This is a genomic window from Mycobacterium colombiense, from assembly GCF_001672755.1.
Lineage (GTDB): Bacteria > Actinomycetota > Actinomycetes > Mycobacteriales > Mycobacteriaceae > Mycobacterium > Mycobacterium colombiense_C.
On sequence record NZ_LZKI01000074.1, the window covers coordinates 1 to 53,938 of the forward strand.

At 66.9% G+C, this 53,938-nt stretch carries 63 protein-coding genes, 1 pseudogene and 1 riboswitch (1 of these 65 cut by a window edge); of the genes and pseudogenes, 29 read left to right on the plus strand and 35 right to left on the minus strand.

Going from position 1 to position 53,938, the window contains the following annotated elements; all coding sequences use genetic code 11:
• On the minus strand, positions 1–1,078 hold a 1,078-nt coding region (locus A5708_RS10840), incomplete at its 3' end, for an LON peptidase substrate-binding domain-containing protein (RefSeq protein WP_196772602.1).
• Between the two features lie 185 nt (positions 1,079–1,263).
• Between A5708_RS10840 and A5708_RS10845 the strand changes: the two genes are divergently transcribed.
• Positions 1,264–2,055: an adenylate/guanylate cyclase domain-containing protein gene (locus tag A5708_RS10845; protein ID WP_231117873.1), complete on the plus strand. Its 792-nt coding sequence runs from the start codon at positions 1,264–1,266 to the stop codon at positions 2,053–2,055.
• Between the two features lie 13 nt (positions 2,056–2,068).
• On the opposite strand, the gene A5708_RS10850 is transcribed toward A5708_RS10845, so the two are convergent.
• Both A5708_RS10850 and A5708_RS10855 read right to left on the minus strand, forming a co-directional pair.
• Positions 2,069–2,296, minus strand: coding sequence for a hypothetical protein (locus A5708_RS10850; RefSeq protein ID WP_065028625.1), 228 nt, complete (start codon positions 2,294–2,296; stop codon positions 2,069–2,071).
• 95 nt (positions 2,297–2,391) lie between these two features.
• Positions 2,392–3,636, minus strand: a complete 1,245-nt coding sequence (locus A5708_RS10855) for an alpha-hydroxy acid oxidase (RefSeq protein WP_065028626.1) — start codon at positions 3,634–3,636, stop codon at positions 2,392–2,394.
• A gap of 18 nt (positions 3,637–3,654) precedes the next feature.
• Here A5708_RS10855 and A5708_RS10860 point away from each other — a divergent pair, with 18 nt between their 5' ends.
• Positions 3,655–4,089 (plus strand): DUF1810 domain-containing protein, encoded by a 435-nt coding sequence (locus tag A5708_RS10860; RefSeq protein WP_065028627.1) that lies wholly within the window; start codon positions 3,655–3,657, stop codon positions 4,087–4,089.
• Here the strand turns inward: A5708_RS10860 and A5708_RS10865 are convergent.
• The 3 genes from A5708_RS10865 to A5708_RS10875 are packed head-to-tail and all read right to left on the minus strand — an operon-like array spanning position 4,086 to position 6,589.
• Positions 4,086–5,414 carry an alpha-amylase family protein gene (locus tag A5708_RS10865; RefSeq protein WP_065028628.1) on the minus strand — a complete coding sequence of 443 codons (1,329 nt, stop codon included), beginning with the start codon at positions 5,412–5,414 and terminating at the stop codon, positions 4,086–4,088. The two genes, A5708_RS10860 and A5708_RS10865, sit on opposite strands and share 4 nt — an antisense overlap.
• Positions 5,415–5,424: 10 nt before the next feature.
• Positions 5,425–5,961 carry an alkyl hydroperoxide reductase gene (locus tag A5708_RS10870; protein WP_065028629.1) on the minus strand — a complete coding sequence of 179 codons (537 nt, stop codon included), beginning with the start codon at positions 5,959–5,961 and terminating at the stop codon, positions 5,425–5,427.
• A 40-nt stretch (positions 5,962–6,001) separates the two neighbouring features.
• Positions 6,002–6,589, minus strand: a complete 588-nt coding sequence (locus A5708_RS10875) for a peroxiredoxin (protein ID WP_065028630.1) — start codon at positions 6,587–6,589, stop codon at positions 6,002–6,004.
• A 101-nt stretch (positions 6,590–6,690) separates the two neighbouring features.
• Between A5708_RS10875 and A5708_RS10880 the strand changes: the two genes are divergently transcribed.
• Genes A5708_RS10880 through A5708_RS10895 form a run of 4 tightly spaced genes read left to right on the plus strand, consistent with a single transcriptional unit; the run spans position 6,691 to position 9,575 of the window.
• Positions 6,691–7,626, plus strand: a complete 936-nt coding sequence (locus A5708_RS10880) for a hydrogen peroxide-inducible genes activator (RefSeq protein WP_065028631.1) — start codon at positions 6,691–6,693, stop codon at positions 7,624–7,626.
• A 26-nt stretch (positions 7,627–7,652) separates the two neighbouring features.
• The gene (locus A5708_RS10885; protein WP_065028632.1) at positions 7,653–8,354 is read left to right on the plus strand and encodes an EthD domain-containing protein; all 702 of its coding nucleotides are present in this window, start codon (positions 7,653–7,655) and stop codon (positions 8,352–8,354) included.
• 9 nt (positions 8,355–8,363) lie between these two features.
• Positions 8,364–8,807, plus strand: a complete 444-nt coding sequence (locus A5708_RS10890; protein WP_065028633.1) for a TIGR03618 family F420-dependent PPOX class oxidoreductase — start codon at positions 8,364–8,366, stop codon at positions 8,805–8,807.
• An 18-nt stretch (positions 8,808–8,825) separates the two neighbouring features.
• On the plus strand, positions 8,826–9,575 hold the full coding sequence (locus tag A5708_RS10895) for an enoyl-CoA hydratase/isomerase family protein (RefSeq protein ID WP_065028634.1): 750 nt from the start codon (positions 8,826–8,828) through the stop codon (positions 9,573–9,575).
• Here A5708_RS10895 and A5708_RS10900 read toward each other — a convergent pair.
• Complete coding sequence (locus tag A5708_RS10900; RefSeq protein WP_065028635.1) at positions 9,572–9,757, minus strand: (2Fe-2S)-binding protein; 186 nt, start codon at positions 9,755–9,757, stop codon at positions 9,572–9,574. The two genes, A5708_RS10895 and A5708_RS10900, sit on opposite strands and share 4 nt — an antisense overlap.
• A gap of 339 nt (positions 9,758–10,096) precedes the next feature.
• Here A5708_RS10900 and bfr point away from each other — a divergent pair, with 339 nt between their 5' ends.
• The 8 genes from bfr to A5708_RS10940 all read left to right on the plus strand — a co-directional run bounded on the left by bfr (position 10,097) and on the right by A5708_RS10940 (position 18,104).
• Positions 10,097–10,576, plus strand: coding sequence for a bacterioferritin (bfr, locus tag A5708_RS10905; protein ID WP_065028636.1), 480 nt, complete (start codon positions 10,097–10,099; stop codon positions 10,574–10,576).
• Between the two features lie 89 nt (positions 10,577–10,665).
• Positions 10,666–12,738, plus strand: coding sequence for an MDR family MFS transporter (locus tag A5708_RS10910; protein ID WP_065028637.1), 2,073 nt, complete (start codon positions 10,666–10,668; stop codon positions 12,736–12,738).
• Between the two features lie 65 nt (positions 12,739–12,803).
• Positions 12,804–13,298 carry a carboxymuconolactone decarboxylase family protein gene (locus tag A5708_RS10915; protein WP_064951408.1) on the plus strand — a complete coding sequence of 165 codons (495 nt, stop codon included), beginning with the start codon at positions 12,804–12,806 and terminating at the stop codon, positions 13,296–13,298.
• A 106-nt stretch (positions 13,299–13,404) separates the two neighbouring features.
• Positions 13,405–14,286, plus strand: coding sequence for a TIGR03854 family LLM class F420-dependent oxidoreductase (locus tag A5708_RS10920; protein WP_065028638.1), 882 nt, complete (start codon positions 13,405–13,407; stop codon positions 14,284–14,286).
• Positions 14,287–14,333: 47 nt separating this feature from the next.
• Positions 14,334–15,686, plus strand: coding sequence for a glutamine synthetase family protein (locus A5708_RS10925; RefSeq protein ID WP_065028639.1), 1,353 nt, complete (start codon positions 14,334–14,336; stop codon positions 15,684–15,686).
• A gap of 6 nt (positions 15,687–15,692) precedes the next feature.
• Positions 15,693–16,805, plus strand: a complete 1,113-nt coding sequence (locus A5708_RS10930) for an amidohydrolase family protein (protein WP_065028640.1) — start codon at positions 15,693–15,695, stop codon at positions 16,803–16,805.
• Positions 16,806–16,836: 31 nt separating this feature from the next.
• Positions 16,837–17,670 carry a lysophospholipid acyltransferase family protein gene (locus A5708_RS10935; protein ID WP_065028641.1) on the plus strand — a complete coding sequence of 278 codons (834 nt, stop codon included), beginning with the start codon at positions 16,837–16,839 and terminating at the stop codon, positions 17,668–17,670.
• Entirely contained in the window at positions 17,670–18,104 is a 435-nt protein-coding gene (locus A5708_RS10940) for an SRPBCC family protein (RefSeq protein WP_065028642.1), read from the plus strand. The genes A5708_RS10935 and A5708_RS10940 overlap by 1 nt, the downstream gene beginning before the upstream one ends.
• A gap of 15 nt (positions 18,105–18,119) precedes the next feature.
• Here A5708_RS10940 and A5708_RS10945 read toward each other — a convergent pair whose 3' ends face one another.
• The 8 genes from A5708_RS10945 to ag85B all read right to left on the minus strand — a co-directional run bounded on the left by A5708_RS10945 (position 18,120) and on the right by ag85B (position 24,107).
• Entirely contained in the window at positions 18,120–18,563 is a 444-nt protein-coding gene (locus tag A5708_RS10945; RefSeq protein ID WP_065028643.1) for a nuclear transport factor 2 family protein, read from the minus strand.
• Between the two features lie 86 nt (positions 18,564–18,649).
• Positions 18,650–19,972: a cytochrome P450 gene (locus A5708_RS10950; RefSeq protein ID WP_065028644.1), complete on the minus strand. Its 1,323-nt coding sequence runs from the start codon at positions 19,970–19,972 to the stop codon at positions 18,650–18,652.
• 56 nt (positions 19,973–20,028) lie between these two features.
• Entirely contained in the window at positions 20,029–20,451 is a 423-nt protein-coding gene (locus A5708_RS10955) for a lipoprotein LpqH (protein WP_065028645.1), read from the minus strand.
• Positions 20,452–20,463: 12 nt separating this feature from the next.
• Complete coding sequence (locus A5708_RS10960; protein ID WP_065028646.1) at positions 20,464–21,297, minus strand: SDR family oxidoreductase; 834 nt, start codon at positions 21,295–21,297, stop codon at positions 20,464–20,466.
• Positions 21,298–21,302: 5 nt separating this feature from the next.
• Positions 21,303–21,776, minus strand: a complete 474-nt coding sequence (locus A5708_RS10965) for an SRPBCC family protein (protein ID WP_196772607.1) — start codon at positions 21,774–21,776, stop codon at positions 21,303–21,305.
• Between the two features lie 35 nt (positions 21,777–21,811).
• Positions 21,812–22,249, minus strand: a complete 438-nt coding sequence (gene rpfC / locus A5708_RS10970; protein WP_065028648.1) for a resuscitation-promoting factor RpfC — start codon at positions 22,247–22,249, stop codon at positions 21,812–21,814.
• A gap of 105 nt (positions 22,250–22,354) precedes the next feature.
• Complete coding sequence (locus tag A5708_RS10975) at positions 22,355–22,939, minus strand: chorismate mutase (protein WP_065028649.1); 585 nt, start codon at positions 22,937–22,939, stop codon at positions 22,355–22,357.
• Between the two features lie 175 nt (positions 22,940–23,114).
• Entirely contained in the window at positions 23,115–24,107 is a 993-nt protein-coding gene (ag85B, locus tag A5708_RS10980) for a diacylglycerol acyltransferase/mycolyltransferase Ag85B (protein ID WP_065028650.1), read from the minus strand.
• Between the two features lie 684 nt (positions 24,108–24,791).
• Here ag85B and A5708_RS10985 point away from each other — a divergent pair.
• Positions 24,792–25,919 (plus strand): DUF7159 family protein, encoded by a 1,128-nt coding sequence (locus tag A5708_RS10985; RefSeq protein ID WP_065028651.1) that lies wholly within the window; start codon positions 24,792–24,794, stop codon positions 25,917–25,919.
• Between the two features lie 29 nt (positions 25,920–25,948).
• Here A5708_RS10985 and A5708_RS10990 read toward each other — a convergent pair whose 3' ends face one another.
• The 3 genes from A5708_RS10990 to A5708_RS11000 are packed head-to-tail and all read right to left on the minus strand — an operon-like array spanning position 25,949 to position 28,858.
• Positions 25,949–26,509 carry a YceI family protein gene (locus A5708_RS10990; RefSeq protein WP_065028652.1) on the minus strand — a complete coding sequence of 187 codons (561 nt, stop codon included), beginning with the start codon at positions 26,507–26,509 and terminating at the stop codon, positions 25,949–25,951.
• Between the two features lie 12 nt (positions 26,510–26,521).
• A complete protein-coding gene (locus A5708_RS10995; RefSeq protein WP_065028653.1) occupies positions 26,522–27,535 on the minus strand; it encodes an alcohol dehydrogenase in 1,014 nt (337 codons plus the stop codon).
• A 12-nt stretch (positions 27,536–27,547) separates the two neighbouring features.
• Positions 27,548–28,858, minus strand: a complete 1,311-nt coding sequence (locus A5708_RS11000; protein ID WP_065028654.1) for a cytochrome P450 — start codon at positions 28,856–28,858, stop codon at positions 27,548–27,550.
• Between the two features lie 247 nt (positions 28,859–29,105).
• Between A5708_RS11000 and A5708_RS11005 the strand changes: the two genes are divergently transcribed.
• From A5708_RS11005 to A5708_RS11015, 3 genes are all read left to right on the plus strand, one after another.
• The gene (locus A5708_RS11005) at positions 29,106–29,504 is read left to right on the plus strand and encodes a hypothetical protein (protein ID WP_065028655.1); all 399 of its coding nucleotides are present in this window, start codon (positions 29,106–29,108) and stop codon (positions 29,502–29,504) included.
• A 12-nt stretch (positions 29,505–29,516) separates the two neighbouring features.
• On the plus strand, positions 29,517–29,807 hold the full coding sequence (locus tag A5708_RS11010) for a hypothetical protein (RefSeq protein ID WP_065028656.1): 291 nt from the start codon (positions 29,517–29,519) through the stop codon (positions 29,805–29,807).
• A gap of 79 nt (positions 29,808–29,886) precedes the next feature.
• The gene (locus A5708_RS11015) at positions 29,887–30,108 is read left to right on the plus strand and encodes a hypothetical protein (protein ID WP_065028657.1); all 222 of its coding nucleotides are present in this window, start codon (positions 29,887–29,889) and stop codon (positions 30,106–30,108) included.
• 15 nt (positions 30,109–30,123) lie between these two features.
• Here the strand turns inward: A5708_RS11015 and A5708_RS11020 are convergent, their stop codons facing one another.
• Entirely contained in the window at positions 30,124–31,254 is a 1,131-nt protein-coding gene (locus A5708_RS11020) for a nitronate monooxygenase (protein WP_065028658.1), read from the minus strand.
• A 112-nt stretch (positions 31,255–31,366) separates the two neighbouring features.
• Positions 31,367–31,831: a hypothetical protein gene (locus A5708_RS11025; RefSeq protein WP_065028659.1), complete on the minus strand. Its 465-nt coding sequence runs from the start codon at positions 31,829–31,831 to the stop codon at positions 31,367–31,369.
• Between the two features lie 93 nt (positions 31,832–31,924).
• Here A5708_RS11025 and A5708_RS27790 point away from each other — a divergent pair, with 93 nt between their 5' ends.
• On the plus strand, positions 31,925–32,047 hold the full coding sequence (locus A5708_RS27790) for a hypothetical protein (RefSeq protein WP_269199387.1): 123 nt from the start codon (positions 31,925–31,927) through the stop codon (positions 32,045–32,047).
• A 90-nt stretch (positions 32,048–32,137) separates the two neighbouring features.
• Here the strand turns inward: A5708_RS27790 and A5708_RS11030 are convergent, their stop codons facing one another.
• The gene (locus A5708_RS11030) at positions 32,138–33,088 is read right to left on the minus strand and encodes a class I SAM-dependent methyltransferase (RefSeq protein ID WP_065028660.1); all 951 of its coding nucleotides are present in this window, start codon (positions 33,086–33,088) and stop codon (positions 32,138–32,140) included.
• 164 nt (positions 33,089–33,252) lie between these two features.
• Here A5708_RS11030 and A5708_RS11035 point away from each other — a divergent pair, with 164 nt between their 5' ends.
• A complete protein-coding gene (locus A5708_RS11035; RefSeq protein ID WP_065028661.1) occupies positions 33,253–35,184 on the plus strand; it encodes a flavin-containing monooxygenase in 1,932 nt (643 codons plus the stop codon).
• 28 nt (positions 35,185–35,212) lie between these two features.
• Positions 35,213–36,238: an alcohol dehydrogenase catalytic domain-containing protein gene (locus A5708_RS11040; RefSeq protein ID WP_065028662.1), complete on the plus strand. Its 1,026-nt coding sequence runs from the start codon at positions 35,213–35,215 to the stop codon at positions 36,236–36,238.
• Here A5708_RS11040 and A5708_RS26185 read toward each other — a convergent pair.
• From A5708_RS26185 to dtd, 3 genes and pseudogenes are all read right to left on the minus strand, one after another.
• Positions 36,144–36,828: pseudogene (locus tag A5708_RS26185) on the minus strand (haloacid dehalogenase-like hydrolase). The gene A5708_RS11040 and the pseudogene A5708_RS26185 sit on opposite strands and share 95 nt — an antisense overlap.
• Positions 36,829–36,841: 13 nt before the next feature.
• Positions 36,842–37,753, minus strand: coding sequence for a class I SAM-dependent methyltransferase (locus A5708_RS11055; protein ID WP_065028665.1), 912 nt, complete (start codon positions 37,751–37,753; stop codon positions 36,842–36,844).
• 66 nt (positions 37,754–37,819) lie between these two features.
• Complete coding sequence (gene dtd, locus A5708_RS11060) at positions 37,820–38,251, minus strand: D-aminoacyl-tRNA deacylase (protein ID WP_065028666.1); 432 nt, start codon at positions 38,249–38,251, stop codon at positions 37,820–37,822.
• Between the two features lie 51 nt (positions 38,252–38,302).
• Here dtd and A5708_RS11065 point away from each other — a divergent pair, with 51 nt between their 5' ends.
• Entirely contained in the window at positions 38,303–38,626 is a 324-nt protein-coding gene (locus A5708_RS11065) for an MTH1187 family thiamine-binding protein (protein WP_065028667.1), read from the plus strand.
• Here the strand turns inward: A5708_RS11065 and A5708_RS11070 are convergent.
• A complete protein-coding gene (locus A5708_RS11070; protein WP_065028668.1) occupies positions 38,605–39,099 on the minus strand; it encodes a macro domain-containing protein in 495 nt (164 codons plus the stop codon). The two genes, A5708_RS11065 and A5708_RS11070, sit on opposite strands and share 22 nt — an antisense overlap.
• Positions 39,100–39,135: 36 nt before the next feature.
• Between A5708_RS11070 and A5708_RS11075 the strand changes: the two genes are divergently transcribed.
• Positions 39,136–40,440 (plus strand): competence/damage-inducible protein A, encoded by a 1,305-nt coding sequence (locus A5708_RS11075; protein ID WP_065028669.1) that lies wholly within the window; start codon positions 39,136–39,138, stop codon positions 40,438–40,440.
• Between the two features lie 2 nt (positions 40,441–40,442).
• On the opposite strand, the gene A5708_RS11080 is transcribed toward A5708_RS11075, so the two are convergent.
• On the minus strand, positions 40,443–41,705 hold the full coding sequence (locus tag A5708_RS11080) for an MFS transporter (RefSeq protein ID WP_196772603.1): 1,263 nt from the start codon (positions 41,703–41,705) through the stop codon (positions 40,443–40,445).
• Positions 41,706–41,781: 76 nt separating this feature from the next.
• Here A5708_RS11080 and A5708_RS11085 point away from each other — a divergent pair, with 76 nt between their 5' ends.
• From A5708_RS11085 to A5708_RS11095, 3 genes are all read left to right on the plus strand, one after another.
• A complete protein-coding gene (locus A5708_RS11085) occupies positions 41,782–42,849 on the plus strand; it encodes an amidohydrolase family protein (RefSeq protein ID WP_065028670.1) in 1,068 nt (355 codons plus the stop codon).
• A 121-nt stretch (positions 42,850–42,970) separates the two neighbouring features.
• Positions 42,971–43,167: riboswitch (cobalamin riboswitch) on the plus strand.
• 245 nt (positions 43,168–43,412) lie between these two features.
• Positions 43,413–44,717 (plus strand): PPE family protein, encoded by a 1,305-nt coding sequence (locus tag A5708_RS11090; RefSeq protein ID WP_155765978.1) that lies wholly within the window; start codon positions 43,413–43,415, stop codon positions 44,715–44,717.
• A gap of 216 nt (positions 44,718–44,933) precedes the next feature.
• The gene (locus tag A5708_RS11095; RefSeq protein ID WP_065028746.1) at positions 44,934–45,329 is read left to right on the plus strand and encodes a phage holin family protein; all 396 of its coding nucleotides are present in this window, start codon (positions 44,934–44,936) and stop codon (positions 45,327–45,329) included.
• Here A5708_RS11095 and A5708_RS11100 read toward each other — a convergent pair.
• The 5 genes from A5708_RS11100 to A5708_RS11120 all read right to left on the minus strand — a co-directional run bounded on the left by A5708_RS11100 (position 45,326) and on the right by A5708_RS11120 (position 48,717).
• The gene (locus A5708_RS11100; protein ID WP_065028672.1) at positions 45,326–46,291 is read right to left on the minus strand and encodes an FAD-dependent oxidoreductase; all 966 of its coding nucleotides are present in this window, start codon (positions 46,289–46,291) and stop codon (positions 45,326–45,328) included. The two genes, A5708_RS11095 and A5708_RS11100, sit on opposite strands and share 4 nt — an antisense overlap.
• A gap of 71 nt (positions 46,292–46,362) precedes the next feature.
• Positions 46,363–47,025, minus strand: a complete 663-nt coding sequence (locus tag A5708_RS27220; protein ID WP_196772604.1) for a hypothetical protein — start codon at positions 47,023–47,025, stop codon at positions 46,363–46,365.
• 68 nt (positions 47,026–47,093) lie between these two features.
• The gene (locus tag A5708_RS11110) at positions 47,094–47,588 is read right to left on the minus strand and encodes an SRPBCC family protein (RefSeq protein WP_065028673.1); all 495 of its coding nucleotides are present in this window, start codon (positions 47,586–47,588) and stop codon (positions 47,094–47,096) included.
• Entirely contained in the window at positions 47,588–48,217 is a 630-nt protein-coding gene (locus A5708_RS11115) for a nitroreductase family protein (RefSeq protein WP_065028674.1), read from the minus strand. Before A5708_RS11115 ends, A5708_RS11110 begins: the two co-directional genes overlap by 1 nt.
• Before the next feature lie 17 nt (positions 48,218–48,234).
• Positions 48,235–48,717 carry a carboxymuconolactone decarboxylase family protein gene (locus A5708_RS11120; protein WP_065028675.1) on the minus strand — a complete coding sequence of 161 codons (483 nt, stop codon included), beginning with the start codon at positions 48,715–48,717 and terminating at the stop codon, positions 48,235–48,237.
• A gap of 116 nt (positions 48,718–48,833) precedes the next feature.
• Here A5708_RS11120 and A5708_RS11125 point away from each other — a divergent pair, with 116 nt between their 5' ends.
• Positions 48,834–49,118: a hypothetical protein gene (locus A5708_RS11125; RefSeq protein WP_231117880.1), complete on the plus strand. Its 285-nt coding sequence runs from the start codon at positions 48,834–48,836 to the stop codon at positions 49,116–49,118.
• Between the two features lie 8 nt (positions 49,119–49,126).
• Here the strand turns inward: A5708_RS11125 and A5708_RS11130 are convergent, their stop codons facing one another.
• Positions 49,127–50,101, minus strand: a complete 975-nt coding sequence (locus tag A5708_RS11130) for an NAD(P)H-dependent flavin oxidoreductase (RefSeq protein WP_065028677.1) — start codon at positions 50,099–50,101, stop codon at positions 49,127–49,129.
• Complete coding sequence (locus tag A5708_RS11135) at positions 50,098–50,490, minus strand: tautomerase family protein (protein WP_065028678.1); 393 nt, start codon at positions 50,488–50,490, stop codon at positions 50,098–50,100. The genes A5708_RS11130 and A5708_RS11135 overlap by 4 nt, the downstream gene beginning before the upstream one ends.
• Positions 50,491–50,598: 108 nt before the next feature.
• Here A5708_RS11135 and A5708_RS11140 point away from each other — a divergent pair, with 108 nt between their 5' ends.
• Entirely contained in the window at positions 50,599–51,495 is an 897-nt protein-coding gene (locus A5708_RS11140) for a LysR family transcriptional regulator (protein WP_065028679.1), read from the plus strand.
• On the opposite strand, the gene A5708_RS11145 is transcribed toward A5708_RS11140, so the two are convergent.
• Positions 51,484–52,083 carry a TetR/AcrR family transcriptional regulator gene (locus tag A5708_RS11145; RefSeq protein WP_065028680.1) on the minus strand — a complete coding sequence of 200 codons (600 nt, stop codon included), beginning with the start codon at positions 52,081–52,083 and terminating at the stop codon, positions 51,484–51,486. The two genes, A5708_RS11140 and A5708_RS11145, sit on opposite strands and share 12 nt — an antisense overlap.
• A 111-nt stretch (positions 52,084–52,194) precedes the next feature.
• Between A5708_RS11145 and A5708_RS11150 the strand changes: the two genes are divergently transcribed.
• Entirely contained in the window at positions 52,195–53,763 is a 1,569-nt protein-coding gene (locus A5708_RS11150) for a phytoene desaturase family protein (protein WP_065028681.1), read from the plus strand.
• Positions 53,764–53,767: 4 nt separating this feature from the next.
• On the opposite strand, the gene A5708_RS11155 is transcribed toward A5708_RS11150, so the two are convergent.
• Positions 53,768–53,938, minus strand: partial view of a lipase family protein gene (locus tag A5708_RS11155; protein ID WP_065028682.1) — the 3' end only. 684 nt of this gene lie beyond the right edge of the window; the window shows 171 of its 855 coding nt (coding positions 685–855); its start codon lies beyond the right edge, outside the window; its stop codon occupies positions 53,768–53,770.

The window sequence follows — 53,938 nt, forward strand, 5'->3', positions numbered from 1 at the left end:
CGCCCAGCGACGTCTTACCGACACCGGGAGGGCCGGCCAGCACCATCACCGCGCCGGAGCCGCGGCCGCCGACCACCTGCAGCCCGCGCTGCGCGCGACGCGCACGCACGGCCAGGTATTCGACGATGCGGTCCTTGACGTCGTCCAGCCCGTGGTGGTCGGCATCCAGGATCTCGCGCGCGGCCTTCAGGTCCGTCGAGTCCTCGCTCTTGACGTTCCAGGGCAGGTCGAGCACGGTGTCCAGCCAGGTGCGGATCCAGCCGCTTTCCGGGCTCTGATCGCTGGAGCGTTCCAGCTTGCCGACCTCGCGCAGCGCGGCCTCGCGCACCTTCTCGGGCAGCTCTGCCGCCTCCACGCGGGCGCGGTAGTCGTCCGAACCGTCGGGTTCGCCCTCGCCCAGTTCCTTGCGGATGGCGGCGAGCTGTTGGCGCAGCAGGAACTCCTTCTGCGTCTTCTCCATGCCCTCGCGCACGTCCTCGGCGATCTTGTCGCTGACCTCGACCTCGGCGAGATGGTCGCTGGTCCAATCGATCAGCACGCGCAACCGCTCGGCGACATCGACGGTCTCCAGCAGCTGCCGCTTCTGCGCGTTGGTCAGGTAGGACGCGTAACCGGAGGTGTCCGCCAGCGCCGACGGATCGGTCAGCCTGTTGACGTAATCGATGATCTCCCAGGCCTCGCGGCGTTGCAGCATGGCCAGCAGTAGCTTCTTGTACTCCGCCGTCATGGCCTTGATCTCGTCGGTCGTCTCGGCCTCGGGGACCTCGGTCACCTCGACCCACAGCGCCGCGCCGGGTCCGGACGCGCCCGCCCCGATCTGGGCCCTGCGCTCGCCGCGCACGACGGCCGCGGTGCCGCCGCCGGCGATGCGTCCGACCTGCAGGATCTTGGCGATCACGCCGTGCGAGGGATACCGGTCCTCGAGCCGGGGGGCGATCAGCAGCTGCCCCGATTCGCTCGCCTGAGCGGCGTCGATCGCCGCGCGGGCGGCGTCGTCCAGCGCGATCGGCACCACCATTCCGGGCAGCACGATGGTGTCAGTGACAAACAGCACCGGCACCGACTTGGCTTCAGCCATCGAATCCTCCAAAAGTTGAGTCTGTTGCGCTTAACCCAGCCGGGCGGCGGTTTGTTCCCGAGAGGGCCGTTCGCGCGTAACGAACGGAGACGACGAGCTGCGTGCTAGGTGACCAGGACAGGGCTCTGTTGAGAGCTGTCGCCGATGGGCATGCGGTGCGAAAATGAGGCATGCCGAATAGGCGCATGCCGCCACGTCCCGAGGGTGCGCAAACCAACGAAGAGGAATGGGCGCAATTCTTCGAACTATTCGGCCACGCCAGGATTCGGCGCGGGATTCGGCTCATCTCCAAGCTGCCGTCCGCCCCCCGGTGCGAAGCCTGCGGCAACCCGTTCGCCGGCGTCGGCGGCTGGCTGATGCGACGGATGGACAAGAGCCCGTCGCGCAAGAATCCGCGGTGGTGCAAGGTGTGCTTCGAGGCTGCGCCGCAGGGTGGCATGACGCTCACCATCGGCGTGCTCTTCGCCGATATCCGCAACTCAACCGCCCTCGCCGAGACGCTGCCACCGGACGAGATGGCCGAACGCCTCAATCGCTTCTACTCCGAGCTGACGCAGGTGATCGTCCAGCACGGGATCGTCGACAAGCTCATCGGTGACGAAGTGATGGGCCTCTACCTTCCGCCCCTCACACGTAACGGCCGCTACGTCGACGCGATGGTGAGCGACGCTCTCGCCATTCTGCGGACGCAAGGTCGCGACTCGTCGAAGGGCGCACGGCTCGAGGTGGGGATCGGCTTGGACGTCGGCCCCGCGTACGTCGGGATCGTCGGCGAGGGCGAGATCCGCGACTTCACCGCAATTGGCGACGTCGTGAACACCGCGTCGCGGCTGCAAAGCGTTGCGGCGGGCGGCGAGATCGTCATGCCCGAGACGGTCGCGCGCATCGCTGCCGTCGACGGGGGCGAGGTCGTCACGCTCGCCCTCAAGGGCAAAGCCGAACCCGTGGCGGCACGCCGGATCAGCGTCGCGAGCTAGCGCGTCCCGCTCGTCATCCCGTGATGGTCGCCACCATCGTGACCATGACCATCCCGAGCAAGATCAGGTAAGCGATCGCGTGGACTCGATCGGGGATCGGCCATCGAGCCAGCAGCGGCTTGGCGAGTGCGATCGTCGGCAACGACCCCGCCACCAGCGTCGCCACCGCGGCAAGACTGACGTACCCGACTTGGCCGGAGTTGGTCAACACCGGCGCGGCGAGCGAACACGGCGGCCACACTGGGCTACGACAATCCGGCGGGCTTTACCGCGATGTTCGTCAAACACATCGGCAGCACGCCGAAGTCATTTCGTAGCCGCTGAGCCGCGGCGCCGTCATCGAGACGGGTCGACTGGCCCCAGCCGCTTGAGCTGTGTGACGTGCTGCGGCGTCAGTTCTTCCAGACAGGTGACGCCGAGCAGTGCCATGGTCCGCAGAATCCCGCTCGCAAGGATCTCGATCGCGCGGCTCACCCCCGCCTCGCCGCCGGCCATCAGGCCGTACAGGTAGGCGCGCCCGACCAGCGTGCAGCGGGCACCCAGCGCGATCGCGGCGACGATGTCGGCGCCGGACATGATGCCCGTATCGACCAGGATCTCGGTGTGTTTGCCGAGTTCGCGCGCGACCGTGGGCAGCAGGTGAAAGGGGACCGGGGCCCGGTCCAATTGACGCCCACCATGATTGGACAACACGATGCCGTCGACGCCGCGGTCGACGACGGCGCGCGCATCCTCGAGTGTCTGAATCCCTTTCACGACGAGCTTGCCGGGCCACTGCGCCTTGATCCACTCCAGGTCGTCGAAGGTGAGGCTGGGGTCGAACATGGTGCTCAGGTACTCGGCGACGGTGCCCGGCCAGCGATCCAGCGACGCGAATGCCAGCGGCTCGGTGGTCAGCAGATCGAACCACCATCTCGGGTGCGGCACCGCGTCCAGCACGGTGCGCAGCGTCAGGGTGGGCGGGATCGTCATGCCGTTGCGGTTGTCCCGCAGCCGGGCGCCGGAGACGGGAACGTCGACGGTGGCCAGCAGTGTGTCGAATCCCGCGGCGGCGGCGCGCTTCACCAGCTCCATCGAGCGCTCGCGATCGCGCCACATGTAGAGCTGGAACCACTTTCGGCCCTGCGGGACGGCGGTCACCAGATCTTCGATCGCGCAGGTGCCGAGCGTGGACAGCGAGAACGGGATCCCCGCCCGGGCCGCCGCCTGCGCACCGGCGATCTCGCCCTCGGTCTGCATCAATCGGGTGAAACCGGTGGGCGCGATCGCGAACGGAAATACCACTGGCTGGCCCAGCACGTTCCAGCCGGCGGTGACTTGGGAGACGTCGCGCAGGATTGTGGGGTGAAACTCGATGTCGCGGAACGCTTGTCGCGCACGTTCGATGGACAACTCGTCTTCGGCGGCGCCGTCGGTGTAGTCGAACGCCGCCTTGGGGGTGCGGCGTTTGGCGATGGCCCGCAGATCCTCGATGGTGTAGGCGGCGTCGAGGCGGCGCCTGGTCGCGTTGAGCCGAGGCCGCTTGAATTGCAGCAGCGGCGCCAGGTCGCGCACTTTGGGCACTCGTCGTTGGACCGCCATATGTGCAACCGTAGTCACATGGAATCGGCAGGCGACCCCTTCGATCTGAACCGCTTCGTCACGGCACAGGCTCCGGTCTACGGCCAGGTCGTGGGGGAACTGCGGGACGGGCGGAAGCGCAGCCACTGGATGTGGTTCGTCTTTCCGCAACTGCGCGGCCTGGGCGGCAGCCCGACCGCCGTGCGTTATGGCATCGTTTCGCTGGACGAGGCCCGCGCCTATCTGAGCCACGACCTGCTCGGGCCGCGATTGCGCGAATGCACCCAACTGGTCAACGAGATCCAGGGCCGCTCGGTCACGCAGATCTTCGGCTCGCCCGACGACCTCAAGTTGCGTTCGTCGATGACGCTCTTCGCCCTGGCCACCGAGGAGGACCACGACTTCGTCGCGCTGCTCGACAAGTACTACGCCGGCGAGCAGGACTCGGTCACGCTGGCGCGGCTGCAGGACTAAACGGGCTGCAGGATCCGCCAGCCCCGGGCCTCGACGATGACGGTCTCGACGACGTCGGACGGTGGTGCCGCCGATCCGCCGATCACCTGCGCGCGTGCCGTACCCAGCTTCGGCAACGACACGCGCAGCGGCTCGTCGTCGATGTTGAGCACCACCAACAGCGCATCGCCGCCGTTGGCGGTCTCGTACACATAGTGCCGGTTTTCCAGCAACCGCGCGGTGGTGGACGCCGCGTGCAGCCAGGGGTAGCGGCGACGCAACCCGATCAGATACTGGTGCAACCGCCAGGTATCGACGCCGAAGTCATCCAGTTGCAGTGGGGGAGAGCCGAACTCGGGGCGTACCGCGTCGTCGCCGCCGTATCGTTCTTCTTTGACACCCCGCAAGCCGAGCTCGTCGCCGGCGTACACGCTGGGCACGCCGCCGATAGTCAGCAGCAGCACCAGCGCGTGGGCCACGTGCTCGGGGGTGTCCAGCCGGCTGACGATGCGGGTGACGTCGTGGTTGCCGATGAACGTCAGCGGCGCGAAGCCGGTCAGAAAGTCGTTGTGGCGCTGCAGCGCCCAATCGAGTTCGAAGAAGTTGCCGTCGTTGAGGCTGCTCCAGATCGCCTTCCACAGCTCGTATTGGGTTGCCGAGTCGAAGGTGGCGGCTTGCACGACGGCGGCGTAGTCGCCGTGGATGAGCTCGCCGACGAACCAGGCATCCGGGTAGCGCTCGCGCACCCGCGGCAGTGTCGAGGCCCAGAAGTGTTGCGGCACAGCGTAAGCCGCATCGAGTCGCCAGCCGTCGGCGCCGCGCCCCAACCAGTGCCCCATCACGTCGACGGTGTAGTCGACGACCTCGGGGTTGTCGTGGTTCAGGGTGATCAGCCCGGAGTGGCCCTCGAAGGTGTGGAAGCGGCCAGGGCGCCCGCGAAACCAGCGCGCGGCCGCGTCATCGTCGGCCGCCGCGCGATAGCGTGCGAAATCCTCCCCGACGTGATTGAACACGCCGTCGAGCAGCACGCGTAGGCCGCGGCCATGCGCCTCGGCCACCAGGTGATCGAAGTCGGCGTCATCACCCAGCCGGGGATCGATGCGGTAATGGTCGGTGGTGTCGTAACCGTGTGTGCGCGAGGCGAAGATGGGTCCCAGCGCGATGCCGGATGCCCCGAGTTCGATGGCATGGTCCAGCCAGTCGACGAGCCGCCGCAGCCGGTGTTCGTCCGGTTGCGGCGGCTCGTGTGGCTGCGGTGCGGGGAAGGCTCCCACGAACCCCAGCGGGTAGACCTGCCACCAGATGGCGTGCTGGACCCAGGCGGGTCCCGTCACGGCACTGGACACGGCGGCGCGATCAGCCGGCGGTCGCCAGCGTCTGGGAGGCGATAATCGCTTGTGCCACGCCGGAAATGATCGCCGCGGCCTTCAACGCCTCCTGGATGGTTTCCCGGCTGACGCCGGCTTCGCGCAGCGTGTGCTCGTGGGCGGCCACGCAGTCCGGGCATCCGTTGATCGACGACACCGCGAACGACCACAGTTCGAAGTTCACCTTCTCCACGCCGGGATTGGCGATGATGTTCATCCGCAATCCCGCACGCAGGTCGTCGTACTTGCCGTCCAGGAAGCCGCGGCCACGGTAGAACACGTTGTTCATGCCCATGATCGAGGCGGCTCCCAGCGCCGCGTTGTATGCCTCGGCGGACAGGATATCGGCCGCCTCGGCCCCAATCTCGGTGAGCACCTGCGTGTTCCGGGTCGCTGCGGCGCTAGCCAGCAGCGTGCCCCACAGCTGCTCCTCGTTGAGCTCGGTGGTGCGGGTGATGGAGCCCAGGTTGAGCTTGAGGTCCTTGGCGTACTCCGGTAGCGCTTCTTTGAGGTTTTCGACGCTCATCTCGCCTCCTAATCAGGCCTTGTACCCGTCCCGGCGGGAATTAAGCCGACTGCTTGAGCAGCTCGGTGGCGTCCAGCGTCGGGTCACCCTTGCGCCAGTTGCAGGCGCACAGCTCGTCGGACTGCAGTGCGTCCAGGACGCGCAGCACCTCTTCGACGTTGCGGCCCACGGAACCCGCGGTGACCGAAACGAATTGGATCTCGTTGTTGGGGTCGACGAGGAAGGTCGCCCGGTCGGCCACGCCCTCGGCGTTGAGCACACCGGTGGCCAGGCTGAGCTCCCGCTTGATGTCCGAGAGCATCGGGAAGGGCAGCTTCTTCAGGTCCTCGTGCTGCGCGCGCCAGTTGAAGTGCACGAACTCGCTGTCGATCGAGACGCCCAGCACCTGCGCGTCGCGGTCTTCGAACTCGTCGTTGAGCTTGCCGAACGTGGCAATCTCGGTCGGGCACACGAAGGTGAAGTCCTTCGGCCAGAAGAACACCACGCGCCACTTGCCGGCGTGATCCTCGTTGGTGATGGTGGTGAAGTAGTCCTCGGGCTGCTGGGCGTCGACCTTGGACAGATCGCCCGCGATCAACGCAGTGAGCTCGTAGGCGGGGAACTGGTCGCCGATGGTCAGCAGAGGCATGTCGCTCCTTGTCTGGATTTACTCAAGATTAGCTTTCCTCCACCATGCTGCCGCGTACGCTAGTTGAAGTAAAGGTGATATTTCCCACTAGGCTTATAGGTATGACCGATAAGAGTTATCAGCCCACTATCGCCGGCTTGCGCGCTTTTGCCGCGGTCGCCGAGAAGCGCCAATTCAGCAGCGCTGCAACGTCTCTCGGCGTTAGCCAGTCGACGTTGTCGCAGGCGCTGGCGGCGCTGGAAGCGGGCCTGGGCACCCAGCTGGTTGAGCGCTCAACCCGGCGTGTCTTCTTGACAACGGAGGGCGCCCAACTGCTGCCGCACGCCCAGGCCGTCGTCGAGGCGGCGGACGCATTCAGCGCCGCGGCCGCGGGCTCGTCGGACCCGCTGCGGGCCGGCATTCGGCTGGGGCTGATACCCACGGTGGCGCCCTACGTGCTGCCGACCGTGTTGGCCGGCGTCGCCCAGGAGCTGCCGGGGCTGACGCTGCGGGTGACCGAAGACCAAACCGAGCGGCTGTTGGCGGTGTTGCGGGAGGGTGCATTGGACGCGGCCCTGATCGCCCTGCCCGCCGAGGGCGCCGGCGTCACCGCGATCCCGATCTACGACGAGGATTTCGTGCTCGCCCTGCCCCCGGACCATCCGCTGGCGGGCAGGCGCCGGGTACCGGCCACCGCACTGGCCGACCTGCCGCTGCTGTTGCTGGATGAGGGGCACTGCCTGCGCGATCAGGCGCTCGACGTCTGCCACAAGGCGGGTGTGCGCGCGGAGGTGGCCAACACCCGGGCCGCGTCGCTGGCGACCGCCGTGCAATGTGTGACCGGCGGCCTGGGCGTCACGCTCATTCCCCAGACCGCGGTGCCGGTGGAGGCGTCCCGAAGCCGCCTGGGTCTCGCGCAGTTCGCCGCACCGCGCCCGGGCCGGCGGATCGGTCTGGTTTTCCGCTCGTCGAGCGGACGCGACGAGTCCTATCGTTGGCTGGCCGGCCTCATCGGCACGTTGATCAGCAGCCAGCACCAGGTGCGGCTGGTCAAATAGCCGGCCGGCGACTGTAAGTTCTGCGTATGGAGAAGGTCATCGCCGTCCTGATGCGCGCGGAGCCGGATGACGCCTGGTGCGCCCGGCAGCGAGGTCACGTCGCCGACGCGCTGCTGCAACTGGGCATCGCCGGGCTGCAGATGAACGTTCGCGACAGCACCGTGCGTGACTCGCTGATGACGTTGACGACTATGGACCCGCCGGTGGCCGCGGTGGTGAGCATGTGGACCCAGCAGTGCTACGGCGACCAGACGGCGGCGGCACTTAAATTTCTCGCCCAGGAATGTGAGCAGTTGGCCGCTTACCTGGTGACCGAGTCGGTCCCGTTGATTCCACCCGCCGTCGAACCCGGTTCTCGCACACCGGGTTTGGCTAACATCGCACTGCTGCGCCGTCCCGCCGACATGGACCAGACAACCTGGCTGAACCGTTGGCAACGCGACCATACTTCGGTGGCCATCGACACGCAGTCGACGTTCGGCTACACCCAGAATTGGGTGGTACGGGCGCTGACCGCGAATGCGCCGGGAATCGCGGGCATCGTCGAGGAGTTGTTCCCGATCGAGGCCATCACCGACCTCCACGCGTTCTTCGGAGCCGCCGATGACAAGGACCTACAGGACCGGCTGGGCCGGATGGTCGCCAGCACAACCGCATTCGGTGCCAACGAGAACATCGATACGGTGCCGACGAGCCGTTACGTGTTCGAGACACCTTTCCGAGAATGAGGACCACCCATGACAACACTCGACGAGGCAGTGGCACTGGCCAAGGGAGAAAGCGGACTGGCGGTGATCTCCACGGTTCGTGCCGACGGAACAGTGCAGGCCTCGCTGGTCAACGTGGGCCTGTTGCCGCACCCGGCGAATGGCCGACAGGTCCTGGGCTTTACCACCTACGGCCGGGTCAAGCTGGCCAACCTGCGCGACCGGCCGCAGCTTGCCGTGACCTTCCGCAACGGGTGGCAGTGGGCAACAGTCGAGGGCGGCGCGGAGCTGGTCGGCCCCGACGACTCCCGGCCCTGGCTGACGGACGCGGATCAGTTGCGACTGCTGCTGCGCGACGTGTTCACCGCTGCGGGCGGCACCCACGACAACTGGGACGAGTACGACCGGGTAATGGCCACCGAGCGCCGCGCCGTGGTGCTCATCGCCCCAACCCGCGTCTACAGCAACGGCTAGCCTCGCTAGGCTGCTCGCGTGACGCTGCAGATCGATGACCAGAACCGGGTACGCACCCTCACGCTGAACCGGCCCGAGGCGCTGAACGCGTTCAACGAAGCCCTCTACGACGCCACTGCCGAGGCGCTGTTGGCCGCCGCCGAAGATCCCGAGGTGGCGGTCGTGCTGCTGACCGGCGCGGGGCGCGGTTTCAGCGCAGGCACCGACCTGGCCGAGATGCAGGCCCGCATCACCGATCCCGACTTCGCCCCGGGCAAGCACGGCTTCATCGGGCTGATCAATGCGCTCAGCGCGTTTCCGAAGCCCCTGATCTGCGCGGTGAACGGCGTGGGCGTCGGGATCGGCGCCACCATTCTCGGCTATGCCGATCTGGCGTTCATGTCGTCGACCGCCCGGCTGAAGTGCCCGTTCACCAGCCTGGGCGTGGCGCCGGAAGCGGCGTCGTCATATCTACTGCCGCAGCTGGTGGGCCGGCAGAACGCGGCCTGGCTGTTGATGTCATCGGAATGGGTGGGCGCCGACGAGGCGCTGCGGATGGGCCTGGTCTGGCGTGTCTGCGAACCGGACGAGCTGTTGTCACAGGCCCGTCAACACGCGGAAGTCCTTGCCTCCCGGCCGATTTCGAGCCTGATGGCTGTCAAGCACACCATGATGGAACCCGTCCGCCCGGAGATCGTGGCGGCCACCGCCCGAGAAAACGCGCACTTCGCCGAACTTATGGGCGCCCAAGCCAACGCGGCGGCCCTGGCCGACTTCAACAAACGCTAGATCGACGGAGCCGGTTCCAGCTTCGCCTGGGCGGCGAGGATCGCGCGCAACGTGCGCCGGCAGCGGCCGCAGTCGCCGCCGGCGCCGCACGCGGCGGCGATCTCTTTGGAGGTCGATGCGCCCTGTGCGACGACGTCGCACACCGTCTGGTTGGTTGCCCCAACACAGAGGCACACGTACATCAGCGCACCTCCTGCACGTCGGAATCCCCTTCGTCGAGAGTTCTGTCCAGCGTCTGCGATTCGTCCCCGACTCCGGCGTTCCGAGTCATCGGGCACTCTGGCGATGAGGCCGAATGCGCATGCAGCTTATTAGCAGAGTCTAACCTAAGTTCGTAAGCGCAGTCTAACCTAACCAAGGGGCGACTTACTTCACTCTTGACGTCACTGAGTGCAGCCAAACCTTGCTGGAACATTCCAAGCGGCCGTGGCAAAGTGCAGCTACAGCCCAGGTTTGCGTGCTCCAGCCCAGCGCGCCCGCCACGGCCACACACGCCAGCCGCTCACACCATAGGAGTGACAATGCAAGGGGATCCGGAAGTTTTGCGTCTGCTCAACGAGCAGTTGACCAGCGAGCTCACCGCGATCAACCAATACTTCCTGCACTCCAAGATGCAGGACAACTGGGGTTTCACCGAGTTAGCTGAGCACACCCGGGCCGAGTCCTTCGACGAGATGCGACACGCCGAGGCGATCACCGACCGCATTCTGTTGCTCGACGGGTTGCCGAACTATCAGCGGCTCTTCTCGCTGCGCATCGGCCAGACGCTGCGCGAGCAGTTCGAGGCCGACCTGGCGATCGAACACGAGGTGATGGATCGGCTCAAGCCGGCGATCATCCTGTGCCGGGAAAAGCAGGACTCCACCACCGCGAACCTCTTCGAGGAGATCGTCGCCGACGAGGAAAAGCACATCGACTACCTCGAGACCCAACTCGAGTTGATGGACAAACTGGGCGTGGAGCTGTACTCGGCGCAGTGCGTGTCGCGGCCACCCAGCTGACTCTCGGGCGCCGCCTGACGCGGAAGGTTTTGGTTGCCACCGGTTGACCGTGGGCACTCATTACCATCAAACGTCGTGGGAAGGCAGGCATGACGAGGGCGACGCCAGCATCGGCTCCGGCCGGCCACGCTCCGGATTCGCGACCCGACAATGTCGCGGTCGACGCGCAGCGACGCAATTTCATCTTCGTGGCGATCCTGCTCGGCATGCTGATGGCCGCACTGGACCAGACGATCGTGGCGACCGCGTTGCCGACCATCGTCGCCAATCTCGGTGGCGCAGGCCATCAATCGTGGGTGGTCACCAGCTACCTCCTCGCGTCGACCATCATCACCGCCCTCGTCGGCAAGTTCGGTGACCTGTTCGGCCGCAAGCGGGTGTTCCAGGCGGCCGTCGTGTTCTTCGTCGCCGGATCCGTGCTGTGCGGGCTCTCGAGTTCGATGGGCATGCTGGTCGCGTCGCGCGCACTGCAGGGCATTGGCGGCGGCGGGCTCATGGTGACCGCCATGGCCCTGATCGGCGAGGTGATCCCGCTGCGGGACCGGGGCCGCTACCAAGGGGCGATGGGAGCGGTGTTCGGTGTCACCACCGTGATCGGCCCCTTGCTCGGCGGCTACTTCACCGACCACTTCACCTGGCGGTGGGCCTTCTGGATCAACGTGCCGATCTCGGTCGTGGTCTTCTTCGTCGCGGCCGCCGCCATCCCGGCGCTGACCGAACGCACCAAACCGGTCATCGACTACACCGGGATCCTGTTCGTCGGCGTGGGAGCCGCCGGCCTGACACTGGCCACCAGTTGGGGCGGGACCACCTATCCCTGGGGATCGCCGATGATCATCGGCCTGTTCGTCGGCTCGGTGATCGCGTTGTGCCTCTTCGCTTGGGTGGAAAGTCGCGCCGCCGAGCCGATCCTGCCGATCCGGCTGTTTCGGAGTTCGGTGTTCACGGTCTGCTGTGTGCTGTCTTTCGTGGTCGGGTTCGCGATGCTGGGCGCCCTGACGTTCCTGCCGACGTACATGCAATTCGTCGACGGGGTCTCGGCCACCACGTCGGGCCTGCGCACGCTGCCGATGGTGCTGGGGATGCTGACCACCTCGATGGGCAGTGGGGTGATCGTCGGGCGCACGGGCAGATACAAAGTCTTTCCCATCGCCGGCACCGCCGTCATGGCGGCGGCATTCTTTCTGATGTCGCGGATGGACCCGTCGACATCCGCTGTCGTCCAATCGTTGTTCCTTGTCATCCTCGGCGCCGGGATCGGGATGTGCATGCAGACCCTGGTCCTGATCGTGCAGAACACTTCGAGCTTCGACGACCTCGGCGTCGCGACCTCCGGCGTCACCTTCTTCCGCACGATCGGCAGCTCGTTCGGAGCCGCCATCTTCGGTTCGCTGTTCACGAACTTTCTGCACAGCCGGATCGGCCCGGCGTTGGCGGCCGGCCACGCGCCGGCAGCGGCCGCCGCGTCGCCGGAGGCGCTACACCGGCTGCCCCACCAGGCGGCCGCCCCGATCGTCGCCGCCTACGCCGACTCGCTCACCCAGGTTTTCCTCTGGGCGGTCCCGGTGGCACTGGTGGGTTTCGTGCTGGCGTTGTTCCTGCGCGAGGTCCCGCTCCAGGAATTCCACGACAGCACAGTCGATCTCGGCGATGCGTTCGGAATGCCGACCAGCGAGACGCCCGACCAGATGCTGGAGAATGCGATCGCGCGGATGATGCGCGGCGAAACCGGAATGCGGTTGCGCAGCATCGCGATGCGACCCGACTGCCGACTCGACGTCGCCGGGCTGTGGGGAGTCCTGCGGATCAATCGGTACACACAGATGTACGGGGCCGCCCGGCTCACCGACATGGCCGACTATCTACGGGTGCCGTTCGAGATTCTCGAGCCTACCTTCGCCCGCCTGGTGTCCGGCGGCTACGCGCAGCGCGACGGCGAGCAGATGTGGCTCACGCCGGCCGGGGGACAACAAGTCGCCTACGTCCAGTCGCTGCTGTTGAGTTGGCTCGTGGACAAGCTCGCCCGGTCACCGGGTTTCGCGGGGCGCCCGGACCGCCGCGCGGTCGAGGCCGCGCTGGAACGCGTCGCGCATCGCGTTCTGGCCCAACGTGATTGGGATGACGAGCAGCCCACCATGGCGATCCCCTCAGCCGCTCGTTAGCCGCCACCCATCCGCATTCGCCGACATCCCCGACCGGGGTCCGGACGCGGGCGTACCATCACGCCATGAGCCGAATCGGAACATTTGCTGACGACGACCTGGCCGGCTGGTTTGCGAAGTCTCCGGACATCGGCGGCGCCCTGGGCGGCTTCAGCCAGGCGGTCTACACCAAGAACCGGTTGCCGTTGCGCACCCGCGAACTGGCCCGGGCCGTGATCGCCCACCGCAACGAATGCGTCGTCTGCGTCAACACCCGCGACGAAGACGGACCCGCCGCCGGCGTCGACGAGGAGTTGTACGACCACGTCCACGAATGGCGCACCTGGCCCGGTTACAGCGACCAGGAGCGGCTGGCCGCCGAGTTCGCAGACCGCTTCGCCACCGACCACACCGCCCTGCGCGACGACGAAGACTTCTGGAGCCGTTGCGCGGAACACTTCTCCGACGAGTTGCTGGCCGACCTGGCCCTGTCCTGCGCGTTGTGGGTCGGCATGGGTCGAGTGCTGCGGACCCTCGACATCGGCCAGGCCTGCAAGCTCACCATCCCCAGCCGCGGCTAGCGTTCTGCCGTCTGGGCCGGGCAGCCGGCGATGACGCGCGCCCCGGGCACAAATGACGCCGCAGTGATGTTGCGGTGTGGGTGAGAGAACTCAGCGGGAGGCGCCGATGAAGATTCGCTTCGGCGTCGGGCTGGGCGCCGACACCGCACCGAACCACCTGGCCGAGATCGTCGATCAACTCGAGGCCGGCGGGGTGGACTCGCTGTGGTTTTCCGAACTGGTGTATTCGCCGGCGGTCGATCCGGTGGTCGGCATGGCATATGCGCTCGCGCGGACGACCCGGCTGAAGGTGGGCACGTCGGTTGCCGTGCTGCCGGGACGGCATCCGGTGCTGGTGGCAAAGCAGTTGGCGTCCTTGGCGGCCGTCGCGCCCAAGCGGGTGCTGCCCGTCTTCGGTCTGCGCTCGGCGATACCGGCCGAACGCGAGGTGTTCGTGGTCCCCGACGGCGAGCGCGCGGCGGTGTTCGACGAGTCGCTGCGGCTGCTGCGGGCGGCGCTGGTCGAGGAGTCGGCGACGTTCAGCGGCCGGTATTTCAGCGTCACCGACGTGGCCGTCGCCCCGAGACCGGCACCGCCGCTGGACATCTGGGTGGGCGGTTCGGCGCCGGCGGCGTTTCGGCGCATCGGTGCGCTGGGCGACGGCTGGCTGGGCAGCTTCCTCACCCCGGCAGAGGCGCGGGCCGGGCGCGAGGCGATCGAGCGGGCCGCCGCGGCCGCCGGCCGCAGCATCGAACCCGACCACTTCGGCATCTCGCTGGCAGTCGCCGACGGGCAATTGCCCGCCGAGCTGGCCGCGGCGGTGCGCCGGCGGCGCCCGGACCGCGACCCCGGCGAGCTGATCGCCGCGGGGTGGGCTCAGCTGCATCGACAACTCGACGCCTACATCGAGGCGGGATTGACGAAATTCGTCATCCGCCCGGTGGGCAAGGCGCCGGTGGACGGCTTTATCGATCGATTCGTCACCGAATTGGTCGCCCGGCAGAACTGAGCGCCGGTTACGCCCACGGCGAGATCCGAGGTTGGGAGAATGAAGCCATGACCGGCACACCGCTTGCCGCCGCGGCCATCGCCCAACTGGAGGGCGAGGGCGTCGACACGGTCATCGGCACCGTGGTGAATCCCGCCGGGCTCACCCTGGCCAAAACTGTGCCGATCAGGCGAACCAACACGTTCGCGGATCCCGGCTTGGGGGCCAGCCCGTCCTGGCACGCATTCGCCATCGATCAGACCGGCATCGCCTTCACCGCCGATGTGGGCGTGGTGGGGGACCAGCGTCTACGCATCGATCTGTCCGCGTTGCGGATCGTCGGCGACGGTCTGGCGTGGGCGCCCGCCGCGTTTTTCTCTCAGGACGGCACGCCGGTTCCGACCTGCAGCCGGGGAACGTTGCGACGTCTGGAGGCCGCACTCACCGAAGCCGGGATCGAGGCCGCGATCGGGCACGAGATCGAGTTCCTCCTGGTCGGACCGGACGGCGACCGGCTGCCGTCGACGTTGTGGGCGCAGTACGGCCTGGCCGGCGTGCTGGAGCACGAAGCGTTCGTGCGCGACGTGATCGGGTCGGCGACCGGTGCCGGCATCGCGATCGAACAGTTCCACCCCGAATACGGCGCCAACCAGTTCGAGATCTCGCTGTCACCACAGACCCCGGTGGCCGCCGCCGATCAGCTGATCCTGATGCGGCTCCTCATCGGCCGCGCGGCCCGCCGCCACGGGCTGCGCATCAGCCTGTCGCCCGCGCCGTTCGCCGATGGTGTCGGATCCGGTGCCCACCAACACTTTTCGCTGACGACGTCGGAGGGCCCGCTGTTCTCCGACGGCCGCGAAACCCACGGCATGACGGAGGCGGGGGAGAGCGCGATAGCGGGCGTGGTCCGCGGCCTGCCGGAGGCCCAGGGCGTGTTGTGCGGGTCCATCGTCTCCGGCCTGCGGCTGCGCCCTGGCAATTGGGCCGGCGCCTACGCGTGCTGGGGCACCGAAAACCGCGAGGCCGCGGTAAGATTCGTGGTCGGCGGCTCGGGAAGTCCGCGCGGCGGCAATGTCGAGGTGAAGATCGTCGACCCGTCGGCGAACCCGTACCTCGCCTCGGCCGCCATCCTCGGCCTGGCCCTGGACGGCATCAAGTGCCAGGTGGCGCTGCCACCGGAGATCACGGTCGACCCGGCCGTCCTGTCCGATTCCGATCGCGAGCGCGACGGCATCGTACGCCTGACCAGTTCGCAGACCGAAGCGATTGCGGCACTTGATGGTTCAGAGGCGATGCGCCGGGTCCTCGGCGATCCGGCGGTCGACATGGTGGTCGCGGTTCGCCGCCTGGAACGGGAGCGCTACGGCGACCTGACGCCCGAGCAGCTGGCGGACAAATTCCGCATGGCCTGGAGCCTGTGACTATTTATGGTCTCCGACACCCGCGCCCTGGCCCAGCAGATCGGCGCAGTGGCGCTGGTCGATCAGCATGTCCACGGTTGCTGGCTGACGCCCGGAGATCGGCAGCGATTCGAGAACGCGCTCAACGAGGCCAACAGCGATCCCATCAATTACTCGGGCTTCGACTCGCAACTCGGATTCGCGGTGCGCGCGCATTGCGCCCCCGTCCTGGGGCTGCCCGAACACGCCGATCCGCAGGCCTATTGGGAGCGGCGCAGCCAATTCCAGGAGGAGGAGCTGGCGCGGCTGTTCCTGGCGGCCGCCGGCGTGAGTGACTGGCTGGTGGACACCGGGATCGGCAGCGGGGGTATCGCCGGGGTTGCGGACATGGCCCGGCTGTCCGGAGCTCGCGCGCGTGAGGTCGTCCGTCTCGAGGAGGTGGCCGAGCAGGCCGCGAAGGCGCCGGGTGACTACGTCGCGGCGTTTGAGGAGATCCTGCATCGGCGCGCCGCCGGCGCGGTCGGCACCAAATCGATTCTGGCCTACCGCGGCGGGTTTGACGGCGACCTGAGCGACCCGTCGACGGCGGAGGTCGCCGAGGCCGCCGGTCGCTGGCGTGAGCGCGGCGGTACCCGATTGCAGGACAGGGTCCTGCTGCGGTTCGGTTTGCACCAGGCGCTGCGACTGGGCAGGCCGCTGCAGTTGCACGTCGGGTTCGGCGACCGTGATTGCGACCTACGCAAGGCCAATCCGCTGCTGCTGGTTGACTTTCTGCGCGACACGGCGGACGTCCCGATCGTCCTGCTGCACTGCTATCCCTACGAGCGCGAGGCCGGCTATCTGGCCCAGGCGTTCAACAACGTGTATCTCGACGGCGGTTTGAGCGTCAACCACCTGGGGGCGCGGTCGCCGGCCTTCCTTGCTCGATTGCTGGAGATGGCGCCCTTTTCCAAGATCCTCTATTCGTCAGACGGATTCGGCCCGGCAGAACTGCACTTTCTCGGCGCGGTCCTGTGGCGCAGGGGCATTGATCGGGTGCTACACGAGTTCGTGGAGCGCGGCGACTGGAGCGAGGCGGACGCCATCCGGGTGGTCGATTTGATCGCCCGCGAGAACGCCAGGCGCGTCTACCGCGTTTGACCCCCGGTGACGCCGGGGTATCCCTCCGTCCGTGGCGACCGCGAAGGGCGTCTTGGGCTGGGCCCGCGACAAGGTGGTGTCGTGGGTGCCCAAAGCCGACCTCGACCAGCGGGATCCGGACTACATCCGCGACCAGCTGCCGGGAACCTGGTTGCTGGCGTCGCTCTATTTCAGGGCGGACGTGCGGGGCCTCGATCGCATTCCGGCCGAGGGACCGGTGCTGCTGGTGGGCAATCACAGCGGTGGCAACGTGCCGCCCGACACCTTCGTGTTCACGCTCGCCTTCTGCTCCTATTTCGGCGTCGAGCGGCCCTTCTACCAGTTGGCCCATGACCTCGTCGTCTCCGCTCCGCCGCTGGGAGGGTTGCGCAAATTCGGCACGGTAGCCGCCAATCCCGAGAACGCCCGTCTCGCATTGGATTCCGGCGCCGCGCTACTGGTCTACCCCGGGGGGGACTACGAGGTGTTCCGACCCTCGTGGGAGCGCCACAAGGTCGACTTCGGCGGGCGCATGGGCTACGTAAAGCTGGCCCGCGAGGCCAGGGTGCCGATCGTCCCCGTCGCGAGCATCGGTGGGCAGGAAAGCGCGCTTTTCCTCAACCGCGGGCAGTGGCTGGCCAAGTTGCTGATGGCCGACAAGTTGCTGCGGCTCAAGAGCATTCCGATATCGCTGGCGCTGCCCTGGGGCCTCAACATCAGCGACCTGGCCGGCCACATCCCGCTGCCCACCAAGATCGTGATCGAGGTTCAAGACCCGATCGAGGTGGACGGCGACGATCAAGCGGTGCACGACAAGGTGATGGCCTCCCTGCAGGCGGGCGTCGACCGACTGGCCGCCGAACGACGATTCCCGGTGATCGGCTGATGCGCGTCGAACGCCGTTGCGTCATCAACGCCGACCGTGCCGCCGTCTGGAAAATCGTCAGCGACCCGGACTGTTACCCCTCTTTCATGGCGAACCTGGAGCGATGGGAGTCGTCGAACGACAAACCATCCGGCGTCGGGGCGCGGTACACCGTCCACTGGAAGATCGGCTCCGTACCCGTTGGCGGGTTGATCGAGGTGGTCGAGTTCGACGACGGCCGCGACCTCGCCTGGGTGGGAATCACCGGCGTAACGCTGCGCGGGCGGATACGGTTGCGCGACAGAGGCGACGGCTGCACAAGGGTGACTTTTCGGCTGTCGTATCAGGCGCCCGGCGGAATACTCGGGTATATCGCCGATCGGATCGCCGTGCGCCAGGTGGGACGCACACTGACGGAAACGTTGAAACGGCTCCGCAGACTGGCCGAGTCGTAGCCGCGACAAGCGTTGTCAGACCAGCGCTGAAGCGTCGAACACCCAGCTCACATCGCCGGTCGCCAAGCCCTCGAAGTGGTTCGGGGGAGCGAAGGCCACCAGGCTGTTGAAGTCCCAATAGTCTTTCCAGACAGTCACTTTGCCGTCGACGACCTTGTGCACCGTGACGAATCGCAGCACACCCTGCTCGCCGGTGGCGAACGTCCAAGTCTCGGAGTGCTCGTAGAGCACGTCGGAGCCGTTGGACACCAGGACGCCGGTGTGGTTCTCGTAGCCGGCCAGCTGTTCGAGACCCACCCTGAGGCGCTTGACGATGTCCTCCGGACCGCGGGCCGCCAATGCGGGAACCGGCATGTCGACATAGAGGCAGTCGTCGGACAGGAAGGTCTTGATCGCTTCCCAATCGCGCCGCGACAGGGCCTGCCACAGCCCACGTACGACATCCTCGACCGCGATCATAGATACCTCTGTCATAACGGCAAATAGAACCGTGTTGCCGCGCCGGTGTCAATAAGTCGGCCGGAGGGTCGCGGGGCGGTGGGCCGCTAGCCGTCCACCGCGGCCATCGACCGGGCCGGGCCCAGGTTCACCGGCAACGACGACCAGCCCCGCAGGACGCGGGTTTCGCGCCTGCTTCCGGCGCCCGCCGCGCGCACCCCGGGGAAGCGATCGAAAAATGTGCGCAGTCCGACTTCTCCCTCGGCGCGCGCGAGGGCGGCGCCAAGACAGAAGTGCCGGCCACCGGAAAAGGCGAGATGCCTTCCGGCATTCTCCCTTTCGATGTCGAAGCGATGCGGGTCGGGGAACACGGCGGGATCCCGATTGGCGGCGGCCAGATACACCAGCACCAAATCGCCGCGTTCTAACTGCCGGCCGGCTATCTCGACATCGTTGAGCGCCAACCGTGCGGTCAGTTGCACCGGTGACTCCAGCCGCAGGATCTCTTCGACTGCGTTGGGCCACAGCTCGGGGCGCCGTCGCAGGGTGTCGAGGTGCTGGGGCGCATCCATCAGCATGCGGATCCCATTGCCGAGCAGATTCACGGTGGTCTCGAAACCGGCGGCCAACACCAGACCGGCGATCGCCTGTAGCTCTTTGTCATTGAGATAGGTTTCCGCAGAACCGCTTTCGGCGGTCTGGATCAGCTGACTCATCAGATTGTCGCTGGGGTCCAAGCGCAAGTGCTGCAGGTGCTCGTCGAGCCAGGAGCTGAAGCCGGCGATGCCTTCCTGCACGCTGCGGTATTGCCGCCACGGCAATCCGATGTCGAGACTCGGCGCGGCCAGTTCACCGAATTCCAGCACACGCCGCCGCTCGGCCTCCGGCACGCCGAGGATCTCGCTGATGATCGAAACCGGAAGTTGCGCGCAGTACCGCCGGACGATGTCCACGACACCCAACTCGCCGACCAGCCGGTCCAACAACTCGGCGGCGGTCTGCTCCACCCGATCTCGCAGCGCGGCAACCGCTCTGGGGGTGAACACCGCCGATACGGTCTTGCGATAGCGGGTGTGGTCGGGCGGCTCGACCGCCAGTAACGACGGTGCCCGCAGTGGATGCAGGAGGTCGTCGCGGGTGTGGCGCTCCAGCCATCGCAGCGGCGCCGGCAGGTTCGATCCGAAGATCAGCACCCGAAAATCATCGGACCGCAGCAGCTCATGGGCGACCGCGTGATCCGCCGTCAGATAGGCGACGCGGCCCTTTACCAGCTTGCCCCGGGCGCGCACCTCGTCGTAGTAGGGGACCGGGTCGGCGGCCACCGCCGGATCGGCGATCAGCCTGGCCTGGACGTCACCGCGCCGGGCTCCGAGGGCAGCGACTCCCCGGATGAAGCCATGCATCGCGAACCAGTGCAATCGTTCCTTCACTGGCCCCTCCCTGGTCCGGGTGTCGTTTCGAGCCTAGGCCCCGACCACCTCGAGAGTCAGCACTGCGCGACGATTTTGAAGTCGGTGGTCACCACTTTGTTGGGGTTGCTGCTGTTGATGCCGTACGCGCTGCCCGTGATGGTGTACGCGTCGTTGGTGAGGTCGACGTGCGCGTCTCCCACCCCGCCTTGCCAGAAGCTGCCGGTGAAGCCGTCGACATTGCGGATCTTCACCCACTGCGGCATCGCCCGGTAACCGCTGAGCAGCACCACCGCCTCAACCCCGCCATCGTGGTCGCCGATGTTAATGGTCCGATACATCTGATCCTGCCGGCACGCGGGGGGCCGCGTCGTGTGAGTCGCGCCGTCGATGGTCAGACGGGCGGCCCGGCGAGGTGTCGTCTGGGCCGCGCTGCACCCGGCGACGCTGACGACGACCGCCGCCAGGACCAAAGCGACTGTGAGCAACCGATTTTGCACCAGCCGACCTCCTTATTGTTGCTTCGGCGCCAGCTTAGGTAGGGACTTGACGATGCTGCGTCGCACGAATTCCGGACTCAGACCCTTGAAAAAGTCAATCAGGCGAATGCTCTTCGGCACATACCAATGCAAGCGCTTCTGATTGTGGTAGGCCTGCCACGCCGTCTCGGCCACGCTGCTTGCCGGCATCAACCGAAGCATGCCCTTCTTCGGCGCGGTGGCCCGCAGTTGCTCGGCGGTCATGGGCGCGCGGCGGACGTCGGAGTGGTTGGTCGTCGTCGTGAGGATGGCGGTGTCGATCAAACCGGGCAGTACGTCGGCGACGCGCACCCCGTGTCGCTGCCATTCCACGCTCAAGGCCTCCGTCAGACCTTTGACCGCGTGCTTGGTGGACGAGTAGACGGCCAGGCGCGGCATGCCATAGGTGCCCGAGGACGACGACGTCGAGAACATCAGGCTGCCGGGGGTTTGCTTGAGGTACGGCAGCGACGCGTAGGCGCCCGTCAGGACCGCCTTGAAATTCACGTCGACGACGCGCATCGCGGCGTCATAGGGAACGTCCTCGAACCAGCCGGATTCGCCGATGCCGGCGTTGTTCCACATCATATCCAGACCGCCACCGGTGTTGCCGGCGCAGAAATCGGCCAAGGCGCCGTCGAGGGCCGCCTTGTCCGTCACATCGACGGCGCGGGTCCACAGCCGATCCTCACCGAGTTCATCGCTCAGGGTCGCAAGGCCGGCCTCGTTGCGGTCGACCGCGCCCACCCGCCAACCTTTGGCGTGGAACAGCTTTGCCCCCTCGCGGCCCATGCCGCTGCCCGCGCCGGTGATGAAGACCGATTTCACGAGCGTCAGGCCGCCTCGGCCACGTCTTTGATGCGGTTCAGCGTCTTGGTCATGTCTCGGATGTTGCGTCGTTTGCGCAGAAAGCCACCGAACAACCAGTACACGCCGAGCCATGGCGCCGGGTTGAGCCGAAACGACTCGGTGACGTCGGTCCCGCCGCCGCTGGGCGCCAGGCGGTAGTGCCAGTTGTTGACCGGCCTGTCACCGAGCAGCACCGTGAAGCCGAATTCGCGACCCGGTTCGCACGCGGTGACCTTGCACGTCGTCCAGTACACCGGGCCCATCTCGTTGCGCTTGACGTGGCCGCGGAATTTCGCACCGAGGGCCGGACCGGTCGCGCCGCCCAGCCACTCGGCTTCAAAAACTTCCGGGGAGAACTTTCCGGTGTTGCGGATGTCCGCGATGAGATCCCAGATCTTGGCCGCAGGCGCCGCCATATGAACAGTCGCCGAACCTTCCATGGGCTGATCCAAACACAGCTAGGCGCTGGGACATAGACCGCAGGTGCGTTTCATCAGTGCGGGACGGCGGCCTGGATCAACCCGTTGATGATCTGCTTGATGCCCTGGGCTGGGTGCGAGTACCAGCCGATTGGCAGGCCGGACTGCGCGCCGCATTTTGGCCAGGCCTCCACGCCCTCTTCGGCGAAAACCCGGTTGGCCACGGCGATTTGCTGCTCCCTGGATGCGGCAGCGGGGTTACCGACGCCGCCGTAGCGGGCCCAGGTGCTCGGCTTGAACTGCAGCCCACCGTATTCGCCGTTCCCGGTGTTGGCGTGCCAGTTGCCACCGGACTCGCATTGAGCGATCGCGTCCCAGTTGGGAGCGGTTTCCGCGCTCACCACACCCGTGGACGAAGCCATCGACGCTGCAACGAACCCGCCGACCGCTACGGACTTGACGAGAAGCTTGCAGAGATATTTCATGCCCAGGATTTCGGCCCGTGTGGCCAAAGCGTTACCTATTCGAAAATGGCGCGAGATATGCCATCTATCTGCGGAAACCGGCTTATCGGCGGGCCAAATCGGACCGTTAGAAATCGGTGAGGAAAAATTAAATTATCGCTGGCAATACGACTGCGTCGCTGATGACAGGGCCTTTTGGTACAGGCTGTCGAGCTGACGATCGCGGATGACGCCGCTTCGTGCGGCGTCGCGTTCCGCGGCGCATTCCGGTGAGTGCAGCAGGTTCCAGTTCGCCGAAATCTGGGTCAGCATCGTCCGGTTGAAGGCGTCGATCGCCGACCGCGACGCCGACAGGTCCGGCGAGTCGGGCGGAGCGCTCGCCGGGTTCAGCTTCCAGTCCGCGAACCGGCTGTATTCGATGGCCTCGGTGGCACCGATCTGGTCCCCGAAAACCCGGGTGACGTAGTCGCGGTCGACGTGTCCGGCGTCGGCGTCGTCGCCCAGCCGGGCCAGCTCCTGCTCGACGCGGGCCGGGTCCTCGATGGCGCCGTGCTGGTTCCATTTGTAGGCGGCGACGGGCTCGGCAACCTGCAGCCGTTGCGCGGCGGCGTCGACCAAGGGGGTCAGCGGGCTCGCCGGGTCGGCCCGAACCGGGGCCACAAGCATCGCCAGGCCGCCGATCACGCCGGCCCAGCGCGCGGCCGCGGCCGGGCGGGGCGGGCGAACGCTGCGCTGCATGACGATGATTCTGGCGTGTCGGTGGCCCGGCGTCGGCCGGGACGCTCCGACGAGATGCCGTCACAGTGATCATTTGTCGCCGGACGACGAAACCGCCCGGGCTGGAGCCCCTTGACGCACTACTGCGCCTGACGAAGCTGTCAGGCGCAGTAGTGAACGAGCCGGGCGTAAGGGGTTATCCGCCGCCGCCCTGGGTGGCGCCGAGGGTGCCCTGCAGGTCGGGCTTCATGGCGTTGAGCTGGGCTCCCCAGTACTCCCAGCTGTGGGTCCCGTTGGCGTCGAAGTTGAACACGGCGTTGTGGCCACCGGCCGCGTTGTAGGCATCCCGGAACTTCAGGTTGCTGCTCCGGACGAAGTTCTCCAGGAACTCGGCGGGCATGTTCGCCCCACCCAACTCAGACGGCGTCCCGTTACCGCAGTAGATCCAGAGGCGGGTGTTGTTACCGGCCAGCGCCCCGACCTGAAGGGTCGGGTCGTTGCGCGCCCAGGCCGGGTCGCTCGACGGCCCCCACATGGCGTCGGGCTTGTAGCCGCCGGCGTCGCCCATTGCGAGACCGATCAGGGAGGGGCCCATTCCCTGGGAGGGGTCCATCAGGGCCGACAGCGAGCCGGCGTAGATGAACTGTCCCGGGTGGTTGACGGCCAAGATCAGCGCCGAGGAGCCGGACATCGAGATACCGACCGCGGCGCTGCCGTTGGACTTGACGCTCTTGTTGGAGGCCAGATACCCGGGGAGTTCGCTGGTCAGGAAGGTCTCCCACTTGTAAGTCGAGCAGCCGGCCTTACCGCACGCCGGACCGTACCAGTCGGCGTAGAAGCTGGACTGGCCGCCGACCGGCATGACGATCGAGAGGCCTGACTTGTAGTACCACTCGAACGCCGGTGTGTTGATGTCCCAGCCGTTGTAGTCGTCTTGGGCCCGCAGACCGTCCAGCAGATACACCGCGGGAGAACCGTTGCCGCCGCTCTGGAACTGGACCTTGATGTTGCGGCCCATGCCCGCGGACGGCACCTGCAGGTACTCGACGGGCAGGCCCGGACGCGAGAACGCGTTCGCCGTCGGGGCGCCGCCGGCAAGACCGATCAGGCCCGGCAGTGTGGCTGCCGCCGCTGTGCCGACCAAAAGCCGGCGCCCCCAGGCCCGGACCTTCTCGCTCAGATCTGTCATACCTGCCCCTTGTCGATGTGGTCAGTGTGATCGTGGTCTCACAGGAATTTACCGTGCAAGTCCGCGAAATGTCGATTGGGACGCGAACGCGTCTCGTTTCGGCATCGCTTTTCACCTCATAATTTCGCCACCCGGCACACCTGGGCGGCGTCACGCGACGCGTACCCGCTCGATGACGGTCCAACGCGTCGGGTCAGAAAATGCCAGGCAGCACCGCCCGTCAGGCACGGTGAGCGCCGAGCACCCCCGCGATACGCCGCGATATAGAAAGCAACCGAAATGACGGCCGCGCGGATTTCGGTGCGGAGCGCCACCGGACAGCTGCGCGTCGCATCTTTGACCGTTTGGCGGCGTCGCCCCCGTACCGCGACACCGATAAATATTTTCTCGTCCGATAAAACGATGTGGCTTTAGCCGCCGAACGGCCACCACCCACATCCGTGGCACGTCGGGGGCCGCGTGCGCGCTTCCCGGCGCCGCCCTGTTCAGCCGGCGATTCCCAGGCGATGACTGACCGGGGCAGCCGGACTTGCGCCGACCGCGTAGGCTCTCTCGGAGCAAGCCGATGAAGACCACGCTATCCCGTGTCTGTTCCGGCTCTCACGAATCACCGCACCTGCGGCTTCATGGTGCGCGTCGGTTGCTGCTGAGGGCGTCGGACGCGGGACCGATTGGGGCATAGATTTGGACACGGTTCTTGGCCTGTCAGTGACGCCGACCGCCGTTGGTTGGGTCCTCGCCGAAGGACACGGCGCGGATGGCACCATCCTGGATCACCAGGAGCTGGCGCTGCGCGCCGGCCACGGCGTTCACGCCGTGGGTACCGCAGAGCAAGTGGTAGACGAGGTATTACGGGTCGACACCTCGGCGGCGGCAAGCGATCACCGACTGCGTGTCATCGGAGTGACCTGGAACGACGAAGCATCCGCGCAGGCCGCGCTGGTGCTGGAGGCGCTGACCGACGCGGGATTCGACAACGTCGTGCCGATCCGGTTCCTGGACGCCGTCGAGACGTTGGCTCAGGCCATTGCGCCCGTGATCGGTTACGAGCAGACGGCGGTTTGCATTCTCGACAACAACGCGACGACCGTCGTCATGGTCGACACCCATGATGGGGAGACCCAGACGGCGACCAAGCACGTGCGCGGCGGCTTCGACGGCCTGACGCGCTGGCTGACCGGTATGTTCGAGCGCAACGGATGGCAGCCGGGCGGCGTTGTGGTCGTCGGCGCCCACGACGACATCGACGGGCTGTCCTGGCAACTCGAAAAGACTTTGCCAATACCGGTTTTCGTACAGTCGATGGCCCAGGTGACCATCGCGCGCGGCGCCGCGCTGTCCGCGGCCCGCAGCACCGAGTTCACCGACGAACAGTTGGTGGAGGACGTCGGCGAACCCGTCCCGGCACGCACCCAGAAGCGGCAATTGTCCTACTCCGGGGCCGTGACCGCGCTGGCGGCCGGCGCCATCACGTTCGTCGGCTCGGTGTCACTCGCGGTGGGGATTCACGTCGGTCCCGCCAGCGCGGCGCCCGCGCCGAAGCACGCGACGCACCCGCCGACGCCGCAGATCGCCGAAGCCGTCACGGCCGTCGCGCCGCTTCCGGCGGCCCCGCCGACCGAGCAGGCCGCTCCACAGCCCAAGCCGCCTGCCCGGGAACCGGTTTCGGAGCCGAGCGCTCCGGAAGAGCAGCCCGCCGCCGGCGGCGACCGACAGCCGTACCTGACGCGGGTGCTGGAGCACATTCCCGGCGACACCGGCGAACCGGCGGCTGATTCAGCCCCGCGCGCTGCGACCGACCCACAGCCCTGACCCTTCTTCCGGCGCCGCGCCGGCAGCGCTCAAATGTTCTGGGCGCGAACCGCGGAGAGAGTCAACGACACCTCGTCTGCGACTTGGACCGAACCCATCAGCAGCGAGTAGGGCTTGATGCCGTAGTCGGACTGACGGATGGTGGATTCGACCGACATCCGCCACGAGTCCCCGAGATCCTCTGTGTGCACCTCGATCACGTGGTCTCGCGACTTTCCCCGGATCCCGAGCGTGCCGGTCAGACGGTACCCGTCGTCGGCCTCCTCGATGGCGTCCGCGATGTAGGTAATTTCGGGGAATTGATTGGCGGACAATGACTTCAGCGCGTTCGAACGCGCCAATGCCTTCTCGGTCCCGGACAACCCTTTGACCCCGCCGTCGCCGCGCAGCACCTCGAGCGAATCGGCCTCGACCACAAGCTCCGCGCTGACGGGTCGAGAATTTGCCCAGTTTACGGTGGCGCGCCAGCGCGTCATCGCGATGGTGAGACGATGACCCATCCGTGCCGCCCTACCGGCAACACCGGTGTGCAACAACAATTCACCGTCAGCCGGACCGATCGTCCACACCGGGTTTACGTCAGAAGTCACGAACCGACTGTGTCACATGGTCAAAACGGTGCGGTAGTGCGCCCGACCCTCTTCCAGGGCCGCATAGCCCTCCTTGGCCTGTGACAGCGGAAGTTCCTCGATCCATGCCCGCACGCCGGACAAGACCGCGAAATGCATCGTGTCTTCGACGTCCTTCGCCGTCCCGGAGGGATGGCCGACGATGCTGACGCCCGGCGTTATCAGTTGCACCGGGCTGATCGGCAGCGGCTCGGGCGTGACCCCGATGGTCACCAGTTCACCTTGGGGGAGTATGCCGCCGACCGTGGCAGCCATGGCTTGTGAATTGCCGGCGGTGGCCAGCACAACGCTCGCGCCGCCAAGATCCTTCAGCGCCTCGGCGGGATCGTTGGCGGTGGAGTCGATGTAGTGATGGGCGCCCAGCTTCCGGGCATCGTCGGCCTTGCCGGTACCGCGGTTGATCGCGATGGTTTCGAAGCCCATCGCCTGGGCGAACTGCACGCCGAGGTGGCCCAGTCCGCCGACCCCGAGAATCGCCACCCGATCGCCGGGCAGCGCCTTGGTGTGCCGCAAGGCGTTGTAGGTGGTCACACCCGCACAACCCATCGGGGCGGCGTCGGCGTCGGAGAGCTCGTCCGGGATGCGGGCCAGCGCGCTCACCGGCGCGGTCACCGACTCCGCGTAGCCACCGGGATACTGCCAACTCGGCACCTTGCCGTTCTCGCAGTGAATGAACAAGCCCTTACGGCATTGGTTACAGCGGTAACAACAACCGCCGAACCAGCCGACCGCGACACGATCACCGATCCCGAAATCCTGTACGCCATCGCCGATCTCGGCGATCTTGCCGGCGATTTCATGCCCGGGAGTCAGCGGCCAGGACATGCCGGGGAACCCGCCGTTGACGAAGTGTGCATCGGTGCCGCAGATGCCGCACGCGGCGACCGTCAGCCGTACCTCGTCGCGACCCGGTGGTTTGGTTTCGGCGTCGACCAGCTCCAAAGCTGCACCTGCGGACGGGACATGGACGGCTCGATGAGTGGGCATGCCCCTAGCTTGTCACCCCTGCGACTGATGCGCGACAGGACACTTCTCGGCGCCGTTGGTGTGATAGTCGACCTGCCAGTGCTTGATTCCGTTGAGCCAGCCCGACCGCAGTCGCTCGGGCTTGCCCGCCGATTCCAGGTCGGGCATGGCGTCGGCGATCGCATTGAACATCAGGTCGATCGTCATCCGCGCCAGGTTGGCCCCGAGACAGTAGTGCGCGCCGGTGCCACCGAAGCCCACGTGCGGGTTGGGATCCCGAAGGATGTTGAAGGTGAACGGGTCGTCGAACACATCCTCGTCGAAATTGGCTGAGCGATAGACCATTACGACCCGCTGGCCCTTCTTGATCTGCACGCCGGAAAGCTCGTAGTCATCCAGGGCGGTCCGCTGGAATGAGGTGACCGGCGTCGCCCACCGCACGATCTCGTCGGCCGTGGTGACGGGACGCTCGCGCTTGTACAGCTCCCACTGATCGGGGAAGTCGGTGAAGGCCATCATGCCCTGGGTGATCGAGTTGCGGGTGGTCTCGTTTCCCGCGACGGCCAGCAGGATCACGAAGAAGCCGAACTCGTCGTCGGAGAGCTTGTGCCCGTCGACGTCGGCCTCGATCAGCTTGGTGACGATGTCGTCCCCGGGGTTCTGCTTACGGTCGGCGGCCATCTGCATGGCGTAGGTGATCAGTTCGACCGAGGCGCCCATCGCGTCGTTGCGGGCGAATTCGGGATCCTGATCGCCCACCATTTCGTTCGACCAGTGGAACAGCTTCATGCGGTCCTCTTGCGGCACCCCCATCAGCCCGGCGATCGCCTGCAGCGGCAGCTCGCAGGACACCTGCTCGACGAAGTCGCCGGAACCCTCGGTCGCCGCGGCCGCGACGATGCGCCGGGCGCGCTCGTTCAGGTCGTCGCGCAGGAGCTCGACGGCGCGGGGGGTGAATCCGCGGGAGATGATTTTGCGGAGGTGGGTGTGCTGCGGGGCGTCCATGTTGAGCAACACGAACTTGCCCGTCTCGCGCTGCTCGCGCACCGTGCCCTCTTTGTATCGGGGCAGGGCGGTGTTCTCCAGGCTGGAGAAGATGTCGCTGCGTCGCGAAATCTCTTTGACGTCCTTGTGCTTGGACACCACCCAGAAGCCGCCGTCATCGAATCCGCCTACCCCGTCCGGCTGTTCGTTCCACCAGATCGGCGCGGTCCGGCGCAGCTCGGCCAGTTCTTCCACCGGGAGTCGCTCGGCGTGGATGTCCGGGTCGGTGAAGTCGAAGCCGGGAGGCAGATTGGGGACCGGCTTAACGGTTGGCTCGACGGTTGGCTCGACGGTTGGCATTGCCCGCTCCTCGATGACGAAGTGGTCTAGTCGTCCTTGTGCAAGGAAACCACTGCCGCACCTTGGTTGGGAAGCATTGACGCAAGATCCCCGGGGGCGAATTGGAACGTGTTCTCCACCGGCGGTTTTTCACCGAGGAGCGGGTCCCGGCCGGCGGTCGCGGTCATGCGCCGGAACGGTCTTGTGGCCGGCGGTCCGACCGATATGCTTTGGTGCAGGTCACCGGCGACGACAGGCGGGGTAGGACATGATTCGGGAACTGCTCAGCGCCGCTTCGATAGCGGGCATCACGATCGGCTTGGCACCGTGCGCGGCCGCCGGATATGACGGCGACGTACCCGGGATGAACTATCAGGCTTCGTTGGGCGCTCCGTGCGACAACTACGAGCGCTTCATCTTCGGGCGGGGGCCCAGCGGCCAGGCCGAGGCCTGCCACTTCCCGCCGCCCAACCAGTTCCCGGCGGCCACCACCGGGTATTGGGTGGCGTCGTATCCGCTGTACGGGGTCCAGCAGACCGGCGCGAAATGCCCGGGCTCGCAGGCCGCTGCGCAGACTCCGGACGGACTTCCCATGTTGTGCCTGGGGGCTCAGGGGTGGCAGCCCGGATGGTTCACGGGCGCAGGGTTCTTCCCGCCGAGCGGATAACGGCTGACGACGATGCGCGACCGCCCGCAGACCCAGAATCCGATTCCCCGCTGGCTGCGTTTCGTGCTGGCCTCCGATCGTGCCGGGTCGGCGTGGTACATCGGCACGGGGTTTTTCTTCGCGCCGGTGCTCGCCGTGTTCTCGCCGTGGCCCGCGGTCACCGCCGTGCTATGGGGTGTCATCGCACTGGCCGGGCTGTGGCTGGGACTGCTGGGTATAGCGATGGCCATCGGGCTGGCGCGAATAATGCGCTCCGGCGCCGAAATTCCCGAAGACTACTGGCGTTCGTTGGTGCACTACTAGTGCCGCGACACCGACGAGAAATGGTGAGTGGCCCCGTCTAGAGTCAGAGCGACCGCCCTGCAACAAAAGGAGACTCGAGATGGCCTTCAATCCCAAAGATGCAGTCGACGCGGCGAGGGACATCGCGACCAACGCCGTCGAGAAAGCCTCCGACATCGTCGAACACGCCAGTGACATCATCCGCGGCGACCTCGCCGGCGGCGCCAGCGGCATCGTTCAGAATTCGATCGACATCGGCACGTACGCGTTTGACCGGACGAAGGAAGTGTTCACCGGCCACGACGAAGTCGACGACGTCTAGGCCTGTCGCCTCCGGCTATACGGAGGCGGCCTCGTTGAGCTCGTCGAGCCGGTTAGTGGCTTCCAGGTACTCCTGCACCCAGCGCTCGATGACGGTCGAGGTCTTCTCCACCTTGGTGAACTGACCGACCACCTGACCGACGGGGTTGAACGCCACGTCGACCGATTCGTTGGGGTACCTGTTGGTGGCGCGGACGGCCATGCCGGAAACCATGTACTGCAACGGCATTCCGAGCGGCTTCGGGTTGTCCGGTGCCTCCCATGCCTCGGTCCAGTCGTTGCGCAGCATGCGGGCCGGCTTGCCGGTGAACGAGCGGCTGCGGACGGTGTCGCGGCTGCCTGCCTTGACGTAGGCCTCCTGCTGGACCGGGGTGTTCGAGGACTCCTCGACCATCAGCCACTGCGATCCGGTCCACGCGCCCTGCGCGCCGAGCGCCAGCGCGGCCGCGATCTGCTCACCGCTGCCGATGCCGCCCGCGGCCAGCACCGGAACCGGGGCGACCTCCTTGACGACCTGCGGCCACAGCACGATCGAGCCCACCTCACCGCAGTGCCCGCCGGCCTCACCGCCCTGGGCGATGATTATGTCGACGCCTGCGTCGGCGTGCTTGCGAGCCTGCGAAGGGGAGCCGCACAGCGCCGCGACCTTGAGCCCGGCGTCGTGGATGTGCTTGATCATCTCGGCCGGCGGGGTGCCCAGCGCGTTGGCGATCATCTTCACCTTCGGGTGCTTGAGCGCCACCTCGACCTGCGGCGTGGCCGTCGCCTCGGTCCAGCCGAGGAGCTGCAGGGTGTCGCCGTCGCTATCCTCGACCGGCACGCCGTGGTCGGCGAGGATCTTCTTGCCGAAGTCCAGGTGCTCCTGCGGCACCATCTTGCGCAGCGTCTCGGCCAGCTCCTCCGCCGACAGGTGGGAGTCCATGCCCTCGTACTTGTTCGGGATGACGATGTCGACCCCGTACGGGTGGTCGCCGATGTTCTCGTCGATCCACTTCAACTCGATCTCCAGCTGCTCGGGTGTGAAGCCGACCGCTCCGAGCACGCCGAACCCCCCGGCCTTGCTGACCGCCACGACGACATCGCGGCAGTGGGTGAAGGCGAAAATCGGGAACTCGATCCCGAGTTCGTCGCAGATAGGGGTGTGCATTACAACTCCTGGGAGCTCGCCGAATTGGAACGTGTTCTAGTTTAGTACGTGGCTCACTGACGTGGCCAGCGGGTCCTGACCTGCGCCTTATTACTACGACTCGTCGTGCACGTCAGATCGCAATGCTGGTCGCCAGCCACAGGATGAGAAACGCGAGCATGCAGGCGGCGGACAGCAGATGGTCTCGGCAGATCGATCGCGCCAGGCGCGTCTGCTCGGACGGGCTGTCCGTGCGGCGCCCGAGTTGTACCGCATCGGGGACGGTGTGTGTCAACGCCAACATGGTCGGGATGCCGGCAATCGGCGCCGACGTCACCAGCAGCCAGCCTGGGTCGTGCCCGCGCGCGGCCTGCAGCACGAGCGTTCCCAGCAACATGAGCATGACGAGCGCGATCAGGCGGTTCATCGGCCGCGACGTGGTGGTCGCGCGGTGGTAGTACGCCGCGATGGACGCGAGCACGGGCTCGGGCAGTTCGGTCCGGGCCTTCCGGTAGCGAAGGACTTGGACGTCGAAAATCAAGTCCATCCACAAGACGGCGAACAAGAACCCGCCGCAGGCCATGAGCAACGGGGCCATGGCTCTCACCCACCTCTGATCCATCCCGGACACCGCGTCGCAGCGCGGCCGCCACTTGGACCCATTGTTCTCGGCAGCGCAAGGGGCATCGGGGTGTTGGCAAGCCCGGGGTCGCTCGTCGCGGATCTCGATCTCGACGCACTCGTGGGCCTATGCGACCGCACCCTGGAGGCCGCGCACAAGGACCTGCGCGGCGGATACGGGCTCGACTATTGACGCCGGGAAACGCGCTGGGCTCCGCGATGCCGCTACCGCCCGAATAGTCGGTTCGAGCATTCGTATCCATCAAATAGCCTGGCGCGCCTGCTATTTGGCGGCGGTGTCGGTCTTGTGCAGGACGGCGGTGCAGTAGTAGTTCTCGGCGAACGGCGCCTCTTGGCCGTCGGGGCCCGCGACGGGTTGCAACGGGAATCCGTTGTCGGCCAGCATCCGGTTCAGCGCCGTGCGGACCACCTGCCAGCCCCGGTCTTCCAGATAGGTCGCCACGTCATCGCGTTCGCCGGGGATGCCCAGATTCGCAAGCTCGACGTCGAGACCGTTGTCCGCCCAATTCCGAAAGGCCCGGTTCAACGCCTCCTGATTGACAGGGGAGTTCAGAAAGACCTCGGCCACCAGCCGACTGCCGTCGGCGCTGAGCGCGGTGATGTTGTCCAGCAATTTGTCCTGGGCCTCCGGCGGCAGGAACCCGAGCAGGCCCTCCGCCGCCCACGCGGCCGGCCGCTCGGTGTCGAACCCGGCGCGACGCAGCGCCGACGGCCAATCCTGGCGCAGGTCCACGGGGACCGCGCGGACCTCGGCCGTCGGCTTCGCGCCGAGCTCGCCGATGGTGGCCGACTTGAAGTCGATGATTTGCGGTTGATCGATCTCGAACACCGTGGTGCCCGCCGCCCAGGGCAGCCGATACCCGCGCGCGTCGAGACCGGCGGCGAGGATGACCACCTGGCGAATTCCGGCGGTCCCGCCGCCTTGCTGGGCCTCGGCGAAGAACGCGTCGAAATACCGCGTGCGCGCCGCCACCGCGTTGGTCAGGCGTTGCATCCCCCAGGGGTCGCCGGGGACGTCGACGTCGTCGGAGTCGAGTTCGCCGGCGGCCCAGCGGATGAAGAAATCGATGCCGACGGCGCGCACCAGGGGCTCGGCGAACCGGTCGTCGATCAGGGCGCCCCGGGTGGCCCGGGCCCTTGCCGAGGCCACCATGGTGGCGGTGGCGCCCACGCTGGTCGCCAGATCCCAGGTGTCGTCGTCGGTGCGCGCCATCCTGCAGCCCTCTCGCCGGCCGATCAGACACAGCGTCGCATGGAGATGAGGCCCAGGTGCCGGATCCCTTGATCCCGTGCCGAGCGACCGGGTACCGTAGTGCTGCCAATTACGAAACTACGCGTAGCGTAATTGGCTTCCAAACCATCGAGAGGATCGGCTTGATGCGCAGCCGCTACGCGGGCGATCCCTTCACCACATCCACGTCCGAGATCGCCGCCGCGCTAGGGGATGTCAGCGTCCCCACGCTGTTGCTCTCGCTCGTCCACATCACCGGCGACCCCAGGTTCATCCGCGACTTCAAGCAGATGGGCATCTTCCTCAACGAGGTCCAGGGGTTCATGTCGGAGGAGGACAAGGCGCGCGCCCGCGCCGAAGCCCTGACGGTGATCACCGAGTACCGGGATCGCGGTTGCCCCGAACCGCAGCCGCTCAGCCCGGAACTCATCAGGGAGATGCTGGATTGGGCGGCGTGCGAGCACGTTCCGGACGACTACCTGTCGCTGGTCACCGAGGAACTCGATCTCGGCGGCATCGACCCCCGGCGCCCCGTCGCGTTGCCGGCCGGACGCGCCGCCGAGCTTCCCGTCCTGGTCGTCGGGTGCGGCGAATCCGGCATCCTGGCCGGTGTGCGCCTCAAGCAGGCCAACATCCCGTTCACCATCGTGGAGAAGAACGCGGGCCCCGGCGGAACATGGTGGGAAAACAGCTATCCCGGCGCCCGGGTGGATGTGGCTAATCATTTCTATTGCTACAGCTTCGAACCCAACAACGACTGGACACATTTCTTCGCCGAGCAGTACGAGCTGCAGGACTATTTCACCAAGGTCATCGACAAACACGACCTGGGTGAGCACGTGCGGTGGCGGACCGAGGTCCTCGCGGCCGAGTGGAACGACGACGACGGCACGTGGAGCGTGTCGCTGCGCTCGGCCGACGGCGAGACCACCACCGTGCGGGCACGTGCGCTCATCACCGCGGTGGGCCAGCTGAACCGTCCCAACATTCCGGCCTTCGATGGAGCGGACGTGTTCCAGGGGCCCGCCTTTCACTCGGCGGCCTGGGATCACTCGGTGGATCTGAAGGGTAAGCGCGTCGCGCTCGTCGGCGCGGGCGCCAGCGGCTTCCAGATCGCCCCCGCCATCGCCGGGGACGTCGAGCACCTCACCGTGTTCCAGCGGACCGCGCAGTGGATGTTCCCCAACCCGATGTATCACGACGAGGTCGGCGACGGGGTGCGCTGGGCGATGCGCCACCTTCCGTTCTACGGCCGGTGGTACCGCTTCCTGGTGCTGTGGCCCGGATCGGACAAGGGCCTGGATGCCGCCGAAGGCGACCCGGCCTACGCCGACCAGGATCACGCCGTCAGCGACATCAATGCCGCCGCGCACATGATGTTCTCGCAATGGATCTCCAGCCAGGTCAGCGAGGATTCGGAGTTGTTGGCCAAGGTGATGCCCGACTATCCCGCGTGCGGCAAACGGACCCTGCAGGACAACGGCAGCTGGCTGCGAACGCTGCAGCGCGACAACGTCGAATTGGTGCGCACCGGCATCGCGGAGATCACGCCGCGCGGCATCGTCACCGATGACGGCGCGACGCACGACGTCGATGTCATCGTGTACGCCACCGGGTTTCGGCACACCGATGTGCTGTGGCCGCTGAAGGTCACCGGCCGAAACGGCACCGACCTGCATGAGATGTGGGGGAGCCGCCCCTATGCCTACCTCGGGATCACCGTCCCGCAATTCCCGAACTTCTTCATCGTCTACGGCCCGGGAACTCACCTGGCCCACGGCGGCAGCCTGATTTTTCAGTCCGAACTGCAGATGCGCTACGTCGACCAGTGCCTGGCGCGACTGGCCGAGACCGACGTGCACTCCATCGAACCCAAGCAAGAGGCCGCCACCGATTGGCACCGGCGGACGCAGACCCAGATCAAGAAGATGGTGTGGTCGCATCCGGCGGTCAAGCATTCGTACTTCAAGAACGCCGACGGAGAGATCCACACCGTGAGCCCATGGCGGCTCAACGAATACTGGACGGCGGTGCGCGAGCCCGACTGGTCACATTTTTCAGTGCGAACGAAAGATTGAGCGCGACAAGGAAAGCGAGCACCTCACCATGCGCACCGTAGTCGTCGACGGGCCCCGCAGTATCCGGGTGGACACCCGGCCCGATCCAACCCTCCCCGGGCCCGACGGGGCGATCGTCGAGGTGACCGCCGCCGGCATCTGCGGATCCGACCTGCATTTCTACGAGGCCGACTTCCCGATGCCGGACCCGATCGCGCTCGGCCACGAGGCGATCGGCACCGTGGTGGACGCCGGGCCGGACGTGCGCAACGTCAAGGTCGGCGATCAGGTCCTGGTGTCGTCGGTCACCGGTTGCGGCGCGTGCGCGGGATGCGCCACCCACGATCCGGTGATGTGCCACTCCGGCTTTCAGATCTTCGGTGGCGGTGTGCTCGGCGGTGCGCAAGCCGACCTGCTCGCGGTGCCCGCGGCCAATTTCCAGCTGCTGAAGATGCCCGAGGGGATCAGCACCGAGCAGGCGCTGCTGCTGACCGATAACCTGGCCACCGGCTGGGCCGCGGCGCAGCGAGCCGGCATTCCGTTCGGCGGCACGGTGGCGGTCATCGGCCTGGGCGCGGTTGGCCTGTGTTCGCTGCGAAGTGCGCTTTTTCAGGGTGCGGCAACGGTTTTCGCAGTGGATCAGGTCGATGGCCGACTGGAGCGCGCAGCCCGTTGGGGCGCGACGCCGCTCAAAGTGCCGGCGCTCGAGGCGATCATGGCCGCCACCGGTGGCCGCGGCGCCGACGCGGTGATCGACGCCGTCGCCACGGACGCCTCCCTGACCGACGCGATCAACGCCGTACGGCCCGGCGGTACTGTCTCGGTCGTCGGTGTGCACGACATGAATCCGTTCCCGCTCAACGCCCTGGGCTGCCTGATCCGCAGCACGACGATCCGATTCACCACCGCGCCGGTGCAACGCACCTGGCCGGAATTGATCCCGCTGCTGCAGTCGGGCCGGCTCGATGTCGACGGCATCTTCACCACCACGATGCCGTTGGACGACGCGGCCAGGGGCTACGCGACCGCGGAGTCGCGATCGGGCGACGACGTGAAGATCCTGCTGAAGCCCTAGTCCCTCTCGTGGCGAACGTGATTCGCCAGATGACGCAGCGTCCGCATCGCCTGCGTCGACCCGACACCAGGCACATCACCGGCCACCCGTGCGCCGCAGCGGCGGCCGCCAGCCCGGGGCGCGGATTCACCGGGCGCGGATATCCCACCAGCGACATCGACGGTGCGTCCTCGTCGCCGTCCGCGTAGAAGTAACTGCGTTGCACGGCAACGCCATTGGCGGCGCAGAACTGCCGCACGGCATCGGCCTTCTCGCACCCCACACGATGGGTTGGACGATGCCTCCGGTCAGGCGTCCGTGCTCGTCGAGTTCAAATCGGTTGCACTGGACGTCGGCGATACCGAGAAAGCGGGCCCCCGGCAGGGCCTGAATCGATACCGCAGCGCCGCGTCGAACACCCCGAGCAGCTCACCGATTCCGGCTTGCCGACGCCTGATGCGATCCCCGACGTGCACGGCCGCAGTGAAGCCGTCGACAAGCGTGCCGTCTAGATCGAAGAAGGCACCGATTGCGGGTCCGGGTGCGCCGGCACGGATCTCCGCGATGGCGTCGGCGGGGGAGAGCCTGGTGACCTTCGTGGACGTAGCCATGGTGGCCGCGTCCTCACCTGGTCGCCGTGATGTATTGCGACCGCATGAAACTGTCGATCTTCACGTCGACGTCCGGCGGGGTCATGCCGTACCCGGCTTGCAGATCGAGCGTGTTGCGGACGGGCTCGACGTTCCAGCCGTGGGCGGTGAGCCACTCCGCCGGATCTGACTGGGGTTCGTAGGTCAGCGCCGAAAAGTCCACATTGCCGGACACATTGACGCCCGGGTGATTGGTCTCCAGAGCGTTGAGCTGGTCGTGGTCCAGTCGTGATCCCAGCGCACCGATGGCGATCCGGCTGCCCGGGGCGCTCAGCCCGCTGATCCGGGTGAAGAGCGCGTGCTGCGCCTCGTCGGTCAGGTAGGGCAGTAGCCCCTCCACCGACCAGGCGCTCGGACTCTCGACGTCAAACCCGGCCGCTTCGAGCGGCCGCGACCAGTCGGTTCGCAGATCGGCGGCGACCTCGATCCGGTGGGCCTTCGGGGTGGCGCCCTGATCGCCGAGAACCCGGGCCTTGAATTCGAGGACCTTCGGCAGGTCGACCTCGAAGACCCTTGTGCGTTGCGGCCATTCGAGCCGATACGCCCGCGAATCCAGCCCGGCGGCCACGATCACCGCCTGCCGGATGCCCGCCGCGCCGGCCGCGCCGAAGAAGTCGTCGAAGAACCGGGTCTGCACGCCGTACAGGCGAGGGAAGGCCATCTCATCGTCGGAGCTACCCGGGTTGGCAAGCACGCCCGCCAAATACGGGTCCCGCGACGCGGCGATGAAGACTTTCGCGTATTCGTCGCGTACCAAGGGCCGCGGGCTCGCGGCGTGCAGCGCACGCCATCCCGCCACCAGCAACGCGGTATACCCGACGCTGCTGACGATGTCCCAGTTGTCATCGTCGGAACGGAGCGACCCGAATTCGGGTGTCGTGCTCATGCTTGCCCCTCCCGTCGGCGCCGGCCGAGAAAAGCCGACGTTTCCACGGTACCTGCCGAGGCCGTCTCAGAGCTCCAAGATCAGCGTTACCGGACCGTCATTCACGAGTTCGACCTGCATGTTCGCGCCGAACACGCCCGTCTGCACCTCGGCGCCGAGTTGCCGCAACGCCTCGGCGAACTCGGCGACCAGCGGCTCGGCGACCGCTCCTGGAGCGGCCGCGTTCCAGGACGGGCGGCGGCCCTTGGCGGTGTCGGCGTACAGCGTGAACTGGCTGACGACCAAGATCGGGGCCTGGACGTCGGCCGCGGAACGCTCGTCCGCGAGAATCCTTAACCGCCATAGCTTCTCGGCGAGTCGTCGCGCCTTATCGCGGTCGTCGCTGTGGGTGACGCCGACGAATGCCAGCAGGCCCTGGCCATCCGGGCTGATGGTCCCGACCACCGCGCCCTCCGCCGAGACCGTTGCCGACGAGACCCGTTGCACCAACACCCGCATGGGCCTCGATGGTGCCAGATCGGCCTTTCACAGGTTGGGTACGCTCGTGGGGTGTCTGTCCTCGTCGCGTTTTCCGTCACCCCGATGGGAGTGGGCGAGGGTGTCGGCGAGATCGTCGCCGAAGCCGTTCGCGTGGTTCGCGAATCCGGGCTGCCCAATAAAACGGATTCGATGTTCACCGTCATCGAAGGCGACAGCTGGGCCGAAGTCATGGCGGTGGTGCAGCGCGCGGTCGAGGCGGTGGCCGCCCGTGCGCCCAGGGTCAGCACGGTGATCAAGGCGGATTGGCGTGCCGGAACCAGCGATGCGATGACGCAGAAGGTCGCCACCGTCGAGCGCTACCTCTCCGAGGGTCAGCAGCGCACGGCGGACTGAAACGCCCGTTCGGCCGCCTCGCCGTGTACGGCGAACACCACCTTGCGCAGCGAACCCGGTTGGTGCTGCCGCACGGCGTCGACCATCAGCCGCGCCGCCTCATCCAGTGGGAAGCCGCCCACACCGGTGCCGAAGGCCACCAACCCGAGCGAGCGGCAACCGAGCTCATCGGCCTTGCGCAGCGTCGAGGCCGTGGCGGCGGCGATGATTTCGGCCGACGTCGGGCCGCCGAGTTCCATCGTCGCCGCATGGATGACATAGCGCGCCGGCATGTCGCCGCCCGTGGTCTCGATCGCTTCACCGAGCCCGATCGGCGCCTTCTCGGTCGATTCGCGCTGCACGGCCGGCCCGCCCGCGCGCGAGATGGCCGCGGCGACGCCACCACCATGCCGCAGCTGCGTATTGGCCGCGTTGGTGATCGCGTCGAGTTCGAGCTTGGTCACGTCGGCCTGAAGCACCTCTAACTCGATCATGGGCTCATTGTCCTCGCAATGAACGTCCTCGTACCCATGCGTAGGCTCAGGGCGGTGAGCGCACGAGCAGGAATCGTTGTCACCGGAACCGAGGTCCTTACCGGACGCGTCCAGGATGCGAACGGCCCGTGGATCGCCGATCGCCTCCTGGAATTGGGCGTCGAGCTGGCGCACATCACCATCTGCGGCGACCGGCCGGCCGACATCGAGGCGCAGCTTCGATTCCTCGCCGACCAGGGCGTGGACCTGATCGTCACCAGCGGCGGCCTGGGACCGACGGCCGACGATATGACGGTCGAGGTGGTGGCCCGCTTCTGCGAACGCGAGCTGGTGCTGGACGCGGAGGTCGAAGAGAAGATCGCCAACATTCTCAAGAAGCTGATGGCGCGCAACCCCGCTTTCCAATCCGCCTTGGATCCCGGCACTTTCGAGTCGCTGCGCGCCGCCAACCGCAAGCAGGCCATGGTGCCCGCGGGGGCGCAGGTGCTCGACCCGGTCGGCACCGCGCCCGGTGTCGTCGTGCCCGGCAGCCCGACCGTGATCGTGCTGCCCGGTCCGCCGCGCGAGCTGCAGCCCATGTGGCACGCCGCCATCGAGACTCCCGCGGCGCAGGCCGCGATCGCCGGCCGAACCGTGTACCGGCAGGAGATGCTGCGCATGTTCGGGCTGCCCGAGTCGGGGCTGGCCGAAACACTGCGCGACGCCGAACAGGTCGTCGCCGGTTTCGGCCAGCTCGAGATCACCACCTGTCTGCGGCGCGGGGAGATCGAAATGGTCACCCGCTATGAGCCGGACGCCGCCGACGCGTACACACAGCTGGTCAAGCTGCTGCGGGAGAGGCACGGACATCAGCTTTACTCCGAGGACGGCTCCCGCGTCGACGATCTGGTCGCGCAACTCCTGGCCGGCCACCGGATCGCGACGGCGGAGTCCTGCACCGCGGGACTGCTGGCGGCGCGCCTGACCGACCGACCCGGCTCGTCGGATTATGTGGCCGGCGGTGTGGTGTCCTACTCGAACGAAGCGAAGGCGGAGCTGCTCGGCGTCGACCCGGCGCTGATCGACGCGCATGGGGCGGTGTCCGAGCCGGTGGCGGAGGCGATGGCGGCCGGCGCGCTGCAGCGCTTCGGGGCCGACACCGCGGTCGCGATCACCGGAATCGCCGGCCCGGGCGGGGGAACGGAAGAAAAGCCGGTGGGCACAGTCTGTTTCAGCGTAACGGCCAACGGCCGCAACGACACCCGCACGCTGCGGCTTCCCGGCAACCGGTCGGATGTCCGGGAGCGCTCGACCACGGTGGCCATGCACCTGCTGCGGCGCCTACTGGACACCAGCGAATAGCATCACGTCACTTCGCTTGCCAGGAAGGCGCTTTCGGTGGTGCCGAACCGGATTCCGGTGGCGTCCTTCCCGATCAGCGTGAGCACCGTTACCGTGATCAGCACCGGCACGATCGTCGCCGCCAGAGCAAACGGGTAGCCGTGTGACTCGGCGAGGCGTTCCTGGATCGGTAAGTTGAACGCCGCCAGCAGGTTTCCGAGCTGGTAGGTCACGCCGGGGTAGAGGCCGCGGATGGCATCCGGGGACATCTCGGTGAGGTGAGCGGGAATCACCCCCCACGCACCCTGCACGAACAACTGCATCAAGAACGAACCCAGGCACAGCATCGCCGCGCTGCGCGAGTACGCGAACAACTGCACGATCGGCAGTGCCAAGACCGCACAGAAGACGACGGTGTAGCGGCGGCTGAACCGCTGCGACAGGGTGCCGAAGACGAGCCCGCCGATGATGGCGCCGACGTTGTAGACCACCACGATCCACTTGACCGTCGTGCTGGCCAGGTTGGCGCCGTGGTTGGTGTGCGCCCCCAGGAAGGTGGGGTAGACATCCTGCGTGCCGTGGCTCATCCAGTTGAACGCCGTCATCAGCAACACCAGGTAGATGAACCGACGGATGATCGCGCCGCTGCGCAGCACGTCGCGGATTCGGGTGCTGGTGAGCTTCATTTGGTCCTGCGCGGCTTCCCACACCTCGGACTCCTCCACGCGGTAGCGGATGACCAGGCTGATCAGGGCGGGAACGATACTCAAACCGAACAGCCACCGCCACGACAGCCCGAGCCAGTCGATCACCACCAATGAGGCGACGCTCGCCAGCAGGTAGCCGAACGCGTACCCCTCTTGCAGCAGCCCGGAAAAGAACCCGCGTCGCTCGACGGGAACCTTCTCCATGGCGAGCGCGGCGCCCAGCCCCCACTCACCGCCCATGCCGATGCCGTAGAGCAGTCGCAGGATGACCAGCACGGTGAAGTTGGGCGCGAACGCGCACAGGAAGCCCACCACGGAATAGAACATGACGTCGACCATCAGCGGCAGCCGCCTGCCTACGCGGTCGGCCCACAGCCCGAAAAGCAGTGCGCCGACGGGCCGCATGATCAGGGTGGCGGTGGTGACGAACGCGACCTCGGCCTTGCTGTGGTGGAACGTCTTGGCGATGTCGGCGTAGACGAGCACCACGATGAAGTAGTCGAAGGCGTCCATCGTCCAGCCCAGAAGCGCCGCGATGAAGGAGTTCCGCTGATCGGCGGTCAACCGTTGTGTGGTCACGTCAGCATCGTGCAGGACGCGGCGCGATAGCGCGACCTGTTCCACCATGCGGACTCCCGGAGTAAGTTCCGGATACATGCGGATCATCGACGCCGACGGGCATGTGGCCGAGAATTCTTCGCTGGCAATCGAAGCGATCAAACGCTGGCCGCAACACGTCAAGTTCAGCACGGACGGGCGGCCCGGGCTGACGCTCGAAGGCCGCAATTACCCGGAGGACACGGGCCCGGGCGCGGGTTGCCCACCCGAGCATGGGATCAGCAAGGCTCCCGACATCAATTGCCGCTCACCCGAGGGCGTGCTGGGCGACGCGGACCTCGATCACATCGACACGATGGTGCTGTATCCGAGCATGGGGCTGTGCGCGCCCAGTCTCGAGGATCCGGAATTCGCCGCCGGCTTCTCCCGCCTGTACAACCAGTGGATCGCGGACTACTGCGCCTCGTCGGGCGGGCGGTTGCGCGGCGTCGCCGTGACACCGATCGAGCACGGCCGGGCGGCCATCGACGTCATGACGGAGGCCAAAGAGCTTGGGCTGATTGCGACTTTGGTGCCGCCGGCACTCAAGAACCGCAACCTCGACCATCCCGACCTCGACCCGTTCTACGCCGCCGCCGTCGAACTCGGCATGCCGCTGGGCGTGCACGGCGCCCCGGGAATCCATCTGCCCAAGATCGGCGTCGACCGCTTCACGAACTACATCCAGGTGCACTGCATCAGTTTTCCGTTCGACCAGATGACGGCGATGACCGCGATGGTCTCCGGCGGCGTCTTCGAGCGCCACCCGCAGTTGCGGGTCGCCTTCCTGGAGGCGGGCGCGGGGTGGGTGCCCTTCTTCATGGATCGGCTGCACGAGCACTACGAGAAGCGCGGCGACTGGGTGGAGCGCGGCTGGCGTCGCGACCCGCACGACTATCTGGCCGCGGGCAATATCTGGGTGACGTGCGAGCCGGAGGAACCGATCCTGCCCGGCGTGATCGATCTGCTGGGCGACGATTTCATCATGTTCGCCAGCGACTACCCGCACTGGGACGGCGAGTGGCCGGAGAGCACCAAGCACCTGCGCACGCGAGGCGACATCAGCGAGGGCTCCCGGGAAAAGATCGGTGGCTTGAACGCGCAGCGCTTCTACAACCTGAACTGAGCGGCGATCCTCAGGGGCGCCTCCGGATCAACTTTGATTCAGCGGATTCTCAGGCTCGGCCGTCGTTGAGGTAATGTCCTCCGCGCAGCTGGTTTGCCCGGGGGCCCTTGTGTGTCCCTGGCATCGAGTGGGGGGCGCTGGTACGGGTCCGCCGTGAGAGGGAACCCGGTGTGAATCCGGGACTGTCCCGCAGCGGTATGCAGGAACGACCGCCGTCATCGGCACTGGTCCAAGGACTGGGAAGCGACGGCCATTAGGGGCACCGGTTTCGGTGCGTGCCTGCGAGTCCGAAGACCTGCCAGTTGTGCCGGGCGCGCCGCGTCCGGCGTGCGCGTCGCCTCGTGGATTGGGCAGATGGCCGTTGGCAAGACAGCTGTGATGCCGATCTATCGGCGCGCTGATCGCGTCTGCGGCTGAACGTCTTTGGAGCGACGAGCATCCCGTCGCATCCAAGGACGATTGATGACACCGCAACCCTTCAGAACGACCATGCTTGCCGCGCCCGGCTTTACCGCCCTCCGCGTCGGGACTCACCGAGCGAGCCGTCAGTCATGACCGCGCTGGTGGATTTTGCCCTGCTGCCGCCCGAAATCAACTCTGGGCGTATGTATTCCGGGGCGGGTTCGGCCCCGCTGCTGGCCGCCGCGGCGGCCTGGAAAGGGATTGCCGCGGAGCTGCGGTCGATGGCACTGTCGCAGGGCTCGGTGATCGCGGGACTCATTGATCAATGGCACGGTTCCGCGTCGGCGTCGATGGCCGCCGCATCGGCACCGTATGCGGCGTGGATGAGCGCCACCGCAGCACAGGCCGAGCAGACCGCCGCGCAGGCCACGGCAGCGGCGGCGGCATATGAGGCGGCATTCGCGGCGACGGTGCCTCCGCCGGTGATCGCGGCGAACCGCACCCTGTTGTCATCGCTGGTCGCGACCAACTTCTTGGGCCAGAACACCGCCGCCATCGCGGCCACGGAGGCCCACTACGGCGAAATGTGGGCCCAGGACGCTGCCGCCATGTACGGCTACGCCGGCGATTCGGCGGTCGCCTCGACGATGACTCCGTTCATGCCGCCACCGGAGACCACCGACCCAGCCGGACAGGCCACGCAGGCCGGTGCGGTCACTCAGGCCACCGCCAGCTCAACCGTGGCGAACACGCAGACGGCGCTGTCGCAATTGCAGTCCGCGGTGCCGACCGCGCTGCAGAGCCTTGCGACGCCCTCCTCGTCGACGTCGTCGCCCGTGTCGGGATTGATCGATTGGTTGGGATTCAGCGGAGCAGATTTCTCCAGCCCGAAGGGAATCCTGAATTTCCTGGCCGGAACGGATGGCTCCCCGATGGGAGCGTTTCTGAACAACAACCTGTTGAACACCATATTTTCGTCCGGGTTCTACATGCCGGGTAACTACCTGGGCACCATGACCGACTTCGCCGGTATGGCGAGCTCCGGGGCGGCCGCGGGCGCCGGTGGGGCCGCGGCCGAAGGTGCGGCCGCAGGAGCGGGGTCGCTCGAAGCGGGGCTCGCGAACGCGGTGGGCCCGCTGGGATCAACGAGTCTGGGTGGTGCCGTGTCGGCGGGTCTGAACCAGGCCTCCTCGGTCGGGGCCCTCTCCGTTCCGTACGGGTGGACCACCGCCGCTCCGGAGATCACGCTGGCCGCCCAGGCCTTGCCGAGTGGCGGGCTCAGCGCCGCACCCGCCGTCGCGGCGGGAGCCGAGGGAAGTCTGCTCAACGAATTGGCCCTGGCGGGCTTGGCGGGACGCGGAGTGAGCGGCATGAGTACGGGTGGACGCTCCATGGGCGTCACCACTCCCCAGAACCGGCCGCTGCCCATCGTGATCGTGAAACCGCCGCCGTCCGCCACAGAGTGACTGGACTGGTGACGGCCTGGCCTTCCGGGGCGGTGTCGTGCTTCTCAAGCATGTTGCCCGGCAGAGTTATCCGTGTTGCCGAGGGGAAGCCGCCGGATTGGGCGCGAGCCGGGTCGGGCCGCGCCGCTCGCCAGTACGGTTCCTCCGACGCCGGTGAACATCGCGCGCGGCTTGACGGCTTACTTCACGGCCGGGCGGATGGCAGGATTTCGGGGCATGGGCCCTTTTCTGTTGCGCGCCGCATTGACCGGATTGGCGTTGTGGATCGTCACCCTCTTCGTGCACGGCCTGAGCTTCGTGGGTGGCGACACGAAGCTGGAGCGGGTCGGCATCATCTTCGTCGTCGCCGTGATTTTCGGTCTGGTCAACGCCTTCATCAAGCCGATCGTCCAGATCTTGTCGATACCGCTGTACATCCTGACGCTCGGCCTGTTCCATGTCGTCGTCAATGCGCTGATGCTCTGGATCACAGCGCGGATCACCGAGCACACCACGCATTGGGGACTGCAGATCGATCACTTCTGGTGGACCGCGATCTGGGCCGCGATCGTGCTCTCGATCGTTAGTTGGTTGCTGTCCTTGGTGATTCGGCGCACCGGCGCCGGACGCTAGCCATCGCTCGCCAGGTTCACCACGTCGCGCGCGCAACCCCAGGACAAGGTGACGCCGTTGCCGCCGTGCCCGTAATTGTGGATGCAGCGCGCCCGCCCCAGCGGCTCGGCCTCCACTCGCACCGACGGACGGTCGGGACGCAACCCGGTGATCACCTCGATCACCTCGGCGTCGTTGAGGCGCGGCTCGACGGCGCGGCAGCGCTGCAGGATGCGTTCGGTCAAGTCGGGGTCGGCCGCGGTGTCCCAGCGGCCGGCGATGCTGATGCCGCCGCAGACCACCCGCCGCGGGTGGGGGAAGTAGCAGGTCCATTCGGGACCGTCGTTGATTTGCACAAACGGTTGCCGCAGACCGGGATTGGTGAGCACCACGTGCTGGCCGAATAACGGTCGCACGGTCTCGTCACCGGTCAGCGCGCCCGCAGCGAGCCCGGCGCAGTTGACGACGATTCCGCCGGCGTCGGCGGCCTCGTCGAGAGATTGCACGGTACGTTCCTCGATTTCGCAGCCGGCCGACGCCAGCCGCCACGTCAGGTAGTCGAGATAGTGCGGCATGTCGATCATCGGCGCGGTCGCGCGAAATCCGGCGCCGAAGCCGTCGGGGACATCGGCCGGGTCGGCCGGACGCAGGTCGGGGATCAGCGCCGCCGCCGACGACGACATCGCCTGGCTCGCGCTCAGCTCACCGACGGCCAGCGTCGGCGCCAGCTGCACCCCGGAGTCGGAATCCTGGGCAAGATCGGTGAACACTCGCAGCGAGTGCTCGACCCAGCCCAGCGTCTCGGCCGCACGCTCGGCGGGTCGTGGGGGAAGCCAGATCGCGCCGGCCACCGCCGACGTCGTCCGTTTCAGCGTCGCGGCCGCCCACACCCGGACCGGCCAGCCCGCCTCGGCCAGACAGATGGCCGACGTCAATCCGCTGACGCCCGCACCGACGACGACGATCTGCTGCGAATGTGCCACGGCGCCACGGTAGCGAAAAGAGGCCCATGCGGGGTGGCGCCGGGGTCAGCGTCGAGCGCTCTCGGGACGGGTCAGGAATGCGCGGCCTGCGGGGCCGCCGGGGTCGCCGGGGTCGCCGGCGCGGCGGGTGCCTGCGGGGCCGGGGAGGCCGCCGGAGCCTGGGGAGCCGGGGAGGCGGCCGGCGCCTGCGGGGCCGGCGAGGCCGGCCGCGCCTGCTGCTGACCGCCCAGCAGGCTGTTGAGGATGCCGAGCGTGCCCTGCACACCCGCGGGCGGCGCGGTAGGCGGCGGAACGGCGCCCGGCGTCAGCTGCCACGGCTGGCAGCCCGAGGTCTTGAACGCCTTGTCGCCCGGATCGATCTGCACTACCTGCGGCTTCTTCGACATCGCGTTGTCAATCAGGGCGCCGTCCGGGTTGCCGGTTCGCTTCCAGTAGCAGGTGCCGTTGTCGACGGGCCCCCCGGAGCTGTAGATGCCCGGCGCGATGTCCGTTCCCACCGCGTAGATGCCGTCCTTGTCGATGGACGTCTTCGGCCCGGCTGGTTCCGGCGGGGCGCCCGGCGACGGCGCCGCTGACGGTTCTGGTGACGCGGCCGGTGCAGGTGACGCCGACGGCCCCGGCGTCGGCCCCTGTGTCTCTTCCGGATCGGCGCCGGCGACCACGGTGGACGCCGCCCAGCTTGCGACCATCAGGCTCGCAGCAACCAACCTTGCCGCAGTAGGTACTCCACCCATAGACATCGAGGGTACCGGGGTCAGGAACCTAATTCACCGTTGTGACAGCGCCGAGCCGCAAAGAACGCCTACGCGAGCCGCCGCACCTTGCCCGCGTAACCAAGCGCGTGTTCGTAGGTCTCGAGGTTGTCGCGGGAAATCTTCGCGTGCACCGGGCGTTCGAGGAAGAAGCGCAGCACCGGGTTGTAGGCGTGATAGGTCTCGTGGAACGTCAGCACGGTGCTGCCGTCGGGCTGCTCTTCGAGCCGGTGGTAGCCCTCGGCGCGCGACCACAGCGGCGCGCCGACGGCCACGTAGCGCGACAGTTTGTTGAGTTCTGCCTCGGTCACCGTTTCCCACGATCGCGCCCGGCCGCCGGTCAGCAGGTATTTGGGCACTTCGAAGGTGCAGGTGCGGACCAGGCCCTCACCGGCTTCGTTGCCCTCGTTGAGGATTTCCATGCTGCCGGTCGGCCAGGTGAGCACCCGCGGGCGTGGCGCGTCAGGTGGCGCCGGCGGATGCAGCACCCGCCAGACCTTCCGCGGCGGAGCGTCGACGTGGAAGCGGACGGTGTAGGACTGCATCAGCCGTCTCCCCAACTGTTCCAGAATGTGATGGTCTCCGCGGGGGGCCGCTGGGCGGGTCGGAAGTCGGTGCCGATCGTGTAGCCGACGGGGAACAGCGCCGCCTGCGTGACGGTGGGCGGAATGCCGAGTAGCTCGGCGACCTCCTGCTCCTTGAACAGGTGCATCGTCGTCCATACCGATCCGAGCCCCCGCGAGCGCAGCGCCAGCAGAAAGCTCCAGCCCGCCGGGATGATCGATGCCCAGGCCGCCGCGGCGATGCCCAATTCGGCGCCGTCGATGCGCTGTTCGATGCACGGAATGACGTGCACCGGCACGTCGGCCAGCGTGCCGGTCAGGCTCATCGCGCTCTGGTACACGCGCTGCGTCTGGGGGTCCGTCGCGTTGTCGGCCGCGTACGCCAGGTACTGCGCGCCGATGCTGCGGTAGATCTCGGCGATCGCGGCCCGCTTGTCCGCATCGGTGATCACCAGCCAGCGCCAGTCCTGGGTGTTGCTGGCCGTCGGTGCCTGCATCGCCAGCTGGATGCACTCCAGGATCACCCCGCGACTGACCGGGCGGGTCAGGTCGAGGCGTTTGCGAACCGACCTGGTGGTGCTCAGCAGTTCGTCGACGGTGGCGATGTCCATGGGTTCCTTCCGGGTCGTCAGAGATCGATGGCGCAGGACTGGTCGACGCCCAGCACGCTCAAAGAGCGCCCCAGGCCGAGGAAGACGGCGACGCACAGCGTGAGATCCAGGATCTCCTCGTCGGAGAACGACTCCCGAAGTCGTTGAAAGAAGGCGTCATCCAGCGAGGCGTGGTCGGTGGCGAAGCGCTCGGCGTACTCGATGCAAAGGCGTTGGCGCGGCGTGTATCCCGGGTAGCTGGCGTACGCGGCCACGTTGTCGTAGAGCTCGGGCGCGACCCCCGCGTCCAGCACCGACTGGGCGCGAAAATCCGAGCACGCCACGCAGTCGTTGATCTGCGCGATGCGCATCCGGGCGAGCTCCCGCTCGTCGGCCGCAAGGATGCTCTGCTGATAGGCGCCGCGGATCATGTGTTCGACCATGCCACCGAGTTCCGGCCGCAGCGTCCAGATCATGGCGGCTTCGCCGCCGGGGCCATCCGGCACGTTGAGACGGGCCATCAGCGAACTCCTGCCCGGTGAAGAGAGGTACTGAGCTGAGCAAACCAGATCGTGGTCGTCGAGACCAGGCATAGACCCGACAATCGGTTCGGAGTTACCGTCTCGGCGTGCTGTTCATGCACGAGGTGCACAAGATGCGCGGCCGCCGCGAAGACGACTTCGAGGCCGCGTTTTGGGACGGCTGGATGCCCATGCTCGCCGGCGGCGACGACGCACGGCTGCTGTGGTACGCCGACCACGCCCACGACTCCAACAACTACGCGGCGCTGGTCCACCTGCTCACCAACGAGATCCCGCCCGAGCACCGGGCGCCGGGCAGCTACATGTTCGACGCCTTGAAGTTCCGCGATCAATGGGAAAGCCGGCTGTTGCGCACCTCGGACTGGTCACCTCTCTACTGAGCTGATCCTCACGACCGATTCAGGATTCGTGCCGCATCGCCGGCCATCTCGGAGACGATGTCGGCGGCGGGACGGACTTCGCGTATGCGCCCCACCCCCTCGCCGATCAGGATGCCAGCGGTGTCGAAATCCTCTGCGGTGACGGCTTTTTCGTAAGCGTTGATCGCCTCGGGCAATTGCGCCGACAGTCCGGCCTCGTTCCCGTGCCAGGTGTCCAGGAAGGTGTTGCTCAGCGCCCGCGCGTTGTATCCGGCGGGCCAATCGAGCCGGCGCACAAGGTCATAGACGCGGGTGCGCACCGTGTCGTCGCCGCCGGCCGCCACGGCCCGCTGCTGGGCGCGCTGTGAGACCAGCGCCTCCGGCGTCGCCCAGAACCGGGTTCCCACGACCGCGCCATCGGCTCCCAGCGCCAGCGCGGCCGCCAACCCGCGACCATCGCTCACGCCGCCCGCGGCCAGCACCAATGTGTCGGGCGAGCGATCGGCCACGAAATCGACCACCTCGGGCACCAGGGTGAACGTCGACCGCGCGCTCATTCCATGGCCGCCGGCCTCGCCGCCCTGAGCCACGATGACGTCCGCCCCGGCGTCCAAGGCCTGGCCTGCATGGTCGAGGGTCTGCACCTGCGCGAGCAGTGGGACACCGGCGGCGTGAATGCGGTCGGCGAAAGGCCGCAGGTCGCCGAACGACAGCATCACGGCCGCCGGCCGCCGCTCCAGCGCTATGTCGAGCACCCCCGGATTGCGGGCCAGGCTCCAGGTGATGAACCCGTATCCGACCCGGGTGCCGTCGGCGCTGTCGATCTGGGTGCGCAGCCATTCGGCGTCGGCGTAGCCGCCACCGATGAGGCCCAGGCCGCCCGCCTTCGTCACCGCTGCCGCGAGCCGGCCCCCGGAGGCCAGCGCCATCGGCGCGAGCACGATCGGCTGCTCGACTCCGAACGACTCGGTGAGTCGTGTCGTCAAACCGGTGGTGGCGCTCATTCGAGCTCACCGGTGAGGAACTGCGCCCTACCGTGGCCGAAAGACCAGTCCTCGTCGTCGTTTTCGGTGACCGAGACGATCAGGTCGGCGGGGTCGAGCCCGCAGCGGGCCGCGAGACGCGACGCCAGCAGCTCATAGAACTTCTGCTTGAGCTCGCGCGGACGTCGCCGGCTCACCACGTGCAAGACCACCTGGCGCGACGAACGGTCGATGCCTAGCCCGGTATCCAGCGTGACGATCTCGTGGGCCGGGTGGGTGTGCACCACCTGGTAGCGATCCCGCTCCGGGACGCCGAACGCTTCGACCACCGTCTCGTGGATCGCGTCCAGCAGCGCACGAACCTCCGACGGCGAACGGCCCTCGATGAGGTCGATATACAACAGCGGCATTTTTCCTCCTGCGGACAACGCGCGGATTGCGCACCCATTGCAACCGACGGTATGCGTGCGGGAATCCCGCGTGAAATGCCTTCTGTAGGCGATCTATGCTCATCAGGCATGGACGTGGTGCAGGCCGGCCGAGTCGAGTTGCGCCACCTGCGAGCATTCGAAGCGGTGGCGCGCCTCGAATCGTTCACGCGGGCCGCCCAGGAACTCAGCATCACCCAACCCGCGCTGAGCAGAACCATCCAGCAGCTCGAGGATGCGCTCGAAGCGACGCTGTTGGACCGGAGTTCGCGACACGTGGCGACCACCCAGGCCGGGCGGATCTTCCTCGATCATGTCGAACGGGTCCTCGCCGAGTTGGGACGCGGTGTGGACGCCGTCCAGCAACAGGCGAGCATCCGCCTCGGGTTCAGCTGGCTGCTGCCCGACCCGTGGGCGCAGGACGCCGTCGCGCGATTCGAGCGGGCCGCCCGGACCTCGGTCAACCTGATCCGCACCGACGACGCGCTCGGCGCGGTCCAGCAGGGGAAGGTCGACGTCGCTCTGGTGCGCGGGCATGTCACGTCGACCTCCGTTCGGATCGTGCACCTGTTCGACGAGCCGCGCGTGGCGGTGTGTTCGATTCATTCCCCCCTCGCGGAGCGGGCGGAGTTGGACTGGGCCGAGGTGCCACGCTGGCCACTGGTGGTGAACACCGCCAGTGGTACGACCGGACCCTGGTCCTGGCCCGCGGGTGTGGGACCCGAAACCGTGGTCGAGACAACGAATTTCGACGAGTGGATCGAATCCGTCGCCGCCGATCGGGGCATCGGGGTGATTCCCGACGTCGCCGTCAGGCGCAACATCCATCCGGGCGTGCGGTTCGTCGCGCTGCGGGGCGCCCCCGACATTCCCGTCGCGCTGGCGTTTTTGAAGCGGGCCAACGCCCCCGTGCTGCGCCGCTTCATCGAGGCGGCGGTGGACGCCGCGCCCGACCCGCGACGGAACACGGCAAGGTCAGGCGAGTGACGCCAGCCCGGAACGCACCAGATCCAGACTCGCGGTCACGTCCGCGCCGAGGTCGCCGGAACAACCCCCGCGACCCCAATTCTCCACTGCCGCAACGAGTGCCGCGGCAATCGCGGAACCCGCGACCTCGGCGGCCAGGTCGATGTTGGCCAGATCCGGATTGCGTCCTCTGACGAAGTCGGTGAGCACACGGGCAAACGAGGACTGCACGACCCGCAGGTGACCGGCGATCCGCTCGGCGCTGATCAGCTCGGCCCGGGCGGTCGCGGCCTGGCGCACCACTTCGACGTCGTGCGGGAATGCGGCGACGCTGGCCAGCACCGCCTCGAACAGTGATTCCGATGCCGGTCGCTCGGCAAGCGCTTCGGCCAGCCACTCCAACTGGGTTTCGTAGTCCTGGAAGAGTACGGCTTCCTTAGTCGGGAAGTGCCGGAAGAAGGTGCGTTCGGTGACACCGGCCTCGCGGGCCAGCTCGGTGACGGTGACGTTCGCAAACCCCTTGTGGGCGAAGCTCTTCAACGCCGCTTGGCGAAGTGCCTCATGCGTCGATCGTCGTCGTTGTTCATGACGGTTGCCCGGGGCGGTCATCTCAGGGGCGATGGTATCCCAGGCGAGCGGGTCACAACTGACATCTTCCAATCATGTCAGTACTGACATATCCTTGCCAAGCGATCACCGACGGAGGCGAGGGCCGACATCATGACCAACACCGAGTACGACGCAATCGTGGTGGGCGCCGGGCACAACGGGCTGACCGCCGCGGCGATCCTGCAACGCGCGGGGCTGCGCACTCTGTGCCTGGAGGCCAACACCTACGCGGGCGGCATGGCCGCGACGGTCGAATTGATCGACGGCTTCCGGTACGAGATCGCCGGTTCGGTGCAGTTCCCCATGGCGAGCCAGCTCACCAAGGACCTCGGGCTGGACACCCTGCCGGCGGTGGAACCCGACGTGATGTCCATCAACATCGGCGAACACGGCGAAGAGCCGATGATCTTCTACCGCGACCCGATGCGGCTGATGACGCATCTGAGCGAGAGGCACGGCCTCGAGGCGGTCACCGGCATGGCCGAATTGATCGCCTGGAGTCAGGGGCCGGCGAAGGCGCTGGGCCGCTTCGACGTCCGCCGGCCGCCCAAGACCCTCGATGAGATGTATGCCTGCGCGACCGACGACGCCGAACGCCGAGCGATTCACGAGATGCTGTTCGGCTCGGCCATGGACGTGATCGACCGCTACCTGCCCGACAAAGACAAGCACGCGGTCATGCGGGGGATGCTGGCATTCCTGGCCGTCAACTCGACCTACCGCGGCCCATACACCCCGGGCAGCGCAACGTGTTTGGCCTTCGCCCTCGCGGTACCCGACGACAGCACCGCCATGATGACGAAGCTGAAGGGCGGCATCGGCGCGCTCACCGAGCACCTGCGCGAACTCTTCATCGCCCACGGCGGCGAGATCCGGTTCCGCACCAGGGCCGAGGAGATCCTCGTCGACCACAGCAAAGTGACCGGTGTACGTCTGCGCGACGGATCGACGATCTCGGCACCGATCGTGGTATCCAACCTGTCGCCGGATATCACGCTCACCGAAATGATTTCACCGGAACACGTTTCGGCACGATTGGTCTCACGCGTCTCCGGCCGCGACCACCGGGCTTCGTTCGTGCAGATCCATTTCGCCCTGGATGGCCTGCCCGAATTCGCCCCGCCCTATGAGTTCCTCAACGCCGACGGCATGCAACAGTCGGTCGGAATCTTCGGATCGCCCGAATCCCAGCAGCTGCACTGGGAAAACTGCCGGCGTGGCGTCGTTCCGGACAACCCGTCGATGGGAATGCAGATTCCATCGGTTCACGACCCCGGCATGGCGCCGCCCGGAAAGCACGCGGCGAGCGCGTTCGCCTACGCGTTCCCGGTCGAGGTCACCCGCGACCAGCACGGGCATCTCAAAAACTTGATGGCGCAACGGGTTATCGACAAGATCACCCGCCTGGCGCCGAACTTCAAGGACATCCTGATACGCCACATCACGTTCGCGCCCTACCACATGAACACCATGTTCGGCGCGCCCTCGGGCGACTTCTGCCACGGGCTGCTGCACCCCGACCTGATGGGTCCCAACCGGCCCGGCCCGAAGGGCTTCCTCGATATGCCCATCGGAATCGACGGCCTGTATCTCGCCGGCGCCGGATGCCATGGCGGACCGGGCATCACCTTCACCCCCGGTTACAACGCCGCATATCAGGTGCTCGACGACATGGCCTGAGTCGTCAGGGCTTGCAGGCGGCTTCGAGAGGAAGCTCGGGGCCACCGGATTGCAGGGACAGCAGGTACAGGTAGGTCGCGAGCGAATGTTCGCATGACACTGTGTAGTTGACCAAAGTCTTCGGGGGCCAGGGAACCAAGCGGACCGGGATGAGCTCGACCGGGTTGAGCACGTG

Coding starts and splice junctions, on each gene's coding strand:
- A5708_RS10845 (WP_231117873.1), top strand. CDS start 1,264: ATGCCGCCACGTCCCGAGGGTGCGCAAACCAACGAAGAGGAATGGGCG.
- A5708_RS10855 (WP_065028626.1), bottom strand. CDS start 3,636: ATGGCGGTCCAACGACGAGTGCCCAAAGTGCGCGACCTGGCGCCGCTG.
- A5708_RS10860 (WP_065028627.1), top strand. CDS start 3,655: ATGGAATCGGCAGGCGACCCCTTCGATCTGAACCGCTTCGTCACGGCA.
- A5708_RS10870 (WP_065028629.1), bottom strand. CDS start 5,961: ATGAGCGTCGAAAACCTCAAAGAAGCGCTACCGGAGTACGCCAAGGAC.
- A5708_RS10875 (WP_065028630.1), bottom strand. CDS start 6,589: ATGCCTCTGCTGACCATCGGCGACCAGTTCCCCGCCTACGAGCTCACT.
- A5708_RS10880 (WP_065028631.1), top strand. CDS start 6,691: ATGACCGATAAGAGTTATCAGCCCACTATCGCCGGCTTGCGCGCTTTT.
- A5708_RS10885 (WP_065028632.1), top strand. CDS start 7,653: ATGGAGAAGGTCATCGCCGTCCTGATGCGCGCGGAGCCGGATGACGCC.
- A5708_RS10890 (WP_065028633.1), top strand. CDS start 8,364: ATGACAACACTCGACGAGGCAGTGGCACTGGCCAAGGGAGAAAGCGGA.
- A5708_RS10900 (WP_065028635.1), bottom strand. CDS start 9,757: ATGTACGTGTGCCTCTGTGTTGGGGCAACCAACCAGACGGTGTGCGAC.
- bfr (WP_065028636.1), top strand. CDS start 10,097: ATGCAAGGGGATCCGGAAGTTTTGCGTCTGCTCAACGAGCAGTTGACC.
- A5708_RS10910 (WP_065028637.1), top strand. CDS start 10,666: ATGACGAGGGCGACGCCAGCATCGGCTCCGGCCGGCCACGCTCCGGAT.
- A5708_RS10915 (WP_064951408.1), top strand. CDS start 12,804: ATGAGCCGAATCGGAACATTTGCTGACGACGACCTGGCCGGCTGGTTT.
- A5708_RS10920 (WP_065028638.1), top strand. CDS start 13,405: ATGAAGATTCGCTTCGGCGTCGGGCTGGGCGCCGACACCGCACCGAAC.
- A5708_RS10925 (WP_065028639.1), top strand. CDS start 14,334: ATGACCGGCACACCGCTTGCCGCCGCGGCCATCGCCCAACTGGAGGGC.
- A5708_RS10930 (WP_065028640.1), top strand. CDS start 15,693: ATGGTCTCCGACACCCGCGCCCTGGCCCAGCAGATCGGCGCAGTGGCG.
- A5708_RS10940 (WP_065028642.1), top strand. CDS start 17,670: ATGCGCGTCGAACGCCGTTGCGTCATCAACGCCGACCGTGCCGCCGTC.
- A5708_RS10945 (WP_065028643.1), bottom strand. CDS start 18,563: ATGATCGCGGTCGAGGATGTCGTACGTGGGCTGTGGCAGGCCCTGTCG.
- A5708_RS10975 (WP_065028649.1), bottom strand. CDS start 22,939: ATGCAGCGCAGCGTTCGCCCGCCCCGCCCGGCCGCGGCCGCGCGCTGG.
- ag85B (WP_065028650.1), bottom strand. CDS start 24,107: ATGACAGATCTGAGCGAGAAGGTCCGGGCCTGGGGGCGCCGGCTTTTG.
- A5708_RS10995 (WP_065028653.1), bottom strand. CDS start 27,535: ATGCCCACTCATCGAGCCGTCCATGTCCCGTCCGCAGGTGCAGCTTTG.
- A5708_RS11000 (WP_065028654.1), bottom strand. CDS start 28,858: ATGCCAACCGTCGAGCCAACCGTCGAGCCAACCGTTAAGCCGGTCCCC.
- A5708_RS11005 (WP_065028655.1), top strand. CDS start 29,106: ATGATTCGGGAACTGCTCAGCGCCGCTTCGATAGCGGGCATCACGATC.
- A5708_RS11010 (WP_065028656.1), top strand. CDS start 29,517: ATGCGCGACCGCCCGCAGACCCAGAATCCGATTCCCCGCTGGCTGCGT.
- A5708_RS11015 (WP_065028657.1), top strand. CDS start 29,887: ATGGCCTTCAATCCCAAAGATGCAGTCGACGCGGCGAGGGACATCGCG.
- A5708_RS11020 (WP_065028658.1), bottom strand. CDS start 31,254: ATGCACACCCCTATCTGCGACGAACTCGGGATCGAGTTCCCGATTTTC.
- A5708_RS11025 (WP_065028659.1), bottom strand. CDS start 31,831: ATGGCCCCGTTGCTCATGGCCTGCGGCGGGTTCTTGTTCGCCGTCTTG.
- A5708_RS11030 (WP_065028660.1), bottom strand. CDS start 33,088: ATGGCGCGCACCGACGACGACACCTGGGATCTGGCGACCAGCGTGGGC.
- A5708_RS11035 (WP_065028661.1), top strand. CDS start 33,253: ATGCGCAGCCGCTACGCGGGCGATCCCTTCACCACATCCACGTCCGAG.
- A5708_RS11040 (WP_065028662.1), top strand. CDS start 35,213: ATGCGCACCGTAGTCGTCGACGGGCCCCGCAGTATCCGGGTGGACACC.
- A5708_RS11055 (WP_065028665.1), bottom strand. CDS start 37,753: ATGAGCACGACACCCGAATTCGGGTCGCTCCGTTCCGACGATGACAAC.
- dtd (WP_065028666.1), bottom strand. CDS start 38,251: ATGCGGGTGTTGGTGCAACGGGTCTCGTCGGCAACGGTCTCGGCGGAG.
- A5708_RS11070 (WP_065028668.1), bottom strand. CDS start 39,099: ATGATCGAGTTAGAGGTGCTTCAGGCCGACGTGACCAAGCTCGAACTC.
- A5708_RS11075 (WP_065028669.1), top strand. CDS start 39,136: ATGCGTAGGCTCAGGGCGGTGAGCGCACGAGCAGGAATCGTTGTCACC.
- A5708_RS11085 (WP_065028670.1), top strand. CDS start 41,782: ATGCGGATCATCGACGCCGACGGGCATGTGGCCGAGAATTCTTCGCTG.
- A5708_RS11095 (WP_065028746.1), top strand. CDS start 44,934: ATGGGCCCTTTTCTGTTGCGCGCCGCATTGACCGGATTGGCGTTGTGG.
- A5708_RS27220 (WP_196772604.1), bottom strand. CDS start 47,025: ATGGGTGGAGTACCTACTGCGGCAAGGTTGGTTGCTGCGAGCCTGATG.
- A5708_RS11110 (WP_065028673.1), bottom strand. CDS start 47,588: ATGCAGTCCTACACCGTCCGCTTCCACGTCGACGCTCCGCCGCGGAAG.
- A5708_RS11115 (WP_065028674.1), bottom strand. CDS start 48,217: ATGGACATCGCCACCGTCGACGAACTGCTGAGCACCACCAGGTCGGTT.
- A5708_RS11120 (WP_065028675.1), bottom strand. CDS start 48,717: ATGGCCCGTCTCAACGTGCCGGATGGCCCCGGCGGCGAAGCCGCCATG.
- A5708_RS11125 (WP_231117880.1), top strand. CDS start 48,834: ATGCACGAGGTGCACAAGATGCGCGGCCGCCGCGAAGACGACTTCGAG.
- A5708_RS11130 (WP_065028677.1), bottom strand. CDS start 50,101: ATGAGCGCCACCACCGGTTTGACGACACGACTCACCGAGTCGTTCGGA.
- A5708_RS11135 (WP_065028678.1), bottom strand. CDS start 50,490: ATGCCGCTGTTGTATATCGACCTCATCGAGGGCCGTTCGCCGTCGGAG.
- A5708_RS11140 (WP_065028679.1), top strand. CDS start 50,599: ATGGACGTGGTGCAGGCCGGCCGAGTCGAGTTGCGCCACCTGCGAGCA.
- A5708_RS11145 (WP_065028680.1), bottom strand. CDS start 52,083: ATGACCGCCCCGGGCAACCGTCATGAACAACGACGACGATCGACGCAT.
- A5708_RS11150 (WP_065028681.1), top strand. CDS start 52,195: ATGACCAACACCGAGTACGACGCAATCGTGGTGGGCGCCGGGCACAAC.